This window comes from Bradyrhizobium sp. (assembly GCF_035484855.1).
Lineage (GTDB): Bacteria > Pseudomonadota > Alphaproteobacteria > Rhizobiales > Xanthobacteraceae > Bradyrhizobium.
Genome location: NZ_DATHOP010000101.1, coordinates 1 through 57,671, shown reverse-complemented (window position 1 = coordinate 57,671; position 57,671 = coordinate 1). Strand labels below are relative to the sequence as shown.

Sequence of the window (57,671 nt, the reverse complement as noted above, 5' to 3'; positions counted from 1 at the left end):
ACGGCGTGGCGAATGTGGTGATGGCGGCGACCACGGCCCACAAATGGTTGGTCAGTCCGTAAATTTGCATGATCCTGTAGAACGGAATCGCCAGGAACGACGCCGGAATGACATAGGTCATCAGCGCGGCGTTCGTGAGCAGCCAGCCGTTGCGAAGCCGCATCCGTCCGACGGTGAAGCTGGCGAGCGAGCCGATCAGCAATGTGAGGAACATCGTCATCAGTCCGACGAAAAAGCTGTTGCCGAACTGATGCCAGAAATGTTCGAGGTACCAGAAGCCTTCGGTGAACACGACATAGAAGCTGTCCAGCGTCGGGTTCTCCGGCCAGATCGTGCCCGCGAAGATGGCGTCGTGGCTCGAAAGCGCGATGACCGCCATGTTGTAGATCGGCGCCAGCGACCAGACGATCAGCACGATGCCCAGCAAGATGCAGGCGGCTTCCACGGCGCGGCGACGCGCGCGGTAGCGCCATGGCGGAAGATGCCGGGCGCGAGCGACGCTCACAGCTGCTGCTCCGACATGCGCAGCTTGCGCATCAAGATGAAGATCAAGGGGATCAATACCGGCAAGGCGGTCATGACCTCCGCCACCCCGAGCCGGGGGAGGGAAACCGTATAGGCATAGCGAATGCCGAGCGTGGCGAGCACCTCCGTCGACATCGCCGGGCCCCCGCCGGAGACGAAGTAGGTGGCATTGAAATCGCCGAGCGCGAAGACGGTATCGAGTAGCACGCAGACGATATACAGGTTCGCCATCAGGGGCAGGGTTACATGGGTCAGGCGACGCAGGCCGCTCGCGCCGTCGACCGCGGCGGCTTCGTAAAGTTCCTGCGGGATCGCCATGCGACCGGACAGCAGGATCAAGGTCCAGAACGGCAGGTTCTTCCAGATATATGCGCCGATGTTGGCGCCTAGCCCCATCCAGTGCGAGTTCAAATAGACCGGTCCGTCGATGCCGGTCAGCAAATACAGCACATTGTTCAGCATCCCCCACTGTCCGTTCAGGAACCAGTGGATCGACATGTAGGCGGGAAGCGCCGGCGTCGCCCAGGGCAGGATGAAGATGACCAGAACCGCTTTGACCCACCATCCCTTGCGCATGAAGAAGCCGGACAGCAGGAAGGCCAACGCCATCTTCGCGTTCACGCCGATGCCCACGTACAACAGCGTATTGATGACCGCCGTCAGATAGCGCGGATCGTCGAAGAGCTGGCGATACAGCGCCGGATCGCTGCCCATCCACAGTCCGTAGACAACGGGATAGAGGACAAACGCAAAGAAGATGAGGACGTAGGGCAGCGCGAACGCGACGGCCCAGAGACGGTCAGAGCCATAGAGGCCGCCGCGTCGAGCGGGCCGCCTGATCGCAACGGTCGTCAGGCGCCGTCCAACCGGAAGCGCCTGCTGGGTTATGCTCATGTGGCCCTCGTGAGGCTGTCAGAACGTGACAGCCGAGAAGATCGCCTCCGCTCGCTTGAATGCCTTGTCGATCGCCTGTTCCGGCGTCATGCCGTTCTTGATGACGTCAGCATGCGCCTGCCCCCAGAGCTGCTCGGCGCTCACCTGGCCCCAGGCGGGGTTGAACCCTTCGTAGTTCGAAGTCGTCGGCCCCAGCACTGCCTCGGTCACATAGGGGGGGCGATGCGGGTCCGCCGGATCGAGCCACCACGGGTCATCCTTGACGATCTGCGGCATCGCCGGCACCCAGCGTCCAAGGCCCACCTTCAGGTTGTCGTTCATGACCTTGGGTTGCATCCAGTACTTCATGAGGTCCTTGGCGACCTCGACGTTTTTCGCCCCCTTCGGAATGAAGCCGCCGCCGGCATTCACCTGCGCCGCCATCGGCTGGCCGTCGTTGCCGTTGGGCAGACCCATGGTGACCATGTCATGCATATAGGCCTGCGTGTCCTTGATCATCGCCAGCTCGGTCGAGATCGTGCCGTCGAAGTCGACGAGGAACACCTTTTCATGGAAGGCGTTGTTGTCGTCCGCATCGTTCCAGCTCAGCGCCTCGGGCGGTACGAAGCCCTGCTTGTAGGCGTCGGTCAGGTAGGCGACGGACTTGATCGCCGCTTCGCGCACCTTCGGGTCGTCGGTGTGCAACTTACCATCCGGCGTGACCATCGTGCCGCCGTTGGCAATCACGAAGGCCGCGAACAGGCCGTTACCGTCGTTGGGCCCGACCGTGGTGATTTGCAGGCCAAGCGCATAGATCTTGCGCATGCCCTTGCCGCGAAGTTCCTTTTGCGCCGGCTTGAAGAAATCCCAGAACGCATCCCACGTCTTCGGCGCATCGGACAGTTTCAGGCCGGCCTTCTCGACCAGGCTGCCCCAGATGTGGAACGGTATGCAGGCCTGCTTGATCGGCGCAAGATAGTAGCTGTGGGCTTTTGCAGTCTTGTTATAGAAAGTCGAGCATTCCCTGGCCGTCTTCGAAAGCTGCGCTTCATAAGGCTTAACGATGTCGCTGACATCGACCAGCTTGTCGTCAAACGCGTTCTGCGGAATGATGGACTGCGGCGCGTCCATGAAGACCAGATCGGGGACGTCGCCGCTGGTCAGCGCAGAGACCGTCTTCTGGTTCTGCGCCTGGAACGGCATGATGCTGTAGTCGAGCGTATTGCCGCTCGCCTTCATGTAGTCCGCGGCCAATTGCTTGAAGGCATCGTCCTCCGCCTTCACGAACCCCTGGTTGACCCAGACGGTCGCGGTCGTAGCGGCAGCATTGGCAATATACGGTTTACCCAGGGCGGTCGCGGCAGCGAATCCAACGGAGCCGCGCAGCACCGATCTCCGGCTATACTTGTCCATTCCCATCACCCTCCCATGCGGAGCGCTACTCTTTCGAAGCGTCCCAAATTTCGTTGGTATGATGTAGGCAAACAACCGGCGCTGATGCTCGCAAACGGCCCATGCGATGTCAATGAGACTGTAGTCTCGATTGAAATTCGACTTGGCAGAAATCGGCCGCAGGTTTTGTGCTACGCGCAAATCCGGTTTTGGCCCTTGGGTAGCCGCCATCAAGCCATTTTCATTTTGATTGGGCCCGTGCCGAAATAGTCCGGTTTTCGGGAAACGGCGACCGGATACAGGTTGATGATCGCAGCGGCTTGACCGCAGTCCCTTGGCAAGGATTGTTGATCGGGCCATTGCGGCGACGCCGACGCCCTATTTTTGCCGCCACCGATCCGCAAGAACCGTCGGTAAGCCAAACTGACCAATTGGGCCAGAATCGCACCTTGACGGGACCGCAGCGCGATCTATCTCGCGTTTGGCCACGGCGTTTGAGAAAGCTAGCTTGATGACCGACCTGCCCGTGACGTCCGAACAGACGCCCGATGTCGCGGAAACCGTCGGTTTCTTGCGGCGATTTTCCGACATGATGGCCACGGGCTACAACGCGGCTTATTTGAAGCGCGCGGCGGATCTCCTGGAAAGCTTCACCGCGCGCCTGGCCGCGTCGTCGGATGAACAGGAACTCTGGCGATACAAGTATGAAACTCTGAGCCGTCATGCCGACGCGCTGGAAGCCGAATGCGACAGGCTCAAGCATGACGTCGAGGGGCACCTCGATATCACCGCCTCGGTGCTGGCCGAACGCGACGCGCTTGGGATGACGCTGGCGGTGCGGGAGAACGAGCTTTCAGAGTTCCGCGAGACGCTGCACCGCGAACGCGAGGAACGCGCCGCCGAAGGAGCTGCGCACGAGCAGGACCTGATCGACCTTCGCCAGGCGTTCGATCAGAAGCATGAAACGCTGCAGGCGAGCCTGCAGGCGCGTGGCGAGGAAGGCGACGATCTGCGCAGCCGGCTTGAGCGCGAACGCGCGGACGGCGCTTTAAGGCTGGCGGCCCACGAGGCGGAATTGCACAGGCTTCGCCTTGCCTTTGACGGCGAACGGATCGGCCTGCAGGCGAGGCTGAAGGCGCGGGACGACGAACTCGCGGCGTTTCGCGTCGTCGCCGAGCGCGAGCACGACGCGCTCAGGGAGAAGTTGGCGGCACTCGAAGCCAAGCGCGCCGAGCTTCGCTCCGCCTTCGATCGGATCGGCCAACTCGGAAATCAAGCCGGCGGAGCCAATGATGGCGCCGAAGGCGCCATGCCCCGAAGTTCGGAAACGGGCGCGAGCAGACTTTCGGCACAGTGGGGCCAGCCCGTATTGCTGGTCGGCGAACACAACGCAGTGGTGCCGAAAACCACACTGCTTCAGGCGCGCGCCCAGTTCGAATATCTGGCCCGGGAATTCGTCCCGCTCGGCGATATCGCTTCGCAGGTGATGTGCGAGTTGGGCGCCTATACCATGGACATGGCGCTGATCGGCGGCGAGCCGGCCGACCAATTGGCGGTGGGCGTGGTCGCACAAAGCATCCTCGCCGATGGCGAGAACAGCTGAGTTCGCTTCGCGCTTGCGCTCAGCGTCCGCGAAACGCCGGCTTGCGCTTCTCCATGAACGCGGTTCGTCCTTCCACATAGTCGTGGGAGGCGAAACAGCCATCGACCGCGGCTTGTGCCGCGACGAGATCGCGCTTGTCGGGATCAATGACCGCTTCGTTGACGCACAGCTTGACCGAATTGATCGTCAGCGGCGCGTTGCCGCCGATCGTCCCGGCATAATTGCGCACATAAGTCTCGATGTCGGCGGTCGGGACCACGCGATTGACCAGCCCCATCTGCAGCGCTTCCGTCGCATCGAACTGTCGCGCGGTATAAAAGATCTCCTTGGCAAATGACGGGCCGACGACGTCGACCAGGCGTTTGATGCCCTCAAAGGCATAACCAAGCCCGAGTTTGGCGGCCGGAACCGCGAAGCGGGAATTTTCCGCGGCGATGCGAAGATCGCAGCACAGCGCGACGCTGAGGCCGCCGCCGACGCAATAGCCCTCGATCATCGCTATCGTCGGCTTGGGAAAGTCGATGATGGCGGCGTTCGCCAGCCCCGAAATCCTGCTGTACTCCTCGACGCTTTCCTTCGACGAACGCTTCTCGGCGAATTCGGAAATATCCGCGCCGGAGACGAACGCCTTGCCGCCGGCGCCGCTTAGCACCACCACCCGGATCTGGTCGTCGCTTTCGAACTCGGCCATGATTTCCGGCACCGCCTTCCACATGTCGAGCGACACGGCGTTATGTCGCGCCGGATTGTTGAACTGCATCCAGCCGACCGGCCCGTCCTTTTTGGCGAGCATCCGCTCGGTCGAGGTCTTCATGGCATCCTCCTGATGTTTATTTTCGTCATTGCGAGGAGCACTTGCGACGAAGCAATCCAGCTTTGGAGCAAAACGATGGAAAGCTGGATTGCTTCGTTCGCTTCGCTCCTCGCAATGACGGCTGTGGGTTCAAACGATCTTGCGCGCGCGAAACGCGGCGATCGCCTTGTCGTCATAGCCGTATTCACTGAGAATCTCCTCGGTGTGCTCACCCTTCTCGGGGGTGCCACGTACCATTTTCCCCGGGGTGCGGCTGAGCTTGATCGGCTGGTTGACGACGGCGATATCGCCGAGCACGTCCTGATGCACGGGTGCGGCCATGCCGAGATGTTTCACCTGCGGGTCGGCGAACACCTCGTCCATGCGGTTGATCGGGCCGCAGGGCACGCCGGCCTTGTTCAGCTTGGCGATAAGATCGACGCTCGACTGCTGCTTCGTCACCTCGGAAATGATCTGATTGATGGCGGCGCGGTTCTTCGAGCGCGCCGCATCCTCGGCGAAGCGCGCATCGTCGAGCAGTTGCGTGAGCCCGAGCGTCTCGCAGAAGCGCTTGAAGATATGCTTGCCCGCGGCGGCGATATTGATGTGGCCGTCGCTGGTCGGAAACACGCCGGTCGGGATGCTGGTCGGGTGGTCGTTGCCGGCCTGGCCGGGAACGTCTTTCGCGATCAGCCAGCGCGCCGCCTGGAAATCCAGGAGCGAGATTTGCGCTCCCAAGAGCGACGACTGCACCCACTGCCCCTCGCCGGAAACCTCGCGCTCCAGGAGCGCGACTAGGATTCCCATCGCGCAGAAGATGCCGGCGCCGAGATCGGCGACGGGAATGCCGACGCGCACCGGACCCTGGCCGGGAAGACCCGTGATCGACATCAGCCCGCCCAAACCTTGCGCGATCTGATCGAAACCCGGCCGTTCGCGATAGGGGCCGTCCTCGCCGAAGCCGGAAATCGAGCCATAGACGATGCGCTTGTTGATCGCACGAATCGTCTCATAGTCGATGCCGAGACGGAACTTGACGTCCGGGCGATAATTCTCGATCACGACATCGGCTGTTGCCACCATCTTCTTGAAGATCGCGATGCCGTCGGGTTCCTTCAGATTGAGCGTCAGGCTGCGCTTGTTGCGATGCAGGTTCTGGAAATCGGGCCCGTGCCGCGGTCCGCCCATGTCGCTCTCGTCGAGTCCCTTGGGAAGCTCGATCTTGATGACGTCGGCGCCCCAATCGGCCAGTTGCCGGGCCGCGGTCGGTCCCGCCCGCACCCGCGTCAGATCGAGCACCTTGAAACGGGCGAGCGCCTTCGAGGCGGGCGTGAAAGACATGCGGTTGGCTCCAGTTCTTTTCTATTTGACCAGTTTCAGGCGATCAGCGCCATCTGGCGCGGTTCGAATTCGAGCCAGGCGCTGGCGCCGACCGGGAAGTCGTCCATCGGCGAGGTCGTTACCCTTAGCGTCATCGCGCTCTCGCGCGGCTTGACGACGTAATCCCAGTGTTCGCCGAGAAACGCCCGCTCCATAATGACGACTCCGACGGCGGCGCAGCCATTGTTAGCGGTCGGCGGCGCTTCCGAAAGCCGCATGCTGTGCGGCCGCACCGAAAACACCGCCTTTCCTCCGGCAGGTACGTCGCGCTCGAAACCCGCGTGCGGCAGCGCAAAACCGTCGAACGCAATCTGCCGCCCGTCGCTCGTACCCTCGATGAAATTGGTGCGCCCGATGAAGCCTGCCACAAAGCGCGTCTTCGGCTTGTCATAGAGCGCGCGGGGCGCATCGACCTGCTCGATGCGGCCGCCGTTCATGACGGCAATTCGATCCGAGGTCACCATGGCTTCGGCCTGATCGTGCGTCACGTAAACCGTGGTGACGTGGAATTCATCATGCAGGCGGCGGATTTCGAAACGCATTTCCTCGCGCAAGGTGGCATCCAGATTGGACAGCGGCTCGTCCAGCAGCAGCACGGAAGGGCGGATCACGATCGCGCGCGCCAGCGCCACCCGCTGCTGCTGGCCGCCAGAGAGTTCGGCCGGATAACGGTCGGCGAGATGGCTCATATGGACGACTTCCAGCATCTCGCCGACGCGGCGCCTCACTTCGGCCCTCGCGATCTTGCGCAGCTCGAGTCCGAACGCGACGTTCTGCTCGACCGTCATGTTCGGCCAGATCGCATAGCTCTGGAAGATCATCGACATCTGCCGCCGGTCCGGCGGCACCGAGCCGGAAGGCGAGGAGAGGATCTGGCCGTCCATCTCGATCGTGCCGAGCGTGGGATCGATGAAGCCCGCGATCATCCGCAAGGTCGTGGTCTTGCCGCAGCCGGAGGGTCCGAGCAGCGAGACGAATTCTCCGGATTGCAGTTCGAGATCGATATTGTCGACCGCGAGGAAATCGCCGTAGCGCTTGCTGACGCCAGACAGTTTGAGCCTGCTCAACTATTCCTCCGCAGCATGAAATCACGCCCGATCACTTTCGATCCGATGGCGGCGATCGCCACCGTCGCCACCAGCAGGATGACGCCAAGCGCCGCCAGCACCTCGAAATTGCCTTCTTCCGACAGGTCGAACAGCATCACAGAGATCACGCGCGTGTTGGGCCCGACCAGGAAGATCGCCGACGACAATTCCCGCGTCGCCGGGATGAAGACCAGGATCCAGGCGCCGGCCAGACTCTTCTTCAGGAGCGGAATCAGCACCTTGCGAATCGCCAGCAACCGGCTGCCGCCGAGAATCCGCACGGCCTCTTCCATCTCCGGATTGATGCTGCGCAATCCCGCCGCGCTCGACGTGTAGGCAATCGGGAGAAAGCGCGTGGTAAAGCCGAGGATCAGGATGGTCGCGGTGCCGTAAAGCGCCAGCGGCGGCGGCGCGTAGGCGGCATAGAAGCCGATCGCCAGCACGATGCCGGGAACCACGAATGGCGCCATGCAAAGGAACGCCAGCACGTTGCTGAACGGCACCAGCTTGCGATTGACGACATAGGCAATGGCCAATGTCAGGCTGATCGCGGCGAACGCTGTCACCCCCGAATACACGAAAGTGTTGACGATGGTCTGCTTTGCCTGGGTCTGCTCGAATAGCAGATAGTAGAAATTATGCAGGGTCAGATTGTCGAGGCTGAAGCCGCGGCCCCAGGCCTTGGCGAACGCCGCCTGGATCAGCACCAGCATCGGCAGAAACACCGACAGCGCGCAGACCAGCAGCGCGTAAGCGAGCATCGCCCAGCGCCACGCCCCGAGCGCGATCATTCGCCGTTCGCCGCCCTTGCCGGTGACGGACGTGTAGCCCCTGCGGCCCAATATTCTTCGTTGTATCCAGAACATCAGCACGGTGATGGCGAGCAGCGGCATGGCATAGGCGGCGGCTTCCTCGACGCGAACCGGATACTCGAAGAATTGCCAGAGCTGCGTCGACACCACGTTGAAGCGGGCGGGCAGCGCGATCAGCGCCGGCGCGCCGAACAGCGCGATGGCTTCGAGAAAGCTGATGATGATGCCGCCGATGATCGCGGGCGTCACCAGCGGCAGGGTGATGCGCAGCGTGGTACGCAACGTGCGAGCGCCGAGAATATTGGCGGCGTCCTCCATCTCCGACGACACCAGGTCGAGTGCCGAACTGGTGAACACGAAGGTGTAGGGAAACGACGTCACGGCGATGACCAGGATCAGGCCGGTCATCGAATAGATGTTGAAAATGCCGTGGCCGGCGCCGGTCAGCGCCATCCAGACCTTGTTGAGCCATCCGGAATTCGGTCCCGCCAGCAGAATCCAGCCGATGGCGCCGAGATAGGGCGGCGTCACGAAAGCGGCGAACACCATCAGCCTGATGAACGCCTTGCACGGCATGTCGGTCCGCGATATCGCCCAGGCGATCGGGACACCGAAGCAGGTGGCGAGCAGCGCGACGCCGACGCCGAGCTCCAGCGAATTCAGAAGCGACTGCAGATGCCTGATGTTGCCATAGGCGGAGCGGTAGTTGGCGAGCGTGAAGTGTCCGGTATCGGTTTGCTGCAGGCTCGAGATAATCAGCCGCAGCACCGGATTAAGGATCAGGAACGCGAGCACCGCGATCAGCGCCAGCCACAACAACAGGCTGGCGTCGAGCCGCCGCAATCTTGAAGCAACACCGGAAAAATGCAGCGCCCGGATTTCGAGGGAGTTGTCGGTCACGTTCTTTGTCCTGTCGTGACCTAGACGCCGAAGGTTTCACGCCATTGCTTGATGACTTCCGGCACGCCCTTGGTGATTTGTTCGACCGTCGGTCGGATGACCTTCAGATCCTTGGCGGATTTGGCGCCCTTGGGCACCGAGACTTCCGGCCTGATCGTCTCGTTGAAGTGGTCCACCCAGATTTGCGAGGCTCCCGGGCTGAGCAGGAATTCCATGTACAGGCGGGCCGCATTGGGATGCTTGCAACCCTTCATGATGCCGGACGAGGCGATGATCAACACGGTGCCATCGGTCGGATAGACCATGGCGAGCGGGTTACCCTTCTGCATACTCTCGAGCACCGTGCCGACCGGCCCGGAGCCCGCGATGGCGCTCTCTCCCGCGTTCAGCATCGTGACCGTGTCGTTGATTGAACGGCCGACCCGCGGATTGTTCTTCGCCAATTTCTCGAAGAAATCCCAGCCGTATTGATTGCGCAGCGTCAGCGCCCAGGTGCCGACATAGCCGCTGAAGCCGGGATGACCGAGCGCAATATTGTCCTTCCATTTGGGATCGAGCAGGTCGGTCCAGTTTTTGGGCGCGTCGGCTTCCTTGACTTTGGCGGTATTGTATCCAATCCCGATCATGCCCGCGGAGTTGACGAAATAAAACCCGTCCGGATCGTAGTTCTTGTAGATGTCGAGCACCTTGCTGGAATTGTCCGGAACATATTTTTCCAGCGCGCCGATTGCTTTCAGTGCGACGTAGTGACCGAGATCCGTCGAGCTCAGGACGTCGCACTGGATGGCGCTGGCCTTGATTTCCTGGGTGACGCGCTGATAGGCCACTTGCGCGGTGGTGCGGAGCACGTTGACCTTGATGCCGGGATAGAGCTGCTCGAAACTGCGCCCGAGCGCTTGCGCCGTGATGTCGTCGGATTGCGCGGTGTACCAGGTCAGCTCGCCGCCCTCTTTCTTGGCGGCCTCAAAGAGTTCCGTCTCGTGCGGCGTCATCGATGGGGCAGGTTGAGCACGGGCCTTTCGGCTTGAGCCGAGCATCAGAAGCGCTGACCCGCCGATAATGAAGTTGCGCCTCTGGATTGGGAACATATCGAGCCTCGCCTGAATTCCGTTTCTTGTTCAGGCGATTATGCTGGCATTTCGCGCGGGCTTCAATTCATTCCAGAGCGTGGCAGCTCACACTTTGGAAGGGCTTGGCGTGCGCTGCACCATGCAATAGCCATACTGTGAATTGCAATGCGCGGTCAGGCCGCCACAAAAACGAGCAGCGCGCCATTGGCGGCGGCCGGCGCGACCAATACCCGGCCGTCACCGCGGAACCCGGTCTTGCCGACGGCTTGCTCGACGGCGGCGAGATCGCCTGTCGCAAGCACGAGGCCGGCGCCGCCGCGCTCGGGAATCCCGGCCAGCGCGACGCCGGGATAGCGCCGGCCCAACTGATCCCTGGTCAGGAATACGAAATCGGCGCGATCCCGACCGGAGGCCACCGTAACCGCGCCATCGGGCTCGGTGCTGATCGCGCGGTCGGTCATGTGTGCCAGATGTGCGGCCTCTTTTGCCAGCTCGGGCGAAACGGCAAGCACCTGGAGGAGGCGCTTTGCAGCATTGGCATGCCGCTGCAATTCCGGAATCCAGACGGTCTCCCGCGTCTTGTGCTGGCAGGCGAAAATGCGCATTCCGGCCGGTGCCTCCTCGATCGGCCACTGAAACGTCCGGAATCTGGCCGCCGATTGGGTACCGTCGGGCATCGTCACCGGCCGTTCGAAATCGGTCGGGCCAAGCGGAATGTAGCCGCGCGCGCGAATTTCTTCGGCGCCCGCGGCGGCGTCTGATGTGGTGAAGGCGACGCGTTCGATGCCTTCGCCGCGGCGCGCGAGCAAGGCCCGGCTCGGCGCATTATGTTCGGTTTCCGTGAGTACGCCGAGCAATTCGATATAGTCGTCGCCGAGCATGATCGTGTAGTTGCCCGTTCCCATCTTCGCGGAATGCGTGCCGCGCGGTGAAACCGTGAAGCCGAGCTGCTTCCAGTTGACGGCGGCCTTGTCCAGATCCCTGACCACGACAACGGCGTGGTCGACCCCGATGATGTTTTTCATCACCATTGCTGTCCCCCTGTTGGTGTAAGGTAACCAGATCGGCTTGATGGCCGCAACGCATGTTGCACTCCGCCGATATGCGCGAGAGGCTTACGCGATAGGGGCAGTCTCCGATCCGCCGGAGGCTGCAAAAGCCCTTTCAAAGGCGACCAAGTGTTGTAATCTTCAGGGCTATGTATCGATAATCGGGGGGAATGGGATGCGATTGGTTACGTTAGCATTATCGTCTCTAATTCTTCTTGCGAGCCTTCAGGTTGCTCAGGCCGCTGGCCCATTCGGCAACATCCGCGTTGGTGCCTGGACTGGCGGTGCTTATACGGATGACAACAGCGGGGCCTTCTCTCATTGTGCGGCTGCGACGTCATACTTGAACGGCGTTAACGTCATTGTCGGACAAAACGCCAATTCGTCCTGGCTGCTCGGCTTCGGGAATCAAGCGTTTCACCTGACAGCCGGCGAAACTTTTCCCATCGATGTCACCTTCGACGGCCAGGCGCAGGTGCGCTTGTTTGGAACGGCCGTTTCACCGGCTCTCGTCACTGCGATCTTGCCTCCGCATGCGGCCCAGCAGCTGCGAAAGGCCAGCCTCATGGTAGCGCTGGCAAAAGGCGCGACATACCAATTCAATTTGACGTCTACGGGTCCATTGTTACCCGTCCTGGCGAACTGCGTCGCCAAAACGAAATCGGCGGGCGTATCGAATGCCGGCGACTTTTCCGTGCCACCACCCAAAGCTGGTACGGCGAACCCCGTTGTCGCTTCGGCCACGCCTGGTCCATCCCAAACAACCACCGCGAAAAAGATCGACAAGAGCGGCACCGGTTTCGTGGTCAGCTCGAACGGACATATCTTGACCAACCAACACGTGATCGATGGTTGTGTAGGAGAAATTCACGGAAACCTGAGCGGCGAATCTCCAATGGCGCTGCGAATCGTCTCAACCGACGAGACGAATGATCTGGCATTGCTGCAAGGCACGGCAACATCATTAAAGGACGTCGCGACCATTCGCGAAAAGGCCATTCATCCAGGCGACGCGGTTGTGGCCATCGGATACCCGTTTCACGGATTGCTGACCTCGGACTTCACCGTGACCACAGGCATCGTAAGTTCGCTTAGCGGCGTATTTAACGATACCCGCTACCTCCAGATCAGCGCTGCCGTTCAGCCGGGCAACAGCGGTGGCCCACTTTTGGACTCGAGCGGTCACGTCGTTGGAATGGTGGCCGCCAAACTGAACGCGATAAAGTTTGCGAAAGCAACCGGAGACATACCGGAGAACATCAACTTCGCCATCAAGACCGGCGCGCTTCGAGATTTCCTGGACAATAGCGTGGTGTCGTATCAAACGGCAGGCGCGAGAGATGAGCTGAAGACTGCGGACATGGCCCACGATGCAAGGGCCTATACGCTTCTCATTTCATGTACTGCGACCGAGCAAACCGAAACCGCAAAGAAATAAAGCGCGTTGAAATCGCCCAATACCTCCGTGTTGAATGCCGCAACTGTTCGCTGGCCGGATTCGCTGTGGGCCGCCGTGACGCCGCCCGGGCCGGAACTGCCGGCGCTCGCCGGCGACGCGCAAGCCGATGTCGTCGTGATCGGCGGCGGATTTACCGGGCTGTCGACCGCGCTGCATCTGCGCGAAGCCGGCGTCGACGTCGCCGTGGTCGAGGCGATGGAGCCGGGCTGGGGCGCCTCGGGCCGCAACAACGGCCAGGTCATCCCGACATTGTCGCGGCCCGATCCCGACGACATCATTCGCAAGCACCGCGCGGTGGGCGAACGCTTCGTTGCGCTGCTGCGCGACAGTGCCTCGACGCTGTTCGATCTGGCGCGGCGCTACCAGATTCAAGCCGAGCAGGAACAGACGGGATGGATCCAGCCGGTGCATTCGCCCGGCCGCATGGGGATTGCCGAGCGCCGGGTCCGGCAGTGGTCGAAATTCGGTGCGCCGGTGGAGATTCTCTCGCGCGACCAGACGCGCGCGATGCTGGGATCGGACGCCTGGTTCGGCGGCTTCTGGAACAAGTCCGGAGGTCACATCAATCCGCTCGCGTTGTCGCGCGGACTTGCTCGCGCCGTGCTGGAGCGTGGCGGCCGCATCTTCGCGCGCTCGGCGGCAACAGGCTTTGAGCGGCGCAATAACCGGTGGGTGGTCGAGACCGCGCGAGGCAAGATCAGCGGCAGAGCCCTGATCGTGGCGACCAATGCCTACACCGGCGAGTTCTCGAAACGGCTGGCGCCCGACATCGCGCACGAGGTCGTGCCGGTGCTGTCCTGGCAGATGGCGACGCAACCGCTTTCCGAAAGCGCCCGCAAGAGCGTCATTCCCGGCCGGCAGGCGATGTCCGACACCCATGGCGAACTCTACTTCGCCCGCTACGATGCCAGAGACCGCCTCGTCACGGGCGGCGCCGTGATCGGTCCGGGCGACAAGCCCGCAAGGTTGAAGAAGGCCGTCGCCGAACGGGTGCAACGGTTGTGGCCGCAGATCGGGCCAGTTCATTTCGACCACGTCTGGAACGGTTACGTCGGCATGACGACGGATTTCCTGCCGCGCATTCATCGGCTCGGCCCCGATGCCTTTGGCTGGACCGGCTGCAACGGCCGCGCGGTCGCGCTTTCGATCGCGCTCGGGGCTGAATTTGCAAAGGCGGTGCGCGGCGTTCCCGACGGCGAACTCGCGCTGCCGTTCACTGACCCCGCGCCGATCGCGGTGCACGCGCTGCTGCGTCGCCTGGCGCCGCTGATGCTGATGGTCTATCGGCGGCGCGACGCGCGCGAGATCTCTTAGCCTGGCTTCTCGCCTGACTTGACACGGGGCTTGCTCCAAGGGACCGTCCCGGCCTGCATTCGAAGCAGGCCAGAGTGCAAGAAAAGACAAATTGGAACACAAGAACATGGATCAGATTGACGTCGCGATCATCGGTACCGGCTGGTGTGGGGGCATCCGGGCGGACGCCTGTGCCGCGCATCCGCTGGTGGGTGGCGTGCACATCGCCGAGAACCGGCCCGAGCGGTTGAAAGAGGTTGCGGCGAAGATCGGCGCCAAATCGGCGACCTCGGATTATCGCAGCCTACTGGAGAACAAGGATATCTCAGCCGTCTTCGTCTGCGCGACGCCCGAGACCACGCATTTTCCGATGACGCGGGATTTCCTGCGCGCCGGCAAGCACGTGTTCCTGGAAAAACCGATTGCGCTGGAACTCGAAGAGGCGGACGAGCTGATTTCGATCGCGCGCGCGAACAAGCTCAAATTCACCATCGGCTATTCGCAACGCTTCAATCCGAAATTCGCCTACGTCAAGCAGTGCGTCAGCGACGGCACCATCGGCAAGCCTGTCAGCGTGCTGGTAAGCCGGCATATCTCGCGCAGCCTCGGCAAGAAGATCAGCGGCCGTGTGAAACTTTCACCGGCCGCGATGGAATCGACCCACGATCTCGACTTCGTGCTCTGGTGCCTGGAGCCGGCCAAGCCCGTGCGGGTCTATTCGCAGGTGAATTACGGCGCGATGCGCGAATCCTCGGGCAACGACATCCCCGATCTGCAATGGATGACCGTGACCATGGACTCCGGCCTCAGCTTCGTGGTCGGCGGCGGCTGGAGCCTGCCGCCCGGCTATCCGAACTTCTCCTCGACCTGGATCGAACTTGTGGGAACCGAAGGCGCGCTGATGGTCGACGACACCCATCGCGACGTCATGCTCAACACCATGAAGCACGGCGCGGTGTTTCCGATGTCGACCATGCCCGGCGAATCCGTCGGCCACGTCTATGCCGGCCCGATGGCGTCCGAGACCGTGCATTTCGTGGAAGCGGTGGCGCTCGACCGGCCGGTGCTGGTGACGCCCGAACAGGCGCGCCGCGTGATGGAGCTTTATATCGCCGCGGACTTGTCGGCCGAACTCAACGAGCCGGTGACGCTGCCGCTGGAGAACAAGCGGCCGACGAAAGTGGCCGTCGGGATATAGCGCGGTGGTGATTTCTCCCCTCCCCACCGCTTCGCGGGGGGAGGGGAGAAGAAATCCTAGGAGCCCTCCGCGGCCTTCACCAGCGCGATCAGCTCGCTGCCATAATGCTCCAGCTTCTTGTCGCCAATCCCCGCGATACCGCGGAGGTCGTTCAGCGATTTCGGGCGCGCCGAGGCGATGCCGTCGATGGTGGAATCGTGCAGCACGACGTAGGCCGGTACGCCGCGGCTGCGCGCCGTCTGCGAACGCCATGCCCGCAAGGCTGCGAGCAAGGTCGGGTCGCCCGCTTTGCCGGCAGCATTGGGTGCGGCCGCGAGATCGCCGCGCCGTGATTTCGACCGGATGGCGCGGTTGCGGCCGCCCGGGATTTCCTCGCGCAGCATCACATCCGTCTCGCCCTTGAGCACGCCGCGTGCGCTTTCGGTTAGCTTCAGCGCGCCGAAAGCCTCGCTGTCGACGCGAAGATGGCCCATCGCCACCAGCTGCCGCAATGCGGCGCGCCACTGCTTTTCGTTGAGCTCGCGGCCGATGCCGAACACCGAGAGCCGGTCGTGCCCGAATTGCGTGACGCGCTCGGTCATGCGGCCGATCAGGACGTCGATCAGGTGCATGGCGCCGAATCGCTGCCCGGTGCGATAGGCGCAGGACAACAGTTTTTGCGCGATCACCTTGCCGTCGCGCAGCTGCGGCGGCGACAGGCAGTTGTCGCAATTGCCGCATTTGGCCTCGCCCAGCCGCTCGCCGAAATAGCCGAGCAGTCGGGTGCGCCGGCAGTCGGCGGCCTCGGCGAGTCCGACCAGCGCTTCCAGCTTGCCGGTCGACACCCGCTTGAACGCGTCGGAACCGTTGGACTCCTCGATCATGCGGCGCTGCTGCACGATATCGGACAGGCCATAGGCCATCCAGGCGCTCGACGGCTTGCCGTCGCGCCCTGCGCGGCCGGTCTCCTGATAATAGGCCTCGATGCTCTTGGGCAAATCGAGGTGGGCTACGAAGCGCACGTCGGGCTTGTCGATGCCCATGCCGAAGGCGATGGTGGCGACGATGACGACGCCGTCTTCGTTGATGAAGCGGTCCTGATGCCGCGCGCGCGTCGCGGCATCCAGCCCCGCGTGGTAGGGCAGCGCCGTGATGCCGGCATCCGCTAGCGTATTAGCGACATCCTCCACCTTGGCGCGCGACAGGCAGTAGACGACGCCCGCGTCGCCCGCATGGCGTTCGCTGATAAAGGCTTTCAGCTGGGACGGCGCGTTCTGCTTCTCGACGATTTCATAGCGGATGTTCGGCCGGTCGAAACTCGCGACGAAGCGCGGCGCATCGGCAAGCCCAAGCCGCTCGACGATCTCCTGGCGGGTGAGCTCGTCGGCGGTCGCGGTCAGCGCGATCCGCGGCACCTCGGGAAAGCGTTCCGCGATCGCCGAAAGGCCGATATATTCGGGACGGAAGTCGTGGCCCCATTGCGACACGCAATGCGCTTCGTCGATCGCAAACAGCGCGATTTTCGCGCGACCGAGCAGGGACAGGCAGCGCGGCGTCAACAGCCGCTCCGGGGCGACGTAAAGCAGATCGAGATCGCCGGCGATGAGCCGCGCCTCGACCGCGTTGGCCTCTTCAAATGACAGCGTGGAATTCAGCACCGCCGCCTTGACGCCGGCCTCGAGCAGGCCCGCGACCTGGTCGCGCATCAGCGCGATCAGCGGTGAGACCACGATGCCGCAGCCGTCGCGCAACAGGGAGGGCAATTGATAGCACAGCGACTTGCCGCCGCCGGTCGGCATCAGCACCAGGCAATTGCCGCCGTCCGTCACGTGCCTGACGATTTCTTCCTGCGCGCCGCGAAACGCGGGCAGGCCGAACACGGAATTCAGCACCGAAAGTGCTTCGGAGGAATCGAACTCACCGCGTTGGGCCGAGGTCATGGCGGATAGTTTACCCATCGACGGCCTCAACGCCACATCCCGCGCATGCGCGCGCCGACATCGATGCGCGGCCCCTGGCTTGCATTGCGCGCCGCGGCTCCAGCCACCATGCGCGGCCAGGTCGTCTTCTCGAACAGGCCGAGCAGGCGATCGGGAATGAAGCGTGTCCGCGCGGCATAAACGTGGCGATCGCCTCGCGCCTGCTGGCCGTGGGTGAAGAAACGCTGCGGCACCATGAGATGCAGATCGTCGCGGGCGCGGGTCATGGCGACGTAGAGCAGGCGGCGTTCCTCCTCGAGCTCGGCGCTGGTGCCGGCGCCGAGATCGGACGGCATGCAGCCGTCGACGACGTTGAGCACGAACACCGACTTCCATTCCTGCCCCTTGGCCGAATGGATGGTCGACAGGATCAGATAGTCCTCGTCGAGCAGCGGCACTCCCGCCTGGTCGCTGGTGGCGTCCGGCGGGTCGAGCGTCAGTTCGGTCAGGAAGCGCTCGCGGGAGGGATAGCCGCTGGCGATCTGTTCGAGCTGGATCAGATCGGCGCGCCGGGTGTCGGAATCCTCGTGGATTCGGTCGAGATGCGGTTCGTACCAGAGGCGCGCGCGTTCAAGGTCGGCCGGCCAGTTCGAATGGCGGATAGCCGCAACCGTGTGGACGAACATGTTCCAGTCGTCGCCGGCGCGGGGCGGGGCGGACGCGGTCACAAGCGCCGCGATCGGATCGGCGCTGTCGGCCATGTGATCGAGCACCCGCTGCGCCGAGGTCGGACCGACCCCCGGGATCAGATGCAGCAGCCGAAAACCGGCGACGCGATCCCTGGGATTTTCAACGAAACGCAACAGCGCCAGCATGTCCTTGATATGGGCGGCATCGAGGAATTTCAGGCCGCCGAATTTGACGAAGGGGATGTTGCGGCGGGTGAGTTCGATTTCCAGCGAGCCGCTGTGGCTCGAGGTGCGAAACAGCACCGCCTGCTGCTTCAGAAGCGCGCCAGTCTCGCGATTTTCCAGCACGGCTTCGACGATGCAGCGTGCCTGATCGGCCTCGTCGCGAATGCTGACGAGCAGGGGCTTTGCACCGGAGGTCCGGTCGGTCCAGAGATTCTTGGTGAAGCGCTCGCGGGCGAGGTCGATCACGCCATTGGCGGCGGCGAGGATCGCCTGCGTCGAGCGGTAGTTGCGATCGAGCGTGATGACGTCGGCCGGCGGCGAGAACTGGCCAGGGAAATCCAGAATGTTACGCACGGTGGCGGCGCGGAACGAATAGATCGATTGCGCATCGTCGCCGACCACGGTGAGGCCGCGCCCGCCGGGCTTCAGCCCCAGCAGGATCGAAGACTGCAGGCGGTTGGTGTCCTGATATTCGTCGACCAGCACATGATCGAAACGATCGCCGATGTCGGTTGCCAGCGCCTTGTCGCTCATGGTCTGCGCCCAGTACAGCAGCAGGTCGTCATAATCGAGTACATTCTGCGCCTGCTTGGCTTCGACATAGGCCGCGAACAGTTCCTTCAACTCGGCGGCCCATCCGGAGCACCATGGAAACGACGACCCCAGCACCTCCTCGATCGCTACTTCCGCGTTGACGCAGCGCGAGTAGATCGCAAGGCAGGTGCCCTTGGTCGGAAACCGCTCCTTGGTTTTGGAAAATCCCTTCTGGTGCCGGATCAGGTTCATCAGGTCGGCGGAATCCTCGCGGTCGTGAATCGTGAACGCGGGATCGAGACCGATCTGCTCGGCGTATTCGCGCAACAGCCGCGCGCCGATGCCGTGGAAGGTGCCGGCCCAGGCGAGCGCGTCCGTCATCACGGAAGCATTGTCGCCCAGCACCTTGCGCGCGATCCGCTCGACCCGTTTCGTCATTTCGGAGGCCGCCCGCCGCGAGAACGTCATCAACAGAATGCGCCGGGGATCGGCGCCGCCGACGATCAGATGCGCCACGCGATGCGCGAGCGTGTTGGTCTTGCCGGAACCGGCGCCGGCGATCACCAGAAGCGGCGCGCACCCGCCCGCTTCGGCCGCGCCATGCTCGACGGCGCGCCGCTGTTCCGGATTGAGGCTTTCGAGATAGGCGGCTGCTGCCACGGATTGATCGTCCCGAGGTGAAAAATCAAACTCCGTGATTCCCGCTGCGCTTACAATGCCTCCGCGCGGCGGCGCATCGGGAAGGGGAATCGCATCGGGATCGACTCTTGGCCGAATAGTATGAACAAATCAAGAACAATGCAAAAAGGCCCGTCTGGGTGGGTAATAAGCCCCGCTACGCTCCCGCCCGCCGCAACGCCTCGGCCACGCTCACGACCGGGACATTGTGGCTTAAGGCGGCTTCCAGCGCATGGCGCAGCAGCGACGGCGAGCATCCATAGGGGCTCGGCACCGTCTTGACGTCGTGGCTGTAGAAGATCAACCAGCCGGCCTTGGCGACGGCTTCGCCGAACGCGCGATCGATACCGTCATAGTCGATCTGCAGATCGATCAGGGGTGTCGCCCGCAAATAGTGCAGGTCGACGGTGCCGCTGTTGATGCCGGGAAGGACGCCCCGGGACGAGCGGAAGGCCTTGCCGAGTTGCCGCTTGCGCGGCAGCGACCCCACGCCGTAGGGATAGGCGAAATTCTCCAGCCTGATCGAGGGGTCGAGCGCGCCCAGATATCGCCGGTTCTTCTCCATCTCCGCGCTCATCGCGCTCGCGTCGAGATCGATGGCGCGCGTGTGCGAAAAGGTGTGGCAGGCGACTTCATGGCCCCTGCGATGCAGGCCCGCGATCTCTTCGGCGCTGGCCCCGGTCCAGTGACCGGACCACCGATCGACCAGCGCGCCCGAGACATAGAAAGTCCCCCGCGCGTCATATTCCTCGAGCAGCGGGGCGCCGACGGTGGCCGCGCTTTTCGCGATATCGTCGAATGTGAAGCTGACCATCGGACCGGTACCCGACAGCCTGAAGGGCGCGGCGCCGAAATGCCGGGCCAGCCGGTTGCTGACGCGCGTTCGCAATTCGGACCAGCCAGAGGGCGTGATCGACGTTGCGCCCATTACCGTGTTTCCATGTCGAGGCGCGGCGACGCCGTGCTCGAGCCATCCGACAGGTATCCAAGCCAATTTGCGAAGATTGCCGTTGCAGCGGCGCCGGCTGCGATGTCCGAGCGAAGCGTGCGCGCGGGCAGCTCCAGGCTGAGCGCCGGCCGCCGTTCGACGTGAGCGCGCGCCTCAAAGGCTGCAAGTCTTTCCTCGGTTTCGCTGTCGAAATAGCCTGACGGGATAGCCGGATAGGTGTCGCGTTCGCCGGCGAGATAGCGCGAGACATCGCGCAGATATTCCCGCTCCAGCGACAGCGCGTCATATTCGGGATGTCCCTGGAAGAACACGAACTGGCTGCGCAGTTTTCTGGCGAAGATATCGACACCGGCTTCGCGCGATTGCGTCAGCACCTGATAACCCCGGGCGGCGAGGTCGCCGGCGCGCAGCTCGTTGAGGCGCGAATGCGCGACCTTGAGCGGCGAGGGGATATCCCGCGTCAGCCAATGGTCGGCGATCTTGGCACAGTCGTAAACTCCCGAACATTTTGTCGTGAGCCGCTGGCGCTCGATGCCGTCGAGATGCAGCACGGCGGCATGCGCGGCCAGGCACGACCAGATCGTCGAGCGCGTGTTGGTTTCCGCCCAATCGATCAGGTCGGCAAGCTCCGGCCAGAACGACTCGCCGGGAAGCGTCGCGGCGTTCGGCTCGGCGCCGGTGACGATCAGGCCATCGAACTTCAGGCGGCCGAGATCGGCGATGTCGGTGTATTGCCGGTCGACCCGCCATTTCGCCGTCTGCGATCGATGTACCGACGGCAGCGCGAAGCAATGGAAATCGATGCGGATGTCGCCGGCGGCCTGCCTGAGCAGGCGCATGAACTGGCGTTCGGTCGCCTTTAGCGCCGCATCCGGCATGTTGTTGACGAGGCCGATCGTCAGATCCACCTCGGCATGACGCGGACGACCGAATTTATCCTCCTCCCGCAGCTGCGCCGGCGCGAGCCCTGGACTGACGATCAGCCGCCGCTTTTCCAACAGCACGGTCATGCCTTGGCTCCGGCCGATCTATTCCGCGGCCTCGAGCCGCTGATGCGCGCTGCAGGCTGCTGCCAGCGCCTGGTCGATATCCTCGATGATGTCGGAAACGTGCTCGATGCCGATCGAGAGCCGGATGGTTTCCGGCAGCACGCCGGCGATGCGCTGCTGCTCGGCCGTCATCTGGCGATGCGTGGTCGAGGCGGGATGGCAGGCGAGCGACTTGGCGTCGCCGATATTGACCAGCCGCGTGATCAGATTCAGCGCGTCATAGAAGCTCTTGCCGGCTTCCATGCCGCCCTTGATGCCGAAGGTGAACAGCGACGAGGCATTGCCGTTGAGATATTTCTGGACCAGCGCGTAATAGGGGCTGTCGGGGAAGCCCGCATAGTTGACCCAGGCGACCCGCGGATCGTTGCGCAGGAAGTCCGCGACCTTGCGCGCGTTCTCGACATGCCGCTCGACGCGCAGCGCCACGGTTTCGATGCCCTGCAGCAGCAGGAACGCGTTGAATGGCGACAGCACAGATCCCATGGTGCGCTGATAGACGCTGCGCGCGCGCTGGATGTAGGCGCTGCTGCCGAATTGCTTGGTGTAGACGAGACCGTGGTAGGACTCATCGGGCTCGTTGAAGGCGGGGAATCGGCGGGCGTGCTCGGTCCAGGGAAAGCGCCCGCTGTCGACGATCGCGCCGCCGAGCGTAGTACCGTGGCCGCCCAAAAATTTCGTCAGCGAGTGGACCGATATGTCGGCGCCGTAATCGAACGGCTTCAGCAGGATCGGGGTCGCAACCGTATTGTCGACCACCAGCGGCACGCCATGGCGATGGGCGAGCTTGGCCAGGGCCTCGATGTCGCAGACATTGCCCGCGGGATTGCCGATGGTCTCGGAGAAGATCGCCTTGGTGTTTTCGTCGATCAGCTTCTCGATCGCGTCGGCCTTGTCGCTGTCGGCAAAGCGGGTGGTGATGCCCTGCCGCGGCAGGACGTATGAGAGCAGGGTGTGCGTGGTGCCATAGAGCTGCGGCACGGAGACGATGTTGCCGCCGGTATCGGCGAGGTTGACGAGGGCAAAATGCAGCGCCGCCTGACCGGTCGCCACCGCGAGCGCGCCGACGCCGCCTTCGAGTTCGGTGATGCGCTTTTCGAGAACGGCCGTGGTCGGGTTGGCGATCCGCGAATAGCGAAAACCTTCCGCCTCGAGGTTGAACAGGGCGGCGCCGTGGTCGGCACTGTCGAACGCGTAAGCCACCGTCTGGTAGATCGGAACCGCAACCGACTTGGTGGTCGGATCGGGATCGTAGCCGGCGTGAATGGCGATGGTTTCGTTGCGCATTTTCAACCTCTACGTCGCGTCGCATTTCAGCATGCGTTTTATTCGCAGCCTCCTTGTTAATGGCGGAGCGTCAAGCCTTCAATAATTAGCGCCAACATTGAGGAAATAACCCTAACGGATGTTCGCCAATTGATTAAAATTGAATCAATTGCCGAGCGCACGCCGGATCTGCTCGCCGATCAGGTCGAGCACGAGGCGGGCCTGCGGAAGTATCGCGCCCATCGCGTGGAAGTTATGAATCATGCCGTCATGACAGATGTGTTCGACCGCGACGCCCGCCGCCACCAGCTTGCCGGCATAGGCGTTGCCTTCGTCGCGCATCGGATCGAATTCGGCGGTATGGATAATGGCGGTGGGAAGGCCCGCGAATTTGACCGATCGAAGCGGCGAGATTCGGGGATCGGCGAGGTCGGTGCCCTCAGGCAGATAGTCGGCAAGGTCGGCTTCCAGCGTCGCCCGGTCGAGCAGGTGATTTTCGGCGAACGCCTCACGCGAAGGTGAAGTATCCTCGAAATCGAGCACCGGGCAGATCAGGCACTGCGCCACGATCGCAGGCCCCGAGTCGCGCAAGCTCTGCTGGCAAACCACCGCGGCGAGCGTCGCACCGGCGGAATCACCACCCACCACCAGCCTCGCCGCATCGATGCCGAGCGAAGCGCCCTGTTCCGACACGAATCGGGTCGCCGCGACGGCGTCCTCGATGGCGGCCGGAAATTTGTGTTCGGGCGCGAGCCGGTAGTCCACCGAAACCAGCCGGCAGCCGCTGGTTTTTGCCAGCGCCGCGCAGATCAGGTCGTGGGTGTCGAGACTGCCCGCCACCATGCCGCCGCCATGGAAGAACACAAAGCCCGGCAGATGTTCGGTCGAGTGGTTGGCGGGATCATAGAGGCGATAGCGAATATCGCCGCCCAGGCCCGGCAATACGCCATCCGTGCCGGTCGCCGCCGCCGCGTCGGCGCGCGCGAACTGCATGAGCTTCGCGAGCGCCTGCCGGCGCGCCTCCGCGCTCGGCCGCGACCTGTCGTTCGGCGCGACCGCCGCCATCATGACGAGCAGACGCTTGGCCAGGGGATCGAGGGGCATGCCGGCTCCGGAGGGCGAATGTAGCGCAACATCGTGGTCTATCAATCGTGAATCGATCGGTATCGCCGGTCTGCTGCGCAAGGGAATCCTTAGGAAATTCCGACAATAGTGGCGGCATTGCGGGCGGCAATTTGGTACTGTGGGCTGAGGATGGCTAACATGATCGCAACGGTAAAGCCGGTCAGTTTTTCGCAGACCTGGACCTTCTTCGAAGGCGCCTGGCACGAAGGCAATGTGCAGATCATGGGACCGCGCACGCATGCGGCGTGGCTCGGCTCGGCGGTGTTCGACGGCGCGCGCGCCTTCGAGGGCGTGGCGCCCGATCTCGACCGCCACTGCGCCCGGGTCAACCAGTCGGCGATCAATTTCAGGCTGAAGCCGGTGGTCGACACCGAGACCTGGCTGGCGCTCGCACGCGAAGGCATGGCGCGTTTCGACGCAGATGCCGAACTCTATATCCGGCCGATGTATTGGCCGCAGACCGGCGCCGGTGGCGGCGTGCTGTTCGATCCGGAAACCACCAACTGGTGCCTGTCCATCTATGTCGCGCCGATGCCGCAGCCGACCGGTACCGCGATCACGCTGTCGCCGTTCCGCCGGCCGACCTTGGAAACCGCTCCGGTCGACTGCAAGGCCGCCTGTCTCTACCCGAACAATTCGCGCGCGCTGATGGAAGCGCAGTCGCGCGGCTTCGGCAATGCCCTGATGCTCGACATGCTCGGCAATGTCGCGGAATTCGGCAATTCCAACGTCTTCATGGCCAAGGACAACGTCGTCTACACGCCGGCGCCGAACGGCACCTTCCTCAACGGCATCACAAGGCAGCGGGTGATCGAGCTGTTGCGCGGCGACGGGATCAGCGTGGTCGAGGCGGTCCTGAGGTATCAGGATTTCCTCGACGCCGACGAAATCTTCTCCAGCGGCAACTTTGCCAAGCTCGCGCCGATCACCCGGATCGACGATCGCTCGCTGCAGCCGGGACCATTCTACAGCCGGGCGCGCAAGCTGTACTGGGAATTCGCGCACGCGTGAATCGCAACTTCGAGCAGGCAAAGCTTCAGGGTCCGTACAGCACCAGTTCGGTATCGGTGAGGTCGGCAAGACGCGGCCGGTGCGGGCCCTTGAAATATTTGCGGCCGCGCGCTCTCGAGAAGATGCCGGTGAGACCGGCGATCGGCCCGTTGGCATCGAGGATCACCGAGATCTTGCCGTGCCGGAGCAGCGCGCGGCCGATCGAGCCTGCGCATTCGACGAACTCGGTGACGTCGCGGCAATAGATCAGCTGCATTGCCGGCGGCGCGATCCAGCCGCGGCGGATGCGCATCGGCACCAGGATGAACGGGAAGGCGCCGCCGTCAGGCGTGCGGCATGCCAGGCTGAGGCAGCCATAGCCCGCGTGCCGCGCCAGCCGTTCGACCTCGGTCCCGCTCAGGCCGTCGATCGCCCTGGTCTCAGGCGAGACGGTCTCGACCGTCATGCCGTTCGGGACGCGCGATAGCGCCGGCAGCGAGAAGAACAACCCGCTGCAATAGGAAGAAAACCCCTGCGCCTCGATGATCGGCCAGGTCCATGTGGCGGGACTGATATTGAGATAGGTGACTTCCTTGCGTCGCTGCGCAATCCCCGTCAGCAGTGGTGCGTAGCCGCGAAACGCCGGATCGACATACCAACTCGACAGATTGCACTGGATCGCGGTTTCGCCGCCGCTGGTCCTCAAGCTGTAGAGCAGCAGCAGCACGCCGACCGGCCTGCCGCCATGGTCGAGCATGTAGCCGAAGCGGGGATAGCCGTCGGGAACCTGGCGCGCCGCCTGGCGGCGCAATCCCTGCATCCAGTAGTCGCGGCGCCGGGTCACAAAGCCGCGCGTCAGAAGGTCCGCGGCCGCGTCGAGATCGGCCTCGGCAATTTCCCGGCAGCGAAGTTTTGGCGTGGCCACGGCCGGATACCGATCCATGGTCAGCGAAGCGCCAGCGTTTCGCGCAACGCAGCCGGCCAGTTGGCGACATCGGTGCCGTGGGTATGGAACATGGCGACCGCCAGCCGATCCATGCCGAACGCGACGCAACCGGTATGCGCCGGCTCGCCATTGGCATCCCTGATGTCCCAGGTGGTGCCGAAATGGTCGCGGTGATAGTTGAAGCTCATGCAGGCGGTCGGCTGCTCCTCGGAGCGCAGCGGCACCAGCAGCTCGAACTTCAGGGATTGCTGCTTCTGGCTGACCGCCTTCATCTGGCCGACCCGGCCGAAGAAGGGATCGCTGGCATAGTCGACCTTGAAGGCGAGGCCGAGGTCGCGCGCGATGCCTTGCGCGCGCACCATCCAGCGCTCGCGGAAGTCGGATACGTCGTCGGGGCTGCCGATGCAGACATATTCGCGCATCCGGAACGACTGCAGCCGGTCGAGATGGCGCGACGGTTCGGCGCGAAAGCAGTCGGAAGCGACGTCGAAGCGCAGCCCGCCGGACGGCAGCGGGCCGCGGCTTGCCGCGATCGGATAGACGGGATAGCAGGCCGCCGGCGACAGCACGAGATCGGCCGGCGACAGCGAGGTGGTCCAGTCGCCGCCGGCATCGAAGCGGCTGACCGCGGAATGGATCTCACGCTCGGTGCCATGCAGGCCGCAGACGCAGCCGAGCAGATTCGGGAAGCTCTTGAGGTAGCCGGATTTTTCCAGAATGCCGCGGTTCATGACCGGCGGAAAGCGCATCACCTCGGTATCGGGTTCGCGATGCCGCGTGATCAGCGCGGCGAGCCGCTCGATCATGTCCTCGTAAAGCGCGGTGCGCGCATAGACGCCGTCGGTGCCCATCTTGTGGAACAGCGCGCCGAACAGGTGGTCCAGCGGGTCGACCGGCGTCGAGATTTCCAGCGAAGCATCTCGGATGGCTACGTTCATGTCTGGCCTTCCATTCCTTCTTTCGATCGGCTCAATCGCGCAATGAAGCGGGCACCGAGCTCATCAGGCTAGCGGTCGCGATATTGGCGAGGATGCGGTCGTTGTTGATCATGATCGGCGCCGACAGCACGTCGCGCAGATGGCGGCCGACGCTGAAATCGCCGTCGTTGCGATAGCCGGACAGGCCGCAGGCGCGCATCGAATGCATCACGGTCTCGACCGCGAGTTCGGAAGCCTCGACCTTGAGCAAGTTGATCTGCGACTGGAAGTCGAGCGACGACAGCGCGCGCTCGTCATGTTCATGGGCCGTATAGGTATCGAGATTGGCCGCGATCATGGCGCGCAGTTTTGCAAGCGATCGCTTGGCCGCGGTGAAATGCGCCGCGCCCGGCGGCATCTGCCCGCCGGCGCCGCGCGCGGCCTTGCGGATGAAGGCCTGCGCGCGTTCGACCGAAGCCGCCGCAATCCCGGCCCAGGCCGATGACCAGCTGAGATGCGCGACCGGCGTCATGGTCTGCGCGTGAATCTTGTCATAGCTCTCGGGGAAGATCTGTGCGGAGCTGCCATTGAACTTCAGCTCGAAGCCGGCGCTGCAGGTGCCGCGCATGCCGAGCGTCTCCCATTCGAGGCTCTTCTCCAGCGTGTAATCGTCCCTGGTCATGGCCAGCAGCACCTGGTCGGAACCGGCGGCGTCGTTGGCGCGGCGGGCGATCGAGACGATGCCGTCGGCCTGCGCGCCATAGGAGATCACGGTGGCGTTGCGGACCAGCGAGATATCGGAGCCGGCATGCTCGACGGCGGCGCTGCTAAAGCGGATATTGCCGCCGTTCTGGCCTTCGGTGGTCGATGACGCCAGCAGCATCTGCTCGGTCGCGACACGGCGCATCAGCGCCTCGTGCCAGTTCGAGCCGGTACCATGGCGGACCAGGCAGGCGACCTTGGTCTGATGCATGGCGAAGATCATCGCCGTGGAAGCGCAGGCGCGGCCGAGCGTGTAGCACATCTCGGTGATTTCCGGGACCGATGCGCCATCGCCGCCGAACTGCAGCGGAATCTGGATGCCCAGCAATCGTTGCTGGCGCGCGGTGTCGATGGCGGTCTGCGGGAAGCGGGCGTCGCGATCGACCTGTTCGGCTTCCGCCGCCGCGACCGATGCCACCGCCGCCGTCCGTTGCGGAAAGCTGCTGCGGTCGACGAAGAATGGTTCGCGGGTCTGATCCGCGGCGGTGTCACGGAACCTGGCTTCCTGCACGTTCATGGCCGATTTGCCCTTGAGATTTGCCGATGCGAGATGCCGCGCGAGGATCGCGGCGGCGTCACATCGATCGCTTCAACCGCTTCCGAGAACCCCAAGGGTAAGGATTTAATTCAAATGCGTCGACGAGATTCAGGGTAAACGCCCGTCGTTTCACCGATGAAAGTTAACCCTTGGTATTTTCGATGCGTGGTTTTTTAGCGATCGCCGTTAGCGTTAAGAACGAAGTAATGGTTAGCATCAAAGGAGAGTCACTGTTTCTCAAGGAGTGGCGGATTTATAGATGCGAATGGCTGGGACCGATTTTACAAATCGCAGGTTCGAGGCGATCGGTGTATCGTCGCGACGACAAATGGGAAATTGAAGATGCAAGCCTTCAGCGCCAACGTTCAGGACCGCATCCTGGCCCTCGTCAAGTCCATTCTCAGGCAGAACGCGATCACAGCGGATGTCCACGCCGAATCGCGGCTGGTGGATGTCGGCCTGACCTCGATGGACATGGTCAATCTGATGCTGTCGGTCGAAGCCGAATTCGATTTCACCATTCCGCAGGATCAGATCACACCGGAAAATTTCCAGTCGGTGCAGACGCTGCAGTCGATGATCGTGCAGCAATTGCGGATTGAGCGGGCGGCCTGAGTTTCCGCCGTGCCGGCGTAACATCGTCATTGCGAACGTAACAACGTCATTGCGAGCGCAGCGAAGCAATCCATAGCGCAGCAAGAAGAAAGAATGGATTGCTTCGCTGCGCGCTCGCAATGACGGTGAGACATACGTCCGCGATCTCGCCGCATCCATTTTTGCGCGAGGTATCCATTTATCTCCCGCCCTCTCAAACAGAGGGCGCAGGGAATGCCGGGCGGCCGATGCGCCCGATAGCCGCGTGTGCAACGGGTAGTAAAAAAACGCACACGCGTTAGTCAGGTCACACCGGAATCACCCGGCATTCCCCACGCAATGGTTTACGGATTACTTCGTGCTCGCCCCGGCGTACCGGGCTTGTTAGCCACCGTCATCCCCGAGAAGCTTGCTTCCCAGGAACTTGACACCAGCGTCGGGGTGCCAGGCCCACACGACTTCTCCGTCCGCAGAAAAACGCCCTCGTCAGAAGCATCCCCTCGCGTCCACTGCATCCCGCCCCGCGTTGTTGACGTTGCGCAACGCCCCTTTGGTGGGGCGGGACGGGAATACATATAGGATAATCCGAATATTCTGACAACCAGAATATTTTTGCAAACCGGGCTTGACAAGCGGACCGAACAAGCACGTCGGGGCGTCGGTGATTTGCCCGTCGGGTCATCGGGCTGGCTTTGCGCGTCTGCTTGCTTGCGGTTCGTTGCCAAAACAAGATAGCTTCGCCGTGCCGGAATCCGGCCACCGGTCAACCATATCATTACGACAGCGTGGACAATCCCAATGAGTGGCGAGCCCTACAAGTCCTGGCAGTGCCGGACCTGCGGTTACATCTATGACGAGGAAAAAGGCGACCCCGATGAAGGGCTGACGCCGGGCACCCGATGGGCTGACATTCCCCAGGACTGGGTCTGTCCGGAGTGCGGCACGCCGAAGAGCGACTTCGACATGGTCGAGATGTAGAGATGACGAGTCGTAGAGTGGGCAAAGCCAACGGGTCGCGCGAATGCGCGCCCGATGATAAACTCAGCGTGCCCACCGTCTCGCGACAACTGAGACCGTCATGGTGGGCACGGCGCGAAGGGCGCCTTTGCCCACCCTACGCATGTCGGGCGGCGTTGGCAGCGGGCAATTGGAGAAACCATGACGAAAGCGATCCTCGGCATTATCGGCGGCTCCGGCATCTACGACCTGCCGGGGCTCGAGAATGCGCGCGAGGAGGCGATTGCGAGCCCGTGGGGCGAGCCGTCGGCGCCGGTGCGTCACGGCAGCATCGCGGACCTGCCGGTCGTGTTCCTGCCGCGCCACGACAAGGGTCATCGCCTGTCGCCCTCCGACATCAATTACCGCGCCAATATCGACGTGCTGAAGCGCGCGGGCGTCACCGACCTGATCTCGCTGTCGGCCTGCGGCTCGTTCAAGGAGGAGTTGCCGCCCGGCACGTTTGTCCTCGTCGACCAGTTCGTGGACCGCACTTACAAGCGGGAAAGCTCGTTCTTCGGCAAGGGCTGCGTCGCGCATGTCTCGATGGCGCACCCGGTGTCGCCGCGGCTGCGCATTCATCTCGCCGCCGCCGCCGAAGCCGAGGGCATCGCGTTCGCGCGCGGCGGCACTTATCTCTGCATGGAGGGCCCGCAGTTCTCCAGCTATGCCGAAAGCATGACCTACAAGAACCTCGGATACTCGGTGATCGGCATGACCAACATGCCCGAGGCCAAGCTCGCCCGTGAAGCCGAGATATGTTATGCCACCGTCGCCATGGTGACCGATTTCGATTGCTGGCATCCCGACCATGACGCGGTCACGGTGCAGGACATCATCCGCGTGCTGACCACCAATGCCGACAAGGCCAAGGGCCTGGTGGCACGGCTGGCGCGGGATTTTCCGAGGGAGCACGAGCCGTGCCCGATCGGCGGCGACCGCGCGCTCGATACCGCGATCATCACGGCGCCGGAAGCGCGCGATCCCGAGCTGTTGAAAAAGCTCGATGCGGTGGCCGGGCGGATATTGCAGGCGCAAGGCGGATCATGAAGGTCGACGGCAGGCACATCAGGAGCATCTGGCTTGACGCGGACGGCCATACCGTCAGCGCGATCGACCAGCGCCGGCTGCCGCACCATTTCGTGGTGGCGCAGCTTGCGACCTGCGAGGCCGCGGCGGAGGCAATTCGCTCCATGCTGGTGCGCGGCGCGCCGCTGATCGGCGCGACCGCGGCCTATGGCATGGCGCTGGCGATGCGGGCCGACGCCTCGGATGCGTCGCTCGACCGCGCCTATAAAGCGCTGATCGTGACGCGGCCGACCGCGATTAACCTGAAATGGGCGCTGGAGGAGATGCGCTCGTTGCTGCGGCCGTTGCCGGCGTCGGATCGGGCAGGTGCCGCTTACTCACGCGCGGCCGAAATCGCCGAAGACGACATCGTGATCAACCGGGGAATCGGCGGCCACGGCGTTGCCCTGATCGAGGCGATCGCCGCGAAGAAGAAACCCGGCGAGCGCGTCAATGTGCTGACGCACTGCAACGCCGGCTGGCTCGCCACCGTCGATTGGGGCACGGCGACCGCGCCGATCTATCTGGCGCATGACGCCGGCCACCCCATCCATGTCTGGGTCGACGAGACCCGGCCGCGCAATCAGGGTGCCTCGCTGACCGCCTGGGAACTCGGCCATCACGGCGTGCCGCACACGGTGATTCCCGACAACACGGGTGGTCACCTGATGCAGCACGGCATGGTCGATCTCGTCATCGTCGGCACCGATCGCGTCACGGCGAATGGCGACGTCTGCAACAAGATCGGCACCTACCTCAAGGCGCTCGCGGCATATGACAATGGCGTGCCGTTTTATGTGGCGCTGCCGTCGCCGACCATCGATTTTTCCGGCGCCGACGGCATCCGCGAAATTCCAATCGAGCAGCGCGGCGCCGAAGAGGTCGCGACCATGACCGGCCAGACCGCGGACGGGCGGATCGAAACGGTGCGGATCGTGCCGGAGGGATCGCCGGTTGCGAATTACGCCTTCGATGTCACGCCGGCGCGGCTGGTGACGGGGTTGATCACCGAGCGCGGCGTGCTGAGGGCGGATCGCGCTTCACTGGCCGCCGCGTTTCCGGAGCGGATCGCGGCCGCCGCCGAATAGTGAGGGAAGAAGTCGATGCAAAGCGGCTGGACGGATCGCGACGCCGATGCGGCGGTTGACCGCTACAAGGAACTCGGCCGCGATGTCGCGCTTCGGGTCTATACCACGCGGCTGTTGGGACAGGATCCGCGGCTGGTGCTGCACGGCGGCGGCAACACCTCGGTGAAGACGATCGTTTCCGATCTGAACGGCGAGGAAACCGAGGTGCTCTGCGTCAAGGGCTCCGGCTGGGACATGGGCACCATCGAGCCCGCCGGCCTGCCGGCGGTGCGGTTGAAGCCGCTATCGAAATTGCGCGCGCGCGAGAAACTGACCGACGAGGAGATGGTGCGGCTGCAGCGCGCCAACCTGATCGACCCTGCCGCGCCGAACCCCTCCGTGGAGGCGCTGCTGCACGCCTTCATTCCGCACAAATTCGTCGATCACACCCATTCCACCGCCGTGCTCTCGCTGACCGACCAGCCCGACGGCGAAGCGCTGTGCCGCGAGGTGTTCGGCGCGCGCGTCGGCTATGTACCCTACATCATGCCCGGCTTTGGGCTTGCGAAAGCCGCGGCCGAAGTGTTCGACGCCGATCCCGCGGTCGAAGGGCTGGTGCTGGTCAAGCACGGCATCTTCTCGTTCGGCGCCGATGCGCGCGAGGCCTATGAGCGCATGATCGCGCTGGTGACCTTGGCCGAGGAACGTCTCGCCCGGCAGCGCAAGCCGGCGGTCGTCAGCGCAAGACTGCCGGCGCAGCCTGCGCCCCTCGCCGACGTTGCGCCGATCATCCGCGGCGCCTGCGCTGTGGCGGATAGCAAGATCGACGGCGCCTGGAAGCGGTTCGTGCTGGACTTTCGCGGCAACGGGGCGGTGATGAATTTCGTCAACGGCGCCGAGGTCGAACGCTACGGCCAGGCCGGCGTGGTGACGCCCGATCACAACATCCGCATCAAGAACAAGCCGCTGGTGGTGACCGCGCCCGCGGCCGGCGATTCCGCCGGTTTCACGAGATCGGTCCGTGACGCGGTCGCGGCCTATGGCTGTTCCTACCGGGACTATTTTGCGCGCAACAATGCCCGCGTCGGCGGCATCAAGACCATGCTCGATCCATCGCCGCGCGTGGTGCTGGTGCCCGGCGTCGGACTGTTCGGGCTCGGCCGCAGCAAGAAGGATGCGAAGGTCGCGGGCGATCTCGCCGAAGCCGCGATATCAACCATCACCGACGCCGAAGCCGTCGGCCGTTTCGATCCGCTGCCGGAATCCGACCTGTTCGACGTCGAATACTGGTCGCTCGAGCAAGCCAAGCTCGGCAGCGCCAAAGAGCTGCCGCTCGCCGGGCAGGTTGCCGTCATCACCGGCGCCGCCGGCGCAATCGGATTTGCCACCGCGAAGGCGTTTGCCGCGGCCGGCGCCGAGGTGGCGCTGCTCGATGTTGACGAGGCGGCCGCGCAAGCCAAGGCCACGGCGATCGGCGGCGCGGCGCTCGGCATTCGCTGCGACGTCACCGACGCCGCATCGGTGAAGGATGCCTTCGCCGCCGTGGTCGCGGCCTTCGGCGGCGTCGATATCGCGGTATCGAACGCCGGCGCGGCCTGGCAGGGGCGGATCGGCGAGGTCGATGAAGCCGTGCTGCGCGAAAGTTTCGAACTGAATTTTTACGGCCATCAGCGCGTGGCCCAAGCCGCGGTCAAAATCATGCGGGCGCAGGGCACCGGCGGCTGCCTGTTGTTCAACGTCTCCAAACAGGCGGTCAATCCCGGACCGGATTTCGGTCCCTACGGCCTGCCGAAAGCCGCGACGTTGTTTCTGGTGCGGCAATACGCGCTCGATCATGGCCCGGAGGGCATCCGCGCCAACGCCGTCAATGCCGACCGCATCCGCTCCGGCCTTTTGACCGAAGACATGATCGCGCAGCGCTCGAAAATGCGCGGGCTTAGCGAGAAGGCCTACATGCAGGGCAATCTGCTCGGGAGAGAAGTTTCGGCCGAGGATGTCGCGCAAGCATTCCTGGCGCAAGCGGTGGCGCTGAAGACCACCGCCGACGTCACCACCGTCGACGGCGGCAACATCGCCGCCGCGCTGCGGTAGGTCGGTCCAAGCTTACCTCGCCCCGCTTGCGGGGAGAGGTCGAAATTCGCGGTAGCGAATTTCGGGTGAGGGGGACTCTCAACGAGTCCCGATGCCGAGACAGCCCCTCACCCCAACCCTCTCCCTGCAAGAGCGGGGCGAGGGAGAACAAACGCGCTTCACCCGCCACGCCCCGCCTGCAGCGCGAACGCGCCGCTGCCGGCGAGCACCAGGGCGGCCTGCGCCACCAGCCATAGCAGCGGGTATTCAAAGCCGCCGCCGGGGCTGGAATAGAGCCAGCCGACCGGCCATTTGATCCAGACCACGACTGCGAGAAAAATCAGCAGGAACGCCGCCCATTGGCGGGTGTACCAGCCGAGCAGGATGGCGCAGCCGCCGATCAGTTCGACGCTGAAGGTCGGCCATGCCAACAGCGGCGTGATGCCGTTCTTCGCCAGCAGCGCTTCATGGGTATACATGCCGCGATACGTCTTCAGCAACGCATGCACGATCCAGTCGAAGCCTACCGCGACGCGCAACAGGAACAGGCCGTAGGGCGCCAGCGCCGCGTCCACCGTGGCATTGCCGAAAAGTGAGGCCAGGACGCCGGCTGCGCCCTGCTCCCTCGCTTGCTCGATACTCATTTGTTTCCCCCCGTTTCCAGACTTTGCCCGGAGATCGTGCCTCTGGTTTTTTGTGACTGTACCACGGATGTCGCAGACCGGCTCCGCACTGCGACCCCCTAGTCGCCGGGAAATCCGGCCTCTACAATCGGAGCCATAATAACAAAAAGCCAAATCAAGGGAGATGGGCATGTTGCGCCGTTCGATGGTTATGAGCATCGGTTGCCTGGTGGCCGCGGTGTGGCTCGCGGGCACTGGCAAACTGGCGGCGCAGGCCGGTCCTGCGCTTTCGGGCAAGGTCACCGCCGGGCAGGAGGCGCTGGAAGGTGTCCTGGTCAGCGCCAGGAAAGACGGATCGAACATCACCGTCACGGTCGTGAGCGACAAGGACGGCAACTACAATTTCCCGGCCGCGCGGCTCGAGCCCGGGCATTATTCCCTGCGCATCCGCGCGATCGGCTACGAGCTCGATCATCCCAACGAGGCCTCGGTCGCAGCGGACAAGCCAGCGACCGCCGACGTCGCTTTGCGCAAGACGGAAAATCTCGCCGCGCAACTGACCAATGCCGAATGGCTCGCCAGCATGCCCGGCAGCGACGCGCAGAAGGGGCAACTGCTCAACTGCGTCGGCTGCCACACCCTGCAGCGCCCGTTGAACTCGAAATATTCCGCCGAGGATTTCCTCACCCTGATCCTGCCGCGCATGCAGGGCTATGTGAACCAGAGCATTCCGCAGCACCCGCAGCTACGCCGTGCCGAGCGGCTGATGGAGGAACGCGGCGACCAGCGCGTGCAAGTCTATCGCGCTGCCGCCGAATACCTCGCCAGCATCAATCTGTCATCGCATCCGCAATGGAATTTCGAATTCAAGACGCAGCCGCGCCCGACGGGAGCGGCGACACGGGTGATCTACACCGAATACGATTTGCCGCGCGAGACCATCTCGCCGCATGACGTGATCATCGATAGGAGCGGCATCGTCTGGTACTCGAGTTTCGGCGAGCAGAATCTCGGCCGGCTCGATCCCAAAACCGGCAAGGTGACGGAATTTCCGATCGCCGAGCACAAGCCGGATTTTCCGACCGGATCGCTCGGGCTGCGCAGCGATCCGAAAGGCAATCTGTGGCTCGGCAACATGTACCAGGCCACGATCGTGAAATTCGATCCGAAGACAGAGACCTTCAAATACTGGCCGCTGGAGGGCGACGAGAACATCGACGCCGCGCAGATCAACATGGTCAGCCCGCAACACTCCGACGTCGACGGCAAGCTGTGGACCCAGAACAACGGCTTTGCCGGCGTGCACCGGCTCGATATCGCCACCGGCAAGTTCGAAACCTGGGAGCCGTTCAAGGGCGTGCCGGGCCCGCACAATATCTATGACGTGATCCCGGACTCCCACAACAACGCCTTCTTCACCGACTTCCGCCAGCGCCATATCGGGCGGATCGACGCCAGGACCGGCGAAATAAAACTGTTCGAAATCCCGACGCCGAATTCGGCGCCGCGCCGCGGCACCATGGATGCGCAGGACCGGCTGTGGTTCGGCGAATATCGCGGCGACCGCGTCGGCATGCTCGACACCAAAACCGGGCAGTTCAAGGAGTGGCCGGTGGCGCCGAGATGGTCCGCGCCTTACGACGTCATCACCGACAGGAACGGCGAGGCCTGGACCGGCTCGATGACGAGCGATCAGGTCACCCGGCTCAATCCCGAAACCGGCCAGTCGATCAACTATCTGTTGCCGCGTTCCACCAATATCCGCCGCGTGTTCGTCGACAATTCCACCACGCCGGTGACCTTCTGGGCCGGCAGCAACCACGGCGCCTCGATCGTCAAGGTCGAGCCGCTGGAGTAGGAGTCACCTCTCCCCGCTCTTCGCGGGGAGAGGTCGTCCGACGAAGCGTAGCGAAGTCGGGCGGGTGAGGGGCTCTCTCCTCGAGTCGCGCTCGCTGAGAAAGCCCCTCACCCCGACCCTCTCCCCGCGAAAGAGCGGGGAGAGGGAGAAGACTCACGCCTCCAGCAAGCCGCGCAGATAGCCGACCGAAAACGCCGCAACACCCGGCCCATCGGGCGAATAGTCGAACGGTTCGACTGCGATGGTGCCGGCGTAATGATGCCGCTTCAGCGCGGCCATGATCGGCGCGAATTTCATCTCGCCCTGGCCGGGGCCGCGCCGGTTCGGATCGTTGACCTGGAGATGCGCGATCAGCCCGGTCGGCAGCCAGCGGTCGATCAGCGACGGAATGGTATCGGTTTCGGTGAGGCCGGCGGCGCTGCAGTCGATCATGGTCTTCAGATTGGGATGATCGATCGAACGCACCAGCTCGGCCGCCTCTGCCACCGTATTCACCAGTTCGGTCTCTTTCCGCGACAACGGCTCGATGCAGTAGACGACGCCGGTTCGCGCCGCCACCAGCGCCACCTGCGCCAAGGCATCGCGCAGCCGCGCCAGCGCTACCGCGTGGGTTTCTCCGGCGGCGATCTGCCGCTGTTTCGGCGAGCCATGCACCATAACCGCGCCGCCGAGTTCGGCGCAGAGGCCAACTAGGTGCGTCATCACTTCGAGCGTTCGCGCGCGCACCGCGGCGTCCGGATCGGTCAGTGAGAGACCTTCGGGCTTGACCAGCAGCCAATGCAGCCCGGTCACGACGAGACCGAAGCCTTCGACGGTCGCGCGAATTTTGGCCGCTTCAGCGGTCGAGATTTTCTCCGGCGAGTCATTAAGCGTGAACGGCGCGATCTCCAGCCCGTCATAGCCGAGACGGGCCGCATATTCGCATTGCCGCTCCAGCGGCATTGCGGCGAGGACTTCGTTGCACAGGGCGATCCGCATGTTTTCAAAAACTCCGCTTCACGCCTGCCGGGAGGTCAGCCGCTTGATTTGGCCGCCGATCGCGCCGGTGATGTTGCCGACCAGCGATTTGAACGCGGGGATATAGAGCAAGAGAATCAGGATCGTGACAGTGGCAAAGGCGATGCTGATCGGTCGCGTGAAAAACGGCACGAGGCTGCCGTCCGACAGCACGAGGCCGCGGCGCAGGCTCTTGTCGAGGAGGCCGCCGAGCACCAGCCCGAGCACGAAAGGCGCCATCTGATAGCCCTGCCGGCGCAGGAAGAACGCGCCGATCCCGATGGTCAGCATGCAATAGATGTCGAACAGCCGCGAGGCGCTGGCGAAGGCGCCGACCGTGCACAACAGGAAGATGATCGGCATCAGCACGGTGCGCCTGATCCGCAGCACCAGCAACAGCGGCTTGATCAGGAACAGACCGAACACCAGGATGCTGACGGTGGCAAGCGAGGTCATCGCCACCACGTCGTAGATGAATTGCGGATGCTCGATCATCAGCATCGGCCCGGGCTGAATGCCGTGGATGATCATCGCGGCCATCAGCACCGCCGAGGGCGCCGAGCCGGGAATGCCGAGCGCGAGCGCCGGAATGATATGACCGGGGATGGAAGACATGTCGCCGGTCTCGGCCGCCATCAGGCCGTCGATCGATCCCTTGCCGAACTGATGGCGCTCCCGGCTGACGGCTTTCGCCGCCGCATAGGACATCCAGGCGCCGGCATCCTCGCCGACCCCCGGCATCAACCCGGTCAAGACGCCGATCACACCGGAGCGCAGCACGGTGCGCCAGTATTGCGCGACCTCGCGAAAGCGCGGCAGCACGGAATCGCGCATCTCGACCATCTGCCGCTCGGCCGGATCGGCGAGCGTCGTCAATACCTCGGCGAAACCGAAGGCGCCGACCAGCGCCGGGATCAGCGATATGCCGCCGGAGAGCTGGCTCCATCCGAAGGTGAAGCGATCGAAGGCATAGAGGCCTTCCTGGCCGATCTGCGCTACGAACAGGCCGAGCGCACCCATCAGCCATCCCTTGAGCGGATCGTTGCCGACGATGCTGCCGGACATCGCCACCCCCAACAGCGCGAGCCAGAAAAATTCGTAGGCGCCGAACGACAGCGAGACTTCGGCCAAGAGCGGCGTGAAGGCCGCCAGGCACAACACGCCGAACAGCGTGCCGCTGAAGGCGCCCGAGGTGGCGATGCCGATGGCGCGGCCGGCTTCGCCGCGCAGCGCCAGCGCGTGGCCGTCGGCGCAGGACGCCGCGTTGGCCGCGGTGCCGGGGATGTTGAGCAGGATCGCGGTGCGCGATCCGCCATAGAGCGTGCCGACATAGGAGCAGATCAGGATCAGGATGGCGTCGTTCGGCGCCATCTTGATGGTCAGCGTCGTCAACAGCGCGATGCAGAGCGTGGCGGACAATCCCGGCAGGCAACCGACGATGATGCCGAGCAGCGCGCCGCCGAGCCCGAAGGCGAGCGAATAGACGTTGAGGATGCTGAGGTAAGCTTGGCCGAGTTCGGAGAGACCCGTGAGCATGGCGGGATCCGGCGATCAGGGCAGGCGAACCAGGAAGATCTCCTGGAACACGACGGTGATGGCGAGGCCGGCGCCGAGGCCGATCGCGGCGGCCTTGAGCAAGGCGCGCAGGCCCGGTTTCGGCGCGGTCGATTGGCTGCCTTGATATTGCAGCGAGACAATCGCGACCGTGACGAAGATCGCGGCGGCGAGCCAGAACGGCAGGCCGTGTCCGACCAGCCCGACGCCGAAAGCCAGACATAAGGCTAGCACCAGCACCAGCCGCCTTTGCCCGGCGCGATCGGCGGGCGCGGCGTTGCCGGCCGATGCAAGCAGGCGCGGACGCCAGCTGCGCAAGCCCAAGAGCGCGCCGAGGATGGTCATGACGATGCCGAGCAATCCCGGAAGCAAGCCCGGGATGGTGTAGGGGTTGATGTCCTGGTTTTCGAGCCGGTCCATTGTCACCGACCCGATCAGGATCGCCATCCCCAGTGCTATCCAGCCGATGGCGGACAGGAAATCGCCGCGCAAGCGCGCGAGGTCTTCCGGCTCGTGAGGCGAGGATGCGGGCGAAGCCGGTTCAGGCGAGGACATGAGCGTGGTCCAGTGCGGGTAGCGATGGGCCGGCGCGCTGTGATGCCGGCCCCGATGTCAGCGGCGCGCGCTTCAGGGTTTGGGAATGCCGACCGTGTCGGGCGAGACCTTGGCCTTGCCGGTGTCGAACAGCAGCCAGGCGTTGGCCTGCACCGCCGGGAATACCGCCTTCTGCGCGGCCTCGCCCGATGACGGCGCGAACAGCGCGCCGCGCAAAGTCGCGTACTTCTTCACCGCCTCGCTGCTGGAGATGTTTTCCTTCCAGATTTTTTCCACCGTGGCGATCACCTCGTCCGGCACGCCCTTGGGAATGAAAATGCCGAAATAATTGGTCGGTGCGGTAAAACCGGAAAGCGTATCCGACAGCGGCGGGATGGTGCCATAACCTTCGAGTTCGAGCCGCTTGTCGCTGACGGTGGCGAGCGGTCGCAGCCGTTTTCCGCGGATCATGTCGGCCTGCTCGACGGCTAGCTGCGTGGTGACTTCGGCCTCGCCGGAAACGGTGGCGACCACCGCGGGGTTGCCGCCGTCATAGGTGACGTGGCGATATTTCACGCCGGTGACCTTGGAGATCAACTCCATCGCGTTGTGACCGGCGGAGGTGACGCCGGCGGTTGCCACCGAAATCTTGCCGGGCTGCGCCTTCATGGCATCCAGCAAATCCTTGGCGGTCTTGTAGGGCGCGTTGGCGTTGACGCCGATCACCTGCACATTGGCGACGCTGAGGAACAGGTGCCAATCCTTGATGGATGTATCGAGCGAGCCCAGCGTCTGGTAGGCGCCGAGGTCCTGCGCGGCGCCGGCGGTCCAGGTGTAGCCGTCCTTGGCTGCCTCCAGCGCGCTTCGCGTCCCGATCGCGCCGGATGCGCCGGGCTGGTTGATGATGACGATGGTCTGGCCGAGCGGCTTTTCCATCTCGGCGGCGACGAGCCGGGTGATCTGGTCGGTGGAACCGCCCGCGGCCCAAGGCACGATCAGGTTGATCGGCCGCGTCGGCTTCCAGTCCGCTGCTTGCGCCGGGGGAGCGAATAAGCCGCAACTCACGGCCGAGAGGAGAACCGCAACTCGAATACCCGAATACTTCACGCGTCACCTGCCTTCATGCTGGTTGTTTGCTGCGATTGTATTGGCAACGATCAGCCGGCGCAAATGCGGCCAAATCGCACCACCCATGTTCGCATCATACTAACGTCGTGCTCTGGTCACCTCGCCCCGCTTGCGGGGAGAGGTCGGATCGCGAAGCGATCCGGGTGAGGGGGACTCTCCGCGAGTCGAGACGGTTGAGAGATTCCCTCACCCCAACCCTCTAAGAGCGAGCTTCGCTCGTCTCGACCCCGTGAAGAACGGGGAGAGGGAGAAGAGGCGCCTACTTCGTCGCCGTCAGCAGATACGCGATCAGGTCGGCGCGGTCGGCTGCGTTGTCCATGCCGGCATAGGGCATGCGGTTGCCCGGCACCAGGCTCTGCGGATCGGCGAGGTAGCTGTCGAGCGTCTCCGCCGTCCAGACGATGCCGCTGCGTTTCATCGCCGGCGAATAGCGGAAATCCGCGATCTCGCCGGCCTTGCGCGTGAACAGGCCGTGCAGGCTCGGTCCGACATCGTTGGCGCCGGCTTCGAGCTTGTGACAGGCGGCGCAATCGCCGAATTTCGCTTCGCCGCGCGCGGCGTCGCCGCCGGCATGCGCCGGGCCTGCGATTGAAAGCGTGACGAGCAGCGCCAGCGTGGCGCGCGCAACCCAGATCATGCCGGCACCAGCGGGCCGGGATTTTTCACATAACGATTCTTGATCGCGTCCGCGGTCCAGTAGGCCAGCGCGCCGACCGGCCCGGTCGGGTTGTAGGAGGAGTTGTGCGGGAACACATTGGCGCCGACCACGAACAGATTATGGCAATCCCAGCTCTGCAGATATTTGTTGACCGCGCTGTCGCGCGGATTGGTGCCCATGATGGTGCCGCCGGTATTGTGCGTGCTCTGGTAGGGCACCACGGTCCAGGGATCGGTGCGCGCCGCCGCCGGATTGAGCTTTGTCGGATTCATCGACTTGGCGATGTCGTTGACGACCTTGGCGGCGTGGACACCCATCCTGTGCTCGTTGTCCTGATAGTCGAAAGTCATCCGCATCAAGGGCTGGCCGAAGGCGTTGCGATAGGTCGGGTCGAGGTCGTAGCAATTGTAGCGGTTGGCCATCACGCTGCCGCTGGCATTGATCACCATCGCGGTCTGGTACCATTTCGAGGTCGCGCGCTTCCAGTCGCTGCCCCATTGCGGCGTGCCCGAGGGCACCGGGCGATAGCCGATCGGCAGCGCCGTGTTGAAGCCGCCGGAGACGTTGTAGCCGCCGACGAAATTGTGCGGGGCGCGGTCGAAATCCCAATTGGTGTTGTAGTCGTCGATGGTGGCGTTGGAGCCGCCGGCGTTCATGAAGGGGTTGAAATACCTTCCTTCGAAGAACAGCGTCGCGCCGGCGCCGGTCTGGTAGCAGTAATTCCTGCCGACCACGCCCGTCTGCGCGACCGGATCGTAAGGTGCACTGATGCCCGACAGCAGCATCAGGTGCACGTTGTTGATGGCATAGGCGCACAGCAGCACGATGGTGGCCGGCTGCTCGAATTCCTCGCCGTTGAGGATGTTGGTGTAGGTGACGCCGGTAACGCGCTTGCCGTCGGAATCCTTCAGCACTTTGGTCACCCAGGAATGGGTGCGCAGCTCGAAGTTCGGATTCTTCATCGCGATCGGGATCACCGTCATGTGCGGGCTGCCCTTGGCGTTGGCTTCGCAGCCAAAACGCTGGCAATAGCCGCAATACTGGCAGCCGCCGAATTTCGCGCCGTCCGGATTGGTGTAAGGCTGCGAGGCGTTGGCCGACGGCCGCGGGAACGGATGGTAGCCGGCGTTGCGGGCGGCATCCGAAAACATCTCGCTGGCGAGGATCGGCGTCAGCGGCGGCAGCGGATAGTCGCGCTTTCGCGGCGCCTCGAACGGATTGCCGCCTGCCTGAATCTGGCCGCCAAGGTTGCCGGCCTTGCCCGAGACGGCCGCGGTATATTCGAACTTTTCGTAGTAGGGCTCGAGTTCCGCGTAGCTGATGCCCCAGTCCTGGATCGTCATGTCGTCGGGAATGAATTTCTTGCCGTAGCGCTCCTCGTAGTTGGAGCGGACCTTGAATTCCATGTCGGTCCAGCGCCAGGTGTGGCCGCTCCAGTGCACGCCGGCACCGCCCACGACTTCGCCGGGGAGGAACGAGCCGAGCCGGCGCATCGGCAGCGCCTCCTGCTTCGGGTTGTTGCGCACCGTGATGGTGTCGCGCGCGGTGTTCTGCATCAAATCGTGGCGCACGACGTAGCGCAGTTCGTCGCGGATGTTGGGCAGCGAATAGTCGTTCTCGCTGCTGCGCATTGCGCCGCGCTCCAGCGCCACAACCTTCAGGCCGGCTTCGGTCAATTCCTTCGCCAGAATGCCGCCGGTCCAGCCCAGCCCGACAATGACGACATCGACCTCTTTCAGTTTCGTGGTCATGGTGCGCCCCTCAACTCATGTCCGCGATACCGAGCGGTTTTGTCGGGAACGGCTTGCCGCGATATTTTTCCACGTGGTCGCGATGCACCGCGATCGCGCCGGGGAAACCGATGATCGCCCACCCCGCCTTGTTGCGGTTGCCGCCATAGATCGGATCGGAATAGATGCCCTCGACCACGGTCTGATACAGCGTGGACCAGAACGCCCGCACCGGCAGCCCGTCGTCGAACTTGACCTTGCCGGTGGAGAGGCCGACCAGCACCTCCTCGCGTTGCGCGGGCTCGATGCGGTCGAAGGTGTTGCCCCAGGTTTTCCGGCAATGCGCGTTGGTTGCCTCGATGCCGGCGCGATAGAGCTGTGCAGGGGTCAGCGGCAGCTGGTAACCCTGGCTCGGGGCGCCCTGTTTCCATGGCCCCTGCGTGTACAGCCGGTCGCCCTTGCCCCAACTGCCGGCGAGTGCGCGGTCGATATAGATGTTGACGCCGAGATCGGTGCCCTTCGGGCTGATCTCGTCGGCCGGGACCATGTGGTCCACCAGCGCCTCGACGAAGGCGGCCTCGTCGAGATTGAGAAAGGCGTAGCCGGCGGCTTGAGGAGCAGCGGCGGGGACCGCTTGAGCGGCCGTCTCGGCCTGCGCGATGTTCGGTGTCGCGATGGCGGCGCTGCTGCCCGCCGCAGCGCCGACCACGGCGCCCTTGATGAAGTCGCGCCGGTCGAGCCCTTTATCTTTCATGATCGCCTCCCTGCCGCCGGGATACGAAGCCCCGGCTGCTTTTGGAAGCGAGCATGCGGCTTTTGGATCAGCCCGGCAAGGCGGGATTCGATCCGGAGCTATGCGGCCGGCGGCAGATCGGTTGGTGGAATTACCGGAGCCGGTCCGGCGACGGGCGGGGACGGTCCCTCCTCGATCGCATAGTCGGCTGGAAGGTTGATCGGCCGGTAGGAGGGATCCCTGGCCATCCGGTCAAGGACCGATCGATGGATGACGGGTTTTTCCGGAATGGGCGTCAATGGGGCGCCCGGAATGGGTCGGGGTTCGGCGTCCGGAATATACCAGCCCAGGAAAGATTTGCGCTGCGGCCACTCCAGCCACTTTTTCCGCTTCGGCAGGAATTCGAGGATCCACCACAAGCCCGAAAGCGAGACATGCAACTGCCCGGTGGGGCTTGGTGGAACGTAAACGTGCTTGCTGGGCGGTCGCGGCCAGCCCCAGCCGAGATGGTTGACCATGGAATCGTCAACACGAAGCCCGGCCGCCTTGGCTTGCGCGATCATCCACAGCAGCGGATATTTCGAAAGACCGCTGTCAATCTCCGGATAGCCGCCGCCGACGTCGCCATGCACGCCGGCGAACCAGACCTGGCGGATGTCCTGGGCGATCGCAGTCGACGCATCGAACGGATCGGGGCGATATTTTTGCGGGTCGACCCAGCGATTGAGCCGGAACATCCGGCGGCGTTCGTCGATCGACATCGCCTGCCGGAATTTTTTGACGCTCGGATTGGTCCGCGTGTAGACCAGCGTCTGCAGGTCGAGCAGGAACTTGTCCTGCCGGGGAACGATCACGGAAGCTACCGTATCCCAGACCCCCATGAACTCGATCGGGATCAGGTATCCGCCGGCGACGCGGCGGAATTGCCAGGCCTGGTCCAGGAAATCCTCGGCCTTTTCGTCGGAGCCGTGGCTGTTCTCGCTGGCATTCTTGTAAACCGACAAGGCATAGCCGGCGAGGTCGATCTGGTCGCGCGGCAACAGTCCGATCACGTGAATGAAGGCCGCGAGCACGCGCACGGTGTAGGCGCCGCGGCTGAAGCCGAACAGCCAGACCCGGTCGCCATCCTGGTAGGTTTGGCAAAGGAAGCGGTAGGCGGCTAGGATATCCTCGTCGAGGCCGGCGCCGGTCGCCAGGCTGAAGACGCCGTAGGTCTCCTGCTTCAATCGTTCCCAGGTGCTTTGCAGGCCGATGGTGCCGACGCCGGGATGATAAAACACCCGCTGGTTCTCGTCCTTGATGAGGACACGGAACAGTTTCAGGACGTTCGAGAGGTTGGTCTTGATCTCGTTGCCGGTGCCGTCGCAGCAAATCACTATGTTCTTCGACATCGTCCCGCCTCGCGCTAGGAAATCTGCCTTATCCTACGGTAGAATGCGGTTCCCCTTCAATCTGGAATTGTTTGTCCCTGAATTGTCATGCCCGGGCTTGTCCCGGCATCCACGTCTTGATGGCGCGGTCATATGAAGACGTGGATGGCCGGGCATAGGCGAGCGGAAGCGACGCCGTCCTTCGGACGGCTATGCCCGGCCATGACGAAGCACCCTGACCCCCCTTGCGTGACGGACGCCATGAGCTGCTAGCGCAGCGTCAGTCCCGTCGCCGCCTCGAGTTCGGCAAGCGCCTGCGACGCATTGACCACCTTGATGGTGGCCATGCCCATCTCGCGCGCCGGCTTCAGGTTGACGCCGAGATCGTCGAGATAGACGCAATTTTCGGGATCGACGCCGAGCGCCTCCAGCATCATCCGGTAGATTTTGGGGTCAGGCTTGCGCAGGCCGATCTTGGCGGATTCGATGACATGATCGAACAGCACCATCACTTCGGCGATATAGAGCGAGCGGCCGCTCGCGCTTCCGATGGCGTTGGCGGGAAGGTTGTTGGTGATGCAGCCGGTCCTGAAGCGAGATTTTATCCGTTTCAAGGCCTCGACCATCTCGGGCCGCAGGTCCCCCGACAGCAGCGGCAAGACGTCCTTGCCGCGAACCTCGGCGCCGAGCGCCTTCGATTCAGCTGCGAACAATCGGTCGAAGGTTTCGAGATCCACTTCGGCGCGCTCGAATTTCGCCCAAGCGTTCTCGTGGTGGTTGCTGGCGTTGGTGCGGCGGATGATATCGGCCGGCAAGCCATGTTCGCGCTCGAACCGCGCAAAGGCTTCGAACGGCGATGAGGTGAGCACCCCGCCGAAATCCCAGATCACCGCTTCGAGCATCTATTACCGTCCCTGCAGACCCCGATGTGCGGAACGGCTAACACGGAGCGGTGCCCCGAGCCAGCCCTTGGCGATGAGAGGTTTGCGGGCTATTGCTGCGGCGTTGAAGCCCTTGGCATCAATCATTGCTGCTCTGGCAATGCTCCTTGCCGCGCCGGCCCAAGCCATCGTGGGCGGCGCGGCGCCGTCAGCCGAAGGCGTCGGCCGCGCCGTCGTCACCATCGTCGGCTCGCGCGGCAATTTCTGCAGCGGCGCCCTGATCGCGCCGGAACTGGTGCTGACGGTGGCGCATTGTGTGCAGCCGGGTTCGACCTACAAGATCGTCGAATATGGCGCCGACAAGCAGCCGCAACTGCGCGACGTGACGACCGTCGCGGTTCATCCCGGCTTCGTGATGCAGGCGATGCTGGCCCATCGCGCCACCGCCGATGTGGCATTGCTGCGGCTCGAAGCGGCCCCGCAGGGAAAGAGCGCAGCCCCGCTCGGCGTGCCGCAGCTCCCGCTGATGCCCGGCAACCGCTTCACCATCGCGGGCATCGGCGTCACCATCCGCGGCGAGGGTTCCAGCGGCGGCGTCATTCGCGCCGCCGGCCTGGTCGCGACCGGCAAGCCGGGGACGCTGCAGATCCGCCTGGTCGATCCCTCGACGGAAGGGACGCGCGACGGGCTCGGCGCCTGTACCGGCGATTCCGGCGGCCCGGTGTTCGAGGACCAGCCGGCAGGTCCTGCCATTATCGGCGTGATCAGCTGGTCGACCGGGCCGAACGGCAGTGCCGGCTGCGGCGGTCTGACCGGCGTCACCCCGCTGACGCTCTACCGCGACTGGATCTTGCAGACGGCAAAGCAGTGGGGCATTGCGCTGTGAGAATGGCGGATTGGTCCGGCGCATTGTATCGTCGGACATCGAACATTACAGAGCCTCTCGCGGCGCGTTGCCAATCAATGAAGGGCAGGGATCATGAACGTCTTGGCTACTATCGGTCCGGCATCTTCCGTGCCCCAGTCGGCCGAGCATTTCGATGTCCTGATCGTCGGCGCCGGCATTTCCGGGATCGGCAGCGCCCATAGCCTGATGACGCAGCTTCCGGGCACGAGCTTCGTGATCCTGGAAGCCCAGGAGAGTTTTGGCGGCACCTGGCTGACGCACCGCTATCCCGGCATCCGCTCCGACAGCGATCTCCACACCTTCGGCTACAGCTTCAAGCCATGGGTCGGGCCGCCGATCGCAACCTCCGATGAAATCAAGTCCTACATGGGCGATGTCATCGCCGAAGACGATCTCGCACGGCACATCCGCTACAAGCATCGGATCGAACGGGCAAGCTGGTCGAGCGCGACCAATTTGTGGACGGTCGAGGCGGTCCGGACCGACAGCGGCGAGCCCGCTACCTTCACGGCGAATTTCCTGTGGATGTGCCAGGGCTACTACCGCCATTCCGAAGGCCATACCCCGGAATGGCAGGACATGGCCGAGTTCAAGGGCCGCATCGTCCATCCGCAGCGCTGGCCCGAGGACATCGAGCTCAAGGACAAGAAGGTGGTGGTGATCGGCTCCGGCGCGACCGCCGCGACGCTGATTCCCGCGATTGCGGACCAATGCGATCATGTCACGATGCTGCAGCGATCGCCGACGTTTTTCAGGCTCGGCCGCAACGCCATCGAACTCGCCGAGACGCTGCGGCAGCTCCAGGTCAAGGAGGAATGGATCCATGAGATCGTGCGCCGCAAGATCCTGTTCGAGCAGGATGCGTTCACGCGCCGCTGCCTTGCCGAGCCGGAGCAGGTCAAGAAGGAGTTGATCGGCCAGATTACCGCCGTGCTCGGTCCCGACTACGACGTGGAGAAACATTTCACGCCGACCTACCGGCCCTGGCGGCAGCGCATCGCCTTCGTTCCCGACGCCGATCTGTTCCTGGGCATCAAGAGCGGCAAGGCATCCGTCGTCACCGATGAGATCGACCGGTTCGACGAAGCCGGGATAGTGCTGAAATCCGGCCAGCGGCTCGACGCCGACATCATCGTCACCGCCACCGGCTTCAATCTTTCCGTGCTCGGCGACATCGCGTTTTCGATCGACGGCAAGCCGCTCGATTTCGCCGACACTGTGACCTATCGCGGCATGATGTTCACCGGCGTGCCGAATCTCGCCTGGGTATTCGGCTATTTCCGCGCCAGCTGGACGCTGCGCACCGACCTGGTGTCGGATTTCGTGGTTCGGCTGCTCGCGCATATGAAGAACAAAGGCGCCCGGAAGGTCATGCCGATGCTGCGGCCGGAAGATCACAACATGCCGATATTGCCCTGGATCGATCCGGAGAATTTCAATCCGGGCTACATGATGCGCAACATGCACCTGTTGCCGAAGCGCGGCGACAAGCCGGAATGGCAGCACAGCCAGGATTACTGGGCGGAGAAGGACCAGTTTCCCGCGATCGATCTCGACGACGCCGCGTTCGTCTATGATTAAGACGACTCAATTCAAATCCACGGTAACGAATGTCGTGGATTTTCGCTGCGATTTTAGTGTCGCGGTGGGGATTTCGATAACGGTAAAACTCGACAGCGCATTCAAAATTTCCCCGGACGGGTTATTCTCTGCGCATCTCGCCACCGGAGGCAGTGATGTATCCGCGACGGTTCGCACGTGTCAGACCCAGAGGATTGGTTTCCGACGCGGCCAAATTGATCCTTGGCCCGAAGGCCCCCGCCATGGATTGCAGGGTCGTGGACTATTCCCCGGGCGGGGCGTGCCTGGAGATATCGGGACAAATCAAGCCGCCAAATCGCTTTGAGCTGCTGTTTGGCGGGACCCGGAAGCGCTGCCGTATCGTCTGGAGCACCGGTCGGCGCCTGGGCGTGGCGTTCTAGCAACGACGAACCCGGCGAAGCACGCCTGTCAGCGGCTCAACGCCACCTCCCTGAAAGCGGCAACCAGCGGCATTTCAAGCTTCCCACGCATGCCTTGTATGATTTCATAGGCTCGTTGCCGGGACATCGCCGGCTTGTAGTGCCGATGCTCGATCAGGGCTGCGAAAATGTCGGATATGGTCAGTATCCGAACGATGTCCGCGATGCTCGAGGCGCAAAGTCCGTCGGGATATCCGCTGCCATCGAGGTACTCGTGATGATGGCGGACCGCGTCGAGGATCTCCGGCGAAATGCCGGGGCTGCCCTTGAGGATGTCATATCCGGCTCCGGGATGGGTTTCGATCTGTGCCCGTTCCTCGTCATCGAGGCGGCCGGGCTTGTCAAGGATCGCGAGCGGAATCTTCGCTTTCCCAATGTCATGAAACATCGCCGCCGACTGCAGTCGCTCGAGGTCTCGTCTAGCGAAACCGAGGCTCAATCCGAAATCCACGGCTATTCCGGTGACCAGCAGGCAGTGCTGGTAGGTTCCCTCATGGTGGCCGCGAACGGTTTCGAGCCAGCTCGACAGCCCGCTTTCGGCAATGCTGTCGGCGATCCCGCTGGCGGCGCCTTTTGCGCCCGTGACGTCGATGGCCTTGCGGGCCAATACGGCGGAGAACATCGATCCAATGGCAATCGCACCCGCGGCCGCGGCCTCGCGGGCGCCATGCGAGGCGTCGTTCGGGCGAATTCCAGAGAGGCCGCTATCCGCAAGCTGCGCCAGCAAGTTCGCCTGATCGACGGAAGCGCCAAGCACGCGTGTGGCGCCCAGCGCATAGGCCTGGACGATGAAGAGGTGAGCGTTCTGGTCGACGAGAAAAATGCGTTTGCGGATGTGCGTCAATTTCGCAAAAGCTTCTCTCAGGGCGGCAATATTCTCGACGGAACGCAGATCAGCCGCGGCGACGAGGGCGTCGGCCTCGATGCGCTGGCCCTTGGCGCCGCCAAGCAATTCGGATGTCACCGCGTGATGCTCCTGCAGCATGGCGCGCAGGCTCGAGAGCTTGTTGGCGGTATCGGCGATGACATGCACGGACATGAATCGTGGCCGCTTTCATTCCCGCAGCGGGTTTGGTGACGCGAAGCCGGTCATCTCGTCAGAAAGTGTTCGAGGTCGGCGCAGAACTTGTGCGCCAGATCTTCCGTTATCTCGAATTCGATCTCGGCCTCGGGGGTGTTCACCTGCACCAGACCGGTCAACGGCTCCGACGATATGGCCGAGACCTTGACCTCGATTATCTTGCGCGCTTCGCTCATTTCAAACGGCCTCACTGGTTTGCTATCGTTTCAAAGACACGTTGTCGGCCTTGTCCCGCGCCAGGAATCGAACGCCGATCTCGTCTCCTGCGATGCGCACCAGCTGACAGCGGCGAAACGCAAGACCCCTCGTGGACAGCAGAAGAAAGAATTCCCTGAGGTCCAATCCATCGAAACATCCCTCGACGCACAGGCGCGCGCCCGATTGCGATATGTCGAGCATGGTGCAGCCGCGACGCCAGGTCCCGTCGATCCCCATGATGTAGGCATGGATGCCGCGATCGAAATTGACGCGCTCGCTCTTCCTCTTTCCGTATGCCATCTGCAATCCGATCCTCAGGAATCAAAAGCGGTATGGACATTCCCAGGGACTTGATCGAAGATTCCGATGGCTTGTGCGTGCGGGCGATCCGCCTCGTTCGTGACCGGCCGCGCCAAGGCGACGAATTCCTCCGTCGAGCAGCCTTGCGATGCAGCATCGAGGTCATCAGGCGACAATGGGCTATCGGCTTTCTGCACGATCGCAATCCAGAAATTCGCGAGGACTTCATCGTCCTCGATATTCACGCGGCACCGGTCGGCCGTGACGTAACTAGAACTCGACAATCTCCACAGAATGCCCTCTAAATTACAATGTTAGGTAAATCGCATAGGTGGCTAACGCACACCAAAATTATCATCGGACAATTTGTGATTCATTGCTTTGCTCTCTGGGAGGAGGGCCACGTTGGAAGACGCTCACGGAGACGATCCGGATACAAAATATCCTAGGATACTATCTGCCGTGCGGCAGCGCGCGCTCGGCGAGTTTTTGCGGAAGCACAGGGAGGCCGTCCGACCAGCGGACGAAGGCAAGCCTGGTGGAAGAAGACGGAGGACATCCGGTCTTCGGCGCGAAGAGATTGCTCAACAGGCCCGGATCAGTCCGACCTGGTATACGCGGCTGGAGCAGGGGCAGGAAGTAAGGCCGTCCGGTGCTGCGCTTGGACGCATAGCCGATGTGTTGCAGTTGGCACCGGCGGAGCGGGCTTACCTTTTTGAGGTGGCCCAGCGAGTTGACCCGAAAGATGCTTCTTCGAGCGCGGTCAGCACGCCGGCTACCAGGGCCATCGAGAGCTGCGTGCTTGCCATTTCATTTCCGGCCCTGGTGGTCGACAAATATTGGACATTGCTGTCCTGGAACGCCGCATTCGCAGACCTCTTTGCGATATGGATCGAGAGCTCTGAAAGGAACGTATTGCGCTATATGTTCCTTGATCCGGGCGTCAGGACCCTCATGAATGATTGGGAGTTTCGGGCTCGCCGCCTCGTGGCGCATTTCCGGGTTGAATATGGCAAGTATGTTGACGATCCGAAGATGCTCGATCTCGTGCAGGGGCTGAGCGAGGCGTCGGATCACTTCAGGCAGTATTGGGAGGAACAGGAGGTTCTGATGTGGGAGGGCAACGAAAAATCCTTCAATCATCCCCACCGCGGCTGGCTGACGTTTTTTCAAATGACCTTCTTGGCCGCGCCTGACCCGACCCTCAAGCTGATCATTTTCCAACCGAAGGGCTAGGCCACTATCACCCGCGCTTCGGCTGACAAGAGATCGTGACACAAGTTGTACTAGGATAAAATCCAATCCACGCAGTTCGATGGCTGCGTCGATACGCCACTCCTCCGAATGGAGGATTGCCTGAGCGCATCACGCCTCATCGCTGGCGGTGCGGAGTCGACCACGTCCAGCTGGATGAAAACTGTTAACCACTCTGTGGTGCAATCCGCGCAGAGGGCTGACCGATGCTATTCGCTATCGAGCTCCTTGTTTCGCGGACGTACCCGTTTATCGATTCTGACGCGCTGGTCGAACGGCACGCGCGGGATACGCTATTTCGAGCGCCGGACGGGTCGTTTCTCTTGCACCTGTCGACCGACAAAACCGTGGATGACGATCGCCTTGTCCGGATCGATAGCCGCGCCGCGCTCCTCTGGCTTCATGCAGGCCCCGAAGAGTTCGGGATCGAGTGGCGGTAAACGGGAGCAGCGATGTATCCGCGACTATTCGTACGCGTGCGGCCTACAGGCAGAAATGCCGACTTGGCCAAATTGATCGTTGATCCGAAAAGCCCTGTCGTCGATTGCCGGATCATTGATTATTCGCCTGGCGGCGCATGCATCGAGATAGCGGGGCAGACAAGGCTGCCCAATCGGTTCGAGTTGCTGTTCGGCGCGACTAAAAAGCGTTGCCGAATCGTCTGGCGCGTTGGAGCACGCCTCGGAGTCGCGTTCTAGACTAGCGCCGAGTCGCATTCACGAATTGCGCCGGCTGGCGCTCGCCGCAATCGCCGCCGCCGCGGTGCGGTTCTCCACCCCGAGCTTGAGATCACCCTACTGCGGTGCGGGTCTAGAGTACACGCCCTAGCTCAGCCGGTTGCCGTTGACGGCGAGATTTGGCTGACGGTTGAGTTGTCGCGTCGCGATTTCCGGGGTCAGCGGAACCGACAGCCGGCAGATCAGGCCTTCGGCGCGCCAGTCGAACTCGGCCTGTCCCCCGAGTTGCGATTCGATGGCGGCGATCACGCTCCGGGTGCCGAAGCCGCGCGATGCCGGCTTCTCCACCAGCGGACCGTCGCGCTCTTCCCACACCATCCGCAGCACGTCGCGCTCGATCTCCCAGTTGAGATTGAGGCGGCCGGACAGCGTGGACAGCGCGCCGTATTTCGCCGAATTGGTGACCAGCTCGTGCAGCGCCAGCGCCAGGGTTTGCGCGGTGGCGGGCAGCAGCTGGATGTCGGAGCCGCCGAAGGCGATCTGGTCGCCGGTGGCGTAAGGCGCGAGCTCCTCGTCGACCAGTTTGCCGATCTCAGCTCCCTGCCAGCTCGACAGCGAAAGAATGGTGTGGACTCGCGCCAGTGCGCTGATCCGACCCTCCACCGCCTGCACATAGGCCTTGACGGTTTCGCCGCGCGTCAACCGGACGATGGATTGCGCCAGCGCCAGCGCGTTCTTGGCGCGGTGGTCGACTTCCCGCGCCAGCAGGTTCTGGCGTTCCTCGGCGCGCTTGCGTTCGGTGATGTCGACGGTGACGCCGCTGACGCGTACCACGCGGCCGGCCTTGTCGACGGTCGCGGCCGCGGTGCCGACGCACCAGCAAACCTCGCCGTCCGGGCGGTTGATGCGAAACTCCGCCTCATAGGATCTGACGCCCTTGCTGAACTCGGCCATCGCCTTGCGCAGTTCGCCGATATCGTCCGGATGCAGCAAGGCCTGAACGCTGGCCGGGTTCACCACGAAGGTTTGGGGATCGACGCCGAAAATGCGATATTGCCCCTCGTCCCACATCCAGTCGCCATTGAGCCAGTCCCAGTCCCAGGAACCCATTTTTCCGGCGGCGATCGCCAGGCTGCGGCGTTGTTCGCTTTCGAGCAGCCGTCCGTTGGATTCCTCGAGTTCCGCGGTGCGCGCGCGGACGCGATCTTCAAGCTCGGCGTTGAACCGCTCCAACTGCCGGGTCTTGCGATAGAGCTCGGCGAACACCCTGATTTTCGCACGCAGCACCTCGGGAATGACCGGCACGGGAACGTAGTCCACCGCGCCCATCTCGTAGCCGCGAAGCCGGTCGATGTCGCTGACCTGAATCGCCGAGATGAAAATCATCGCGGTCTTCTGGAAGCGCGGATGCTCGCGGATCATGGCGGCAAGCTCGAATCCGTCGAGTTCCGGCATGCAGACGTCGACCAGGATGACCGCGACTTCGTTCTTGAGCAGGTATTCGAGCGCCTCGCGCCCCGAGGTCGCGACCACCAGATTTTCACCGAGCTCCTTCAGGATGACCTCATAGGCCAAGAGCTTCGCCGGCTGATCGTCGACCAGCAGGATGTTCACCTTTTCATGGTCATTCATCGGAGCCACCCATCAGCGATGTAGCCACATGCGTATCGCCAGCAGCAACTGCTCGGTATTGACGGGTTTGGCAAGATAGTCGGACGCTCCCGCCTCCAGGCATTTCTCGCGGTCCCCCTTCATGGCCTTGGCGGTCAGCGCGATGATCGGAAGTCTCCGGAATGCCGGGTTGTCGCGGATCACTCCGATGGTCTGGTAGCCGTCCATCTGCGGCATCATGATATCCATCAGGACGATCGCGATCTCCGGGTTCTTTTCGACCAGCGCCACCGCCTCGCTGCCGGTGGTGGCGGTGAGCACCTTCATGCCGCGGCGCTCCAGCACGCTACTGAGCGCGAAGATGTTGCGGGCATCGTCGTCCACCAATAGCGCAGTCTGGCCGACGAGGTCCTCGTCAGAGCTGTTGAGCTTTTCCAGCATTCGCTGCTTCTCGATGGGCAATTCCGTGATCACACGGTGCAGGAACAGCGACGTTTCATCCAGTAGCCGCTCCGGCGATTCGACGCCCTTCACCACGATGCTTCGCGCGATGGTATGCAGTTCCGCATCTTCCTCGACCGAAAGCTCGCGGCCGGTGAAGACCACGACCGGCACGTTGGACAGCGTATCGTCGCTGCGAATCGAGTCCAGCACCTCGAAGCCGCTCATGTCGGGCAGCCGCAAATCGAGCACGACGCAATCGCACGGGTTCTCGCGCAGCATGGAAAGCGCGCCGGCACCGGTATCGGTGGTGACGATCTCGATGTCGTTGTGGCCCAGCAGCTCCTTGATGCTCATCTGTTCCGCGGCATTGTCCTCCACGATCAGCAGACGCTTGCGGCGAGGTTTTGCGTATTCCTTGATCTGGGACAATGCCGCGGCGACGCCTTCGGTCGTGGTCGGCTTGTTGACAAAGGAGAACGCGCCGCGCGCCAGCGCGTGCTGGCGGTCCTCGTCCAGCGTGATGATCTGGACCGGAATGTGCCGGGTCAGCGGATTGTGCTTCAGCTGGCTCAGCACCGTCCAGCCCAGCATGTCGGGCAGGAAGACATCGAGCGAAACCGCCGTGGGCTGGAATTGCTTGGCAAGATCCAGCGCTTCCGAACCGCGCGCCGCGACCAGCACCTTGAAGCCCTTGTCGCGGGCCAGATCGACCAGCACGCGCGCATAATGCGGGTCGTCCTCGACGATCAGGAGGATGGTGTCGCCCGGCTCGAGATTGAGCCGGTCGTCCGGCAGTTGCTCGATGACGCGCTCCTGCGTGGCGACCTGCAGCGCCGGCGCCGAGTTGTATTGCGACAATGCGGTCACCCGCGGCGCCACCGTCGGCCCGGAATATTTCAGCGGCAGATAGAGCACGAAGGTTGAGCCCTTGCCGGGCGTGCTCTGCAGATGGATTTCGCCGCCAAGCAGGCTCGCCAGTTCGCGGCTGATGGCGAGCCCCAGGCCAGTGCCGCCATATTTCCGGCTGGTGCCGGCGTCCGCCTGCTGGAATGCCTCGAAGATCAGCTTTTGCTTTTCGAGGGGGATGCCGATGCCGGTATCGGACACCTCGAAGGCGATCACCGCGGGAGACTGCTTGAGGATGGGATGCTCGGCGCTCCAGCCGCCCAGGGCCGCCGATACGCTCAGCCGCACGCCGCCCTCGGCGGTGAACTTGAACGCGTTCGACAACAGGTTTTTCAGCACCTGCTGCAGCCGCTTGGAATCGGTGACGATGCTGCGCCCCAGATTGGGATCGACGTCGATATTGAACGACAATTGCCGGTTTTCCGCTTCGTGCCGGAACGGGCGGCCGACGGTTTCCAGCAGGTTGCTGGTGAGGATTTCCTCGGCATCCACGGTCACCGTTCCGGATTCGATCTTGGACAGATCGAGGATGTCGCTGATCAGGTTCAACAGGTCGGTGCCCGCGCCATGGATGGTGCGCGCGAACTCGACCTGCTTGTGAGACAGGTTGCCGTCGGGATTTTCCGTCAGCTGCTGGCCCAGGATCAGGATGCTGTTGAGCGGCGTGCGCAGCTCGTGCGACATGTTGGCGAGGAATTCCGACTTGTATTTCGACGTCAGCGAAAGCTCGGTCGCCTTTTCCTCGAGCGCGCGCCGCGCCTGTTCGATTTCCTGGTTCTTGCGCTCGACCTCGACGTTGCGCTCGGCCAGCTGTTGGGCCTTCTGCTCCAGCTGTTCGTTGGTCTGCTGCAACTCCTTCTGCTGGGTCTGCAACTCGCCGGCGAGCTGCTGGGATTGTTTCAACAGGCCCTCGGTCTGCATCGTGGCCTCGATCGAGTTGAGCACGATGCCGATCGAGTCGGTGAGCTGCTCGAGGAAGGTCATCTGCGAGGTCGTGAAGGCGGAGACCGAGGCAAGCTCGATCACGGCCTTGACCTGGTTCTCGAACAGTACCGGAAGCACCACGAGGTTCTTCGGCACCACGCGCAGCAGCGCGGAATTGATCGGCACGGCGTCATCGGGAATGTCCGACACCAGCCGCTGCCGCTTGTCCATTGCGCATTGTCCGATCAGGCCGTCGCCGAACTGCACGGTTGGCTGATGCGGACTGGCGCCGTCGCCGGCATAGGCCGAAAGCAGGCGCAGTTGCGGGCTATCCTCGTTCTCGACCTGGTAGATTACGCCCATATGGGCGTTCACCAGCGGCGTCAGTTCGGTCAGCAGCAGCCGGCCGACCGTGGTCAGGTCGCGCTGGCCCTGCAGCATGTTGGTGAATTTGGCGAGGTTGGTCTTCAGCCAGTCCTGCTCGGTATTGACGTCGGTGGTCAGACGCAAATTGCCGATCATGGTGTTGATGTTGTCTTTCAGTTCCGCGACCTCGCCGCGGGCGTCGACCTGGATCGAACGCGTCAGGTCGCCCTTGGTGACCGCGGTCGCGACTTCCGCGATGGCGCGGACCTGCGAGGTCAAGTTGGCCGCGAGCAGGTTGACGTTGCCGGTGAGGTCCTTCCAGGTGCCGGCGGCGCCGGGCACGTTGGCCTGGCCGCCGAGACGGCCCTCGACGCCGACTTCGCGCGCCACGCTGGTCACCTGATCGGCGAAGGTGGCGAGCGTCTCGGTCATGTTGTTGATGGTGTCGGCAAGCGCTGCGACTTCGCCCTTCGATTTCACCGTCAGGTTCTGCTTCAGGTCGCCGTCGGCGACCGCGGTCACCACCTTGACGATGCCGCGCACCTGTTCGGTCAGGTTGGCCGCCATGAAGTTCACGGTGTCGGTGAGATCCTTCCACGTGCCGGCGACGCCGGGCACCTGCGCCTGTCCGCCGAGCTTGCCCTCGGTGCCGACCTCGCGGGCGACGCGCGTCACTTCGCCGGCAAAGGCGTTGAGCTGGTCGACCATCGTATTGATGGTGTTCTTCAGTTCGAGGATTTCGCCCTTCACGTCGACCGTGATCTTGCGCGAGAGGTCGCCGCGGGCGACCGCGGTGGTGACTTCGGCGATGTTGCGGACCTGCGTGGTGAGGTTCGCCGCCAGCAGGTTGACGTTGTCGGTGAGGTCCTTCCAGGTGCCGCCGACGCCGGGCACCACGGCCTGACCGCCCAACCGGCCTTCGGTGCCGACTTCGCGCGCGACGCGCGTCACTTCGGCCGCGAACGAGCGGAGCTGCTCGACCATGGTGTTGAGGGTGTCCTTGAGCAGCTGGATTTCGCCGCGCACGTCGACCGTGATCTTCTTGGACAGGTCGCCGCCGGCGATCGCGGTCGCGACCTCGGCGATGTTGCGGACCTGCGTGGTGAGGTTCGCCGCCAGCAGGT

50 protein-coding genes (1 of these 50 running past the window's edge) are annotated in these 57,671 nt (G+C 63.3%); 16 read left to right on the top strand and 34 right to left on the bottom strand.

The genetic code is table 11. From position 1 onward, the window contains the following. The 3 genes in view from VK804_RS11965 to VK804_RS11955 are tightly spaced (at most 18 nt apart) and all read right to left on the bottom strand, a layout consistent with a single transcriptional unit that may run on beyond the window. On the bottom strand, positions 1-505 hold the 5' portion of the coding sequence (locus tag VK804_RS11965; protein ID WP_325371024.1) for a carbohydrate ABC transporter permease. 377 nt of this gene lie to the left of the window's left edge; only the first 505 of its 882 coding nucleotides appear in the window; its start codon is at positions 503-505; its stop codon lies beyond the left edge, outside the window. After that, complete coding sequence (locus VK804_RS11960) at positions 502-1,419, bottom strand: sugar ABC transporter permease (RefSeq protein ID WP_325371023.1); 918 nt, start codon at positions 1,417-1,419, stop codon at positions 502-504. The genes VK804_RS11965 and VK804_RS11960 overlap by 4 nt, the downstream gene beginning before the upstream one ends. Positions 1,420-1,437: 18 nt before the next feature. Next, a complete protein-coding gene (locus VK804_RS11955; RefSeq protein ID WP_325371022.1) occupies positions 1,438-3,150 on the bottom strand; it encodes an ABC transporter substrate-binding protein in 1,713 nt (570 codons plus the stop codon). Between the two features lie 151 nt (positions 3,151-3,301). On the opposite strand from VK804_RS11955, the gene VK804_RS11950 reads away from it, so the two are divergent. Then, the gene (locus tag VK804_RS11950) at positions 3,302-4,393 is read left to right on the top strand and encodes a hypothetical protein (protein ID WP_325371021.1); all 1,092 of its coding nucleotides are present in this window, start codon (positions 3,302-3,304) and stop codon (positions 4,391-4,393) included. A gap of 19 nt (positions 4,394-4,412) precedes the next feature. Here VK804_RS11950 and VK804_RS11945 read toward each other — a convergent pair whose 3' ends face one another. The 6 genes from VK804_RS11945 to VK804_RS11920 all read right to left on the bottom strand — a co-directional run bounded on the left by VK804_RS11945 (position 4,413) and on the right by VK804_RS11920 (position 11,467). Then, a complete protein-coding gene (locus tag VK804_RS11945; protein ID WP_325371020.1) occupies positions 4,413-5,207 on the bottom strand; it encodes an enoyl-CoA hydratase in 795 nt (264 codons plus the stop codon). Positions 5,208-5,336: 129 nt separating this feature from the next. Continuing rightward, positions 5,337-6,527 carry a CaiB/BaiF CoA-transferase family protein gene (locus VK804_RS11940; RefSeq protein ID WP_325371019.1) on the bottom strand — a complete coding sequence of 397 codons (1,191 nt, stop codon included), beginning with the start codon at positions 6,525-6,527 and terminating at the stop codon, positions 5,337-5,339. Positions 6,528-6,562: 35 nt separating this feature from the next. Further along, entirely contained in the window at positions 6,563-7,633 is a 1,071-nt protein-coding gene (locus tag VK804_RS11935; protein ID WP_325371018.1) for an ABC transporter ATP-binding protein, read from the bottom strand. Further along, on the bottom strand, positions 7,630-9,366 hold the full coding sequence (locus VK804_RS11930; protein ID WP_325371017.1) for an iron ABC transporter permease: 1,737 nt from the start codon (positions 9,364-9,366) through the stop codon (positions 7,630-7,632). The genes VK804_RS11935 and VK804_RS11930 overlap by 4 nt, the downstream gene beginning before the upstream one ends. A gap of 20 nt (positions 9,367-9,386) precedes the next feature. Next, entirely contained in the window at positions 9,387-10,358 is a 972-nt protein-coding gene (locus VK804_RS11925) for an ABC transporter substrate-binding protein (RefSeq protein ID WP_325371016.1), read from the bottom strand. Positions 10,359-10,609: 251 nt separating this feature from the next. Beyond that, positions 10,610-11,467: a VOC family protein gene (locus VK804_RS11920; protein WP_325371015.1), complete on the bottom strand. Its 858-nt coding sequence runs from the start codon at positions 11,465-11,467 to the stop codon at positions 10,610-10,612. Positions 11,468-11,660: 193 nt separating this feature from the next. Between VK804_RS11920 and VK804_RS11915 the strand changes: the two genes are divergently transcribed. The 3 genes from VK804_RS11915 (at position 11,661) to VK804_RS11905 (ending at position 15,435) form a co-directional block, all read left to right on the top strand. Then, positions 11,661-12,923: a S1C family serine protease gene (locus VK804_RS11915; RefSeq protein WP_325371014.1), complete on the top strand. Its 1,263-nt coding sequence runs from the start codon at positions 11,661-11,663 to the stop codon at positions 12,921-12,923. Between the two features lie 6 nt (positions 12,924-12,929). Further along, positions 12,930-14,258, top strand: coding sequence for an FAD-dependent oxidoreductase (locus VK804_RS11910; RefSeq protein ID WP_325371013.1), 1,329 nt, complete (start codon positions 12,930-12,932; stop codon positions 14,256-14,258). Between the two features lie 106 nt (positions 14,259-14,364). Then, a complete protein-coding gene (locus VK804_RS11905; protein ID WP_325371012.1) occupies positions 14,365-15,435 on the top strand; it encodes a Gfo/Idh/MocA family oxidoreductase in 1,071 nt (356 codons plus the stop codon). Between the two features lie 56 nt (positions 15,436-15,491). On the opposite strand, the gene recQ is transcribed toward VK804_RS11905, so the two are convergent. The 6 genes from recQ to VK804_RS11875 form a co-directional block, all read right to left on the bottom strand. Next, complete coding sequence (gene recQ / locus VK804_RS11900) at positions 15,492-17,372, bottom strand: DNA helicase RecQ (protein WP_325371011.1); 1,881 nt, start codon at positions 17,370-17,372, stop codon at positions 15,492-15,494. Positions 17,373-17,380: 8 nt separating this feature from the next. Continuing rightward, positions 17,381-19,441 (bottom strand): ATP-dependent helicase, encoded by a 2,061-nt coding sequence (locus VK804_RS11895; RefSeq protein WP_325371010.1) that lies wholly within the window; start codon positions 19,439-19,441, stop codon positions 17,381-17,383. A gap of 175 nt (positions 19,442-19,616) precedes the next feature. Further along, a complete protein-coding gene (locus tag VK804_RS11890; RefSeq protein ID WP_325371009.1) occupies positions 19,617-20,387 on the bottom strand; it encodes a polysaccharide deacetylase family protein in 771 nt (256 codons plus the stop codon). Further along, positions 20,387-21,418, bottom strand: a complete 1,032-nt coding sequence (gene metA, locus VK804_RS11885; RefSeq protein WP_325371008.1) for a homoserine O-succinyltransferase MetA — start codon at positions 21,416-21,418, stop codon at positions 20,387-20,389. Before metA ends, VK804_RS11890 begins: the two co-directional genes overlap by 1 nt. Positions 21,419-21,436: 18 nt before the next feature. Continuing rightward, positions 21,437-22,741 carry an O-acetylhomoserine aminocarboxypropyltransferase/cysteine synthase family protein gene (locus tag VK804_RS11880; protein ID WP_325371007.1) on the bottom strand — a complete coding sequence of 435 codons (1,305 nt, stop codon included), beginning with the start codon at positions 22,739-22,741 and terminating at the stop codon, positions 21,437-21,439. A gap of 144 nt (positions 22,742-22,885) precedes the next feature. Continuing rightward, entirely contained in the window at positions 22,886-23,824 is a 939-nt protein-coding gene (locus VK804_RS11875; protein WP_325371006.1) for an alpha/beta hydrolase, read from the bottom strand. Between the two features lie 159 nt (positions 23,825-23,983). Between VK804_RS11875 and VK804_RS11870 the strand changes: the two genes are divergently transcribed. Further along, positions 23,984-24,856, top strand: a complete 873-nt coding sequence (locus tag VK804_RS11870; protein WP_325371005.1) for a branched-chain amino acid aminotransferase — start codon at positions 23,984-23,986, stop codon at positions 24,854-24,856. Positions 24,857-24,881: 25 nt separating this feature from the next. Here VK804_RS11870 and VK804_RS11865 read toward each other — a convergent pair whose 3' ends face one another. From VK804_RS11865 to VK804_RS11855, 3 genes are read right to left on the bottom strand one after another with little or no spacing between them, the layout of a single operon-like run. Beyond that, positions 24,882-25,778, bottom strand: a complete 897-nt coding sequence (locus tag VK804_RS11865; RefSeq protein ID WP_325371004.1) for an acyl-CoA acyltransferase — start codon at positions 25,776-25,778, stop codon at positions 24,882-24,884. A gap of 2 nt (positions 25,779-25,780) precedes the next feature. Further along, positions 25,781-26,719, bottom strand: coding sequence for an amino acid--[acyl-carrier-protein] ligase (locus VK804_RS11860; protein WP_325371003.1), 939 nt, complete (start codon positions 26,717-26,719; stop codon positions 25,781-25,783). A 31-nt stretch (positions 26,720-26,750) separates the two neighbouring features. Then, positions 26,751-27,977 carry an acyl-CoA dehydrogenase family protein gene (locus VK804_RS11855; RefSeq protein WP_325371002.1) on the bottom strand — a complete coding sequence of 409 codons (1,227 nt, stop codon included), beginning with the start codon at positions 27,975-27,977 and terminating at the stop codon, positions 26,751-26,753. Between the two features lie 363 nt (positions 27,978-28,340). Here VK804_RS11855 and VK804_RS11850 point away from each other — a divergent pair, with 363 nt between their 5' ends. From VK804_RS11850 to VK804_RS11830, 5 genes are all read left to right on the top strand, one after another. After that, positions 28,341-28,613 (top strand): phosphopantetheine-binding protein, encoded by a 273-nt coding sequence (locus tag VK804_RS11850; protein ID WP_325371001.1) that lies wholly within the window; start codon positions 28,341-28,343, stop codon positions 28,611-28,613. 777 nt (positions 28,614-29,390) lie between these two features. Beyond that, a complete protein-coding gene (locus VK804_RS11845; RefSeq protein WP_325371000.1) occupies positions 29,391-29,570 on the top strand; it encodes a rubredoxin in 180 nt (59 codons plus the stop codon). Between the two features lie 180 nt (positions 29,571-29,750). Beyond that, entirely contained in the window at positions 29,751-30,638 is an 888-nt protein-coding gene (locus tag VK804_RS11840; RefSeq protein WP_325370999.1) for an S-methyl-5'-thioadenosine phosphorylase, read from the top strand. Further along, a complete protein-coding gene (mtnA, locus tag VK804_RS11835; RefSeq protein ID WP_325370998.1) occupies positions 30,635-31,744 on the top strand; it encodes an S-methyl-5-thioribose-1-phosphate isomerase in 1,110 nt (369 codons plus the stop codon). The genes VK804_RS11840 and mtnA overlap by 4 nt, the downstream gene beginning before the upstream one ends. 15 nt (positions 31,745-31,759) lie before the next feature. Then, positions 31,760-33,814, top strand: a complete 2,055-nt coding sequence (locus tag VK804_RS11830) for a bifunctional aldolase/short-chain dehydrogenase (protein ID WP_325370997.1) — start codon at positions 31,760-31,762, stop codon at positions 33,812-33,814. 158 nt (positions 33,815-33,972) lie between these two features. Here VK804_RS11830 and VK804_RS11825 read toward each other — a convergent pair whose 3' ends face one another. After that, positions 33,973-34,437, bottom strand: a complete 465-nt coding sequence (locus VK804_RS11825; RefSeq protein ID WP_325370996.1) for a DoxX family protein — start codon at positions 34,435-34,437, stop codon at positions 33,973-33,975. 169 nt (positions 34,438-34,606) lie between these two features. Between VK804_RS11825 and VK804_RS11820 the strand changes: the two genes are divergently transcribed. Further along, positions 34,607-36,274 (top strand): virginiamycin B lyase family protein, encoded by a 1,668-nt coding sequence (locus VK804_RS11820; protein ID WP_325370995.1) that lies wholly within the window; start codon positions 34,607-34,609, stop codon positions 36,272-36,274. Between the two features lie 153 nt (positions 36,275-36,427). Here VK804_RS11820 and VK804_RS11815 read toward each other — a convergent pair whose 3' ends face one another. From VK804_RS11815 to VK804_RS11775, 9 genes are all read right to left on the bottom strand, one after another. Beyond that, positions 36,428-37,252, bottom strand: a complete 825-nt coding sequence (locus VK804_RS11815; protein ID WP_325370994.1) for a sugar phosphate isomerase/epimerase family protein — start codon at positions 37,250-37,252, stop codon at positions 36,428-36,430. Positions 37,253-37,270: 18 nt separating this feature from the next. Next, a complete protein-coding gene (locus VK804_RS11810) occupies positions 37,271-38,806 on the bottom strand; it encodes a tripartite tricarboxylate transporter permease (protein WP_325370993.1) in 1,536 nt (511 codons plus the stop codon). 15 nt (positions 38,807-38,821) lie between these two features. Beyond that, a complete protein-coding gene (locus tag VK804_RS11805) occupies positions 38,822-39,379 on the bottom strand; it encodes a tripartite tricarboxylate transporter TctB family protein (RefSeq protein WP_325370992.1) in 558 nt (185 codons plus the stop codon). A 72-nt stretch (positions 39,380-39,451) separates the two neighbouring features. After that, positions 39,452-40,351, bottom strand: a complete 900-nt coding sequence (locus VK804_RS11800) for a tripartite tricarboxylate transporter substrate binding protein (protein WP_325370991.1) — start codon at positions 40,349-40,351, stop codon at positions 39,452-39,454. Positions 40,352-40,745: 394 nt separating this feature from the next. Beyond that, positions 40,746-41,123 (bottom strand): cytochrome c family protein, encoded by a 378-nt coding sequence (locus VK804_RS11795; protein WP_325370990.1) that lies wholly within the window; start codon positions 41,121-41,123, stop codon positions 40,746-40,748. After that, positions 41,120-42,895 carry a GMC family oxidoreductase gene (locus tag VK804_RS11790; RefSeq protein ID WP_325370989.1) on the bottom strand — a complete coding sequence of 592 codons (1,776 nt, stop codon included), beginning with the start codon at positions 42,893-42,895 and terminating at the stop codon, positions 41,120-41,122. The genes VK804_RS11795 and VK804_RS11790 overlap by 4 nt, the downstream gene beginning before the upstream one ends. Positions 42,896-42,905: 10 nt before the next feature. Next, positions 42,906-43,628: a gluconate 2-dehydrogenase subunit 3 family protein gene (locus VK804_RS11785; protein WP_325370988.1), complete on the bottom strand. Its 723-nt coding sequence runs from the start codon at positions 43,626-43,628 to the stop codon at positions 42,906-42,908. 98 nt (positions 43,629-43,726) lie between these two features. Further along, positions 43,727-44,998, bottom strand: a complete 1,272-nt coding sequence (locus VK804_RS11780; protein ID WP_325370987.1) for a DUF2235 domain-containing protein — start codon at positions 44,996-44,998, stop codon at positions 43,727-43,729. A 248-nt stretch (positions 44,999-45,246) separates the two neighbouring features. Next, complete coding sequence (locus VK804_RS11775; RefSeq protein WP_325370986.1) at positions 45,247-45,879, bottom strand: HAD-IA family hydrolase; 633 nt, start codon at positions 45,877-45,879, stop codon at positions 45,247-45,249. A gap of 73 nt (positions 45,880-45,952) precedes the next feature. On the opposite strand from VK804_RS11775, the gene VK804_RS11770 reads away from it, so the two are divergent. The 3 genes from VK804_RS11770 to VK804_RS11760 all read left to right on the top strand — a co-directional run bounded on the left by VK804_RS11770 (position 45,953) and on the right by VK804_RS11760 (position 48,747). Beyond that, on the top strand, positions 45,953-46,744 hold the full coding sequence (locus tag VK804_RS11770) for a S1 family peptidase (protein WP_414642763.1): 792 nt from the start codon (positions 45,953-45,955) through the stop codon (positions 46,742-46,744). A 93-nt stretch (positions 46,745-46,837) separates the two neighbouring features. Further along, positions 46,838-48,346 carry an NAD(P)/FAD-dependent oxidoreductase gene (locus tag VK804_RS11765; RefSeq protein ID WP_325370984.1) on the top strand — a complete coding sequence of 503 codons (1,509 nt, stop codon included), beginning with the start codon at positions 46,838-46,840 and terminating at the stop codon, positions 48,344-48,346. 155 nt (positions 48,347-48,501) lie between these two features. Beyond that, positions 48,502-48,747 carry a PilZ domain-containing protein gene (locus tag VK804_RS11760; protein ID WP_325370983.1) on the top strand — a complete coding sequence of 82 codons (246 nt, stop codon included), beginning with the start codon at positions 48,502-48,504 and terminating at the stop codon, positions 48,745-48,747. Positions 48,748-48,775: 28 nt separating this feature from the next. Here VK804_RS11760 and VK804_RS11755 read toward each other — a convergent pair whose 3' ends face one another. The 4 genes from VK804_RS11755 to VK804_RS11740 are packed head-to-tail and all read right to left on the bottom strand — an operon-like array spanning position 48,776 to position 50,610. Then, positions 48,776-49,825 (bottom strand): HD-GYP domain-containing protein, encoded by a 1,050-nt coding sequence (locus VK804_RS11755; RefSeq protein WP_325370982.1) that lies wholly within the window; start codon positions 49,823-49,825, stop codon positions 48,776-48,778. A 50-nt stretch (positions 49,826-49,875) separates the two neighbouring features. Beyond that, positions 49,876-50,043 (bottom strand): hypothetical protein, encoded by a 168-nt coding sequence (locus VK804_RS11750; RefSeq protein ID WP_325370981.1) that lies wholly within the window; start codon positions 50,041-50,043, stop codon positions 49,876-49,878. A gap of 22 nt (positions 50,044-50,065) precedes the next feature. After that, the gene (locus VK804_RS11745) at positions 50,066-50,365 is read right to left on the bottom strand and encodes a PilZ domain-containing protein (RefSeq protein WP_325370980.1); all 300 of its coding nucleotides are present in this window, start codon (positions 50,363-50,365) and stop codon (positions 50,066-50,068) included. Positions 50,366-50,379: 14 nt separating this feature from the next. Beyond that, positions 50,380-50,610, bottom strand: a complete 231-nt coding sequence (locus VK804_RS11740; protein WP_325370979.1) for a hypothetical protein — start codon at positions 50,608-50,610, stop codon at positions 50,380-50,382. 217 nt (positions 50,611-50,827) lie between these two features. On the opposite strand from VK804_RS11740, the gene VK804_RS11735 reads away from it, so the two are divergent. Both VK804_RS11735 and VK804_RS11730 read left to right on the top strand, forming a co-directional pair. Beyond that, positions 50,828-51,601, top strand: coding sequence for a helix-turn-helix transcriptional regulator (locus tag VK804_RS11735; protein ID WP_325370978.1), 774 nt, complete (start codon positions 50,828-50,830; stop codon positions 51,599-51,601). 521 nt (positions 51,602-52,122) lie between these two features. Next, positions 52,123-52,317, top strand: coding sequence for a PilZ domain-containing protein (locus VK804_RS11730; protein WP_414642762.1), 195 nt, complete (start codon positions 52,123-52,125; stop codon positions 52,315-52,317). Between the two features lie 126 nt (positions 52,318-52,443). On the opposite strand, the gene VK804_RS11725 is transcribed toward VK804_RS11730, so the two are convergent. Beyond that, positions 52,444-53,928, bottom strand: coding sequence for an HWE histidine kinase domain-containing protein (locus tag VK804_RS11725; protein WP_325370976.1), 1,485 nt, complete (start codon positions 53,926-53,928; stop codon positions 52,444-52,446). A gap of 12 nt (positions 53,929-53,940) precedes the next feature. Beyond that, positions 53,941-57,671 (bottom strand): response regulator (locus tag VK804_RS11720; protein ID WP_325370975.1); only part of this gene is annotated, 3,731 nt, incomplete at its 5' end.

Excerpts from the sequence above, each read along its gene's own strand:
- VK804_RS11825 (WP_325370996.1), bottom strand. The coding sequence starts at position 34,437 with ATGAGTATCGAGCAAGCGAGGGAGCAGGGCGCAGCCGGCGTCCTGGCC.
- VK804_RS11945 (WP_325371020.1), bottom strand. The coding sequence starts at position 5,207 with ATGAAGACCTCGACCGAGCGGATGCTCGCCAAAAAGGACGGGCCGGTC.
- VK804_RS11875 (WP_325371006.1), bottom strand. The coding sequence starts at position 23,824 with ATGCCCCTCGATCCCCTGGCCAAGCGTCTGCTCGTCATGATGGCGGCG.
- VK804_RS11890 (WP_325371009.1), bottom strand. The coding sequence starts at position 20,387 with ATGGGCGCAACGTCGATCACGCCCTCTGGCTGGTCCGAATTGCGAACG.
- VK804_RS11955 (WP_325371022.1), bottom strand. The coding sequence starts at position 3,150 with ATGGCCCGATCAACAATCCTTGCCAAGGGACTGCGGTCAAGCCGCTGC.
- VK804_RS11725 (WP_325370976.1), bottom strand. The coding sequence starts at position 53,928 with ATGAATGACCATGAAAAGGTGAACATCCTGCTGGTCGACGATCAGCCG.
- VK804_RS11940 (WP_325371019.1), bottom strand. The coding sequence starts at position 6,527 with ATGTCTTTCACGCCCGCCTCGAAGGCGCTCGCCCGTTTCAAGGTGCTC.
- VK804_RS11780 (WP_325370987.1), bottom strand. The coding sequence starts at position 44,998 with ATGTCGAAGAACATAGTGATTTGCTGCGACGGCACCGGCAACGAGATC.
- VK804_RS11815 (WP_325370994.1), bottom strand. The coding sequence starts at position 37,252 with ATGCGGATCGCCCTGTGCAACGAAGTCCTCGCCGCAATGCCGCTGGAG.
- mtnA (WP_325370998.1), top strand. The coding sequence starts at position 30,635 with ATGAAGGTCGACGGCAGGCACATCAGGAGCATCTGGCTTGACGCGGAC.
- VK804_RS11960 (WP_325371023.1), bottom strand. The coding sequence starts at position 1,419 with ATGAGCATAACCCAGCAGGCGCTTCCGGTTGGACGGCGCCTGACGACC.
- VK804_RS11920 (WP_325371015.1), bottom strand. The coding sequence starts at position 11,467 with ATGGTGATGAAAAACATCATCGGGGTCGACCACGCCGTTGTCGTGGTC.
- VK804_RS11820 (WP_325370995.1), top strand. The coding sequence starts at position 34,607 with ATGTTGCGCCGTTCGATGGTTATGAGCATCGGTTGCCTGGTGGCCGCG.
- VK804_RS11870 (WP_325371005.1), top strand. The coding sequence starts at position 23,984 with ATGATCGCAACGGTAAAGCCGGTCAGTTTTTCGCAGACCTGGACCTTC.
- VK804_RS11760 (WP_325370983.1), top strand. The coding sequence starts at position 48,502 with ATGTATCCGCGACGGTTCGCACGTGTCAGACCCAGAGGATTGGTTTCC.
- VK804_RS11925 (WP_325371016.1), bottom strand. The coding sequence starts at position 10,358 with ATGACGCCGCACGAGACGGAACTCTTTGAGGCCGCCAAGAAAGAGGGC.
- VK804_RS11865 (WP_325371004.1), bottom strand. The coding sequence starts at position 25,778 with ATGGATCGGTATCCGGCCGTGGCCACGCCAAAACTTCGCTGCCGGGAA.
- metA (WP_325371008.1), bottom strand. The coding sequence starts at position 21,418 with ATGACCGTGCTGTTGGAAAAGCGGCGGCTGATCGTCAGTCCAGGGCTC.
- VK804_RS11765 (WP_325370984.1), top strand. The coding sequence starts at position 46,838 with ATGAACGTCTTGGCTACTATCGGTCCGGCATCTTCCGTGCCCCAGTCG.
- VK804_RS11850 (WP_325371001.1), top strand. The coding sequence starts at position 28,341 with ATGCAAGCCTTCAGCGCCAACGTTCAGGACCGCATCCTGGCCCTCGTC.
- VK804_RS11905 (WP_325371012.1), top strand. The coding sequence starts at position 14,365 with ATGGATCAGATTGACGTCGCGATCATCGGTACCGGCTGGTGTGGGGGC.
- VK804_RS11790 (WP_325370989.1), bottom strand. The coding sequence starts at position 42,895 with ATGACCACGAAACTGAAAGAGGTCGATGTCGTCATTGTCGGGCTGGGC.
- VK804_RS11795 (WP_325370990.1), bottom strand. The coding sequence starts at position 41,123 with ATGATCTGGGTTGCGCGCGCCACGCTGGCGCTGCTCGTCACGCTTTCA.
- VK804_RS11770 (WP_414642763.1), top strand. The coding sequence starts at position 45,953 with ATGAGAGGTTTGCGGGCTATTGCTGCGGCGTTGAAGCCCTTGGCATCA.
- VK804_RS11855 (WP_325371002.1), bottom strand. The coding sequence starts at position 27,977 with ATGAACGTGCAGGAAGCCAGGTTCCGTGACACCGCCGCGGATCAGACC.
- VK804_RS11840 (WP_325370999.1), top strand. The coding sequence starts at position 29,751 with ATGACGAAAGCGATCCTCGGCATTATCGGCGGCTCCGGCATCTACGAC.
- VK804_RS11775 (WP_325370986.1), bottom strand. The coding sequence starts at position 45,879 with ATGCTCGAAGCGGTGATCTGGGATTTCGGCGGGGTGCTCACCTCATCG.
- VK804_RS11880 (WP_325371007.1), bottom strand. The coding sequence starts at position 22,741 with ATGCGCAACGAAACCATCGCCATTCACGCCGGCTACGATCCCGATCCG.
- VK804_RS11745 (WP_325370980.1), bottom strand. The coding sequence starts at position 50,365 with ATGGCATACGGAAAGAGGAAGAGCGAGCGCGTCAATTTCGATCGCGGC.
- recQ (WP_325371011.1), bottom strand. The coding sequence starts at position 17,372 with ATGGGTAAACTATCCGCCATGACCTCGGCCCAACGCGGTGAGTTCGAT.
- VK804_RS11785 (WP_325370988.1), bottom strand. The coding sequence starts at position 43,628 with ATGAAAGATAAAGGGCTCGACCGGCGCGACTTCATCAAGGGCGCCGTG.
- VK804_RS11950 (WP_325371021.1), top strand. The coding sequence starts at position 3,302 with ATGACCGACCTGCCCGTGACGTCCGAACAGACGCCCGATGTCGCGGAA.
- VK804_RS11830 (WP_325370997.1), top strand. The coding sequence starts at position 31,760 with ATGCAAAGCGGCTGGACGGATCGCGACGCCGATGCGGCGGTTGACCGC.
- VK804_RS11915 (WP_325371014.1), top strand. The coding sequence starts at position 11,661 with ATGCGATTGGTTACGTTAGCATTATCGTCTCTAATTCTTCTTGCGAGC.
- VK804_RS11750 (WP_325370981.1), bottom strand. The coding sequence starts at position 50,043 with ATGAGCGAAGCGCGCAAGATAATCGAGGTCAAGGTCTCGGCCATATCG.
- VK804_RS11860 (WP_325371003.1), bottom strand. The coding sequence starts at position 26,719 with ATGAACGTAGCCATCCGAGATGCTTCGCTGGAAATCTCGACGCCGGTC.
- VK804_RS11805 (WP_325370992.1), bottom strand. The coding sequence starts at position 39,379 with ATGTCCTCGCCTGAACCGGCTTCGCCCGCATCCTCGCCTCACGAGCCG.
- VK804_RS11755 (WP_325370982.1), bottom strand. The coding sequence starts at position 49,825 with ATGTCCGTGCATGTCATCGCCGATACCGCCAACAAGCTCTCGAGCCTG.
- VK804_RS11845 (WP_325371000.1), top strand. The coding sequence starts at position 29,391 with ATGAGTGGCGAGCCCTACAAGTCCTGGCAGTGCCGGACCTGCGGTTAC.
- VK804_RS11810 (WP_325370993.1), bottom strand. The coding sequence starts at position 38,806 with ATGCTCACGGGTCTCTCCGAACTCGGCCAAGCTTACCTCAGCATCCTC.